This window comes from Achromobacter seleniivolatilans (genome assembly GCF_030864005.1).
In the GTDB taxonomy this organism is placed as follows: Bacteria; Pseudomonadota; Gammaproteobacteria; order Burkholderiales; family Burkholderiaceae_B; genus Achromobacter; species Achromobacter seleniivolatilans.
The window spans coordinates 2,580,205-2,636,721 of sequence record NZ_CP132976.1 but is presented as its reverse complement, the minus strand read 5'-3'; the positions used below and the strand labels follow the sequence as shown (position 1 = coordinate 2,636,721).

The 56,517-nt window shown below is 60.0% G+C and carries 54 protein-coding genes, 2 tRNA genes and 2 pseudogenes (2 of these 58 cut by a window edge); 36 read left to right on the top strand and 22 right to left on the bottom strand.

The window, feature by feature from the left end; genetic code table 11:
• The 5 genes in view from RAS12_RS11670 to RAS12_RS11650 are tightly spaced (at most 26 nt apart) and all read right to left on the bottom strand, a layout consistent with a single transcriptional unit that may run on beyond the window.
• Positions 1–35, bottom strand: partial view of a response regulator transcription factor gene (locus tag RAS12_RS11670; RefSeq protein ID WP_306948554.1) — the beginning only. Its footprint begins 622 nt before the window's first position; the window shows 35 of its 657 coding nt (coding positions 1–35); it begins with the start codon at positions 33–35; its stop codon lies off the left edge, out of view.
• A 19-nt stretch (positions 36–54) separates the two neighbouring features.
• Complete coding sequence (locus RAS12_RS11665; RefSeq protein WP_306948552.1) at positions 55–1,476, bottom strand: HlyD family type I secretion periplasmic adaptor subunit; 1,422 nt, start codon at positions 1,474–1,476, stop codon at positions 55–57.
• A 7-nt stretch (positions 1,477–1,483) separates the two neighbouring features.
• Positions 1,484–3,649: a type I secretion system permease/ATPase gene (locus RAS12_RS11660; RefSeq protein ID WP_371321274.1), complete on the bottom strand. Its 2,166-nt coding sequence runs from the start codon at positions 3,647–3,649 to the stop codon at positions 1,484–1,486.
• Positions 3,633–3,845, bottom strand: a complete 213-nt coding sequence (locus RAS12_RS11655; RefSeq protein WP_306948548.1) for a hypothetical protein — start codon at positions 3,843–3,845, stop codon at positions 3,633–3,635. The genes RAS12_RS11660 and RAS12_RS11655 overlap by 17 nt, the downstream gene beginning before the upstream one ends.
• Before the next feature lie 26 nt (positions 3,846–3,871).
• Entirely contained in the window at positions 3,872–5,374 is a 1,503-nt protein-coding gene (locus tag RAS12_RS11650; RefSeq protein WP_306948543.1) for a TolC family outer membrane protein, read from the bottom strand.
• Between the two features lie 518 nt (positions 5,375–5,892).
• On the opposite strand from RAS12_RS11650, the pseudogene RAS12_RS11645 reads away from it, so the two are divergent.
• From RAS12_RS11645 to RAS12_RS11580, 14 genes and pseudogenes are all read left to right on the top strand, one after another.
• Positions 5,893–6,711: pseudogene (locus RAS12_RS11645) on the top strand (aconitase family protein); the annotation flags it as partial.
• Positions 6,712–7,654: 943 nt separating this feature from the next.
• Positions 7,655–7,993: pseudogene (locus RAS12_RS11640) on the top strand (3-isopropylmalate dehydratase small subunit); the annotation flags it as partial.
• 31 nt (positions 7,994–8,024) lie between these two features.
• Positions 8,025–9,101 (top strand): 3-isopropylmalate dehydrogenase, encoded by a 1,077-nt coding sequence (gene leuB, locus RAS12_RS11635; RefSeq protein ID WP_306948541.1) that lies wholly within the window; start codon positions 8,025–8,027, stop codon positions 9,099–9,101.
• 234 nt (positions 9,102–9,335) lie between these two features.
• Positions 9,336–10,466, top strand: a complete 1,131-nt coding sequence (asd, locus tag RAS12_RS11630) for an aspartate-semialdehyde dehydrogenase (protein WP_306948539.1) — start codon at positions 9,336–9,338, stop codon at positions 10,464–10,466.
• 257 nt (positions 10,467–10,723) lie between these two features.
• Positions 10,724–12,694, top strand: a complete 1,971-nt coding sequence (locus RAS12_RS11625) for a type IV pilus assembly protein FimV (protein ID WP_306948537.1) — start codon at positions 10,724–10,726, stop codon at positions 12,692–12,694.
• 3 nt (positions 12,695–12,697) lie between these two features.
• Positions 12,698–13,507: a tRNA pseudouridine(38-40) synthase TruA gene (gene truA, locus RAS12_RS11620; protein ID WP_306948536.1), complete on the top strand. Its 810-nt coding sequence runs from the start codon at positions 12,698–12,700 to the stop codon at positions 13,505–13,507.
• Positions 13,508–13,560: 53 nt separating this feature from the next.
• A complete protein-coding gene (locus RAS12_RS11615) occupies positions 13,561–14,658 on the top strand; it encodes a TRAP transporter substrate-binding protein (protein WP_306948535.1) in 1,098 nt (365 codons plus the stop codon).
• A gap of 65 nt (positions 14,659–14,723) precedes the next feature.
• A complete protein-coding gene (locus RAS12_RS11610; protein WP_306948533.1) occupies positions 14,724–15,386 on the top strand; it encodes a phosphoribosylanthranilate isomerase in 663 nt (220 codons plus the stop codon).
• Between the two features lie 169 nt (positions 15,387–15,555).
• Positions 15,556–15,632 (top strand) — tRNA-Val (locus tag RAS12_RS11605).
• Positions 15,633–16,111: 479 nt separating this feature from the next.
• Entirely contained in the window at positions 16,112–17,563 is a 1,452-nt protein-coding gene (locus RAS12_RS11600) for a tetratricopeptide repeat protein (protein ID WP_306948531.1), read from the top strand.
• A gap of 59 nt (positions 17,564–17,622) precedes the next feature.
• Positions 17,623–18,384 carry a DUF3239 domain-containing protein gene (locus RAS12_RS11595; RefSeq protein ID WP_306948528.1) on the top strand — a complete coding sequence of 254 codons (762 nt, stop codon included), beginning with the start codon at positions 17,623–17,625 and terminating at the stop codon, positions 18,382–18,384.
• A gap of 257 nt (positions 18,385–18,641) precedes the next feature.
• Positions 18,642–19,355 (top strand): tetratricopeptide repeat protein, encoded by a 714-nt coding sequence (locus tag RAS12_RS11590; protein ID WP_306948526.1) that lies wholly within the window; start codon positions 18,642–18,644, stop codon positions 19,353–19,355.
• Positions 19,356–19,400: 45 nt separating this feature from the next.
• Positions 19,401–19,796 (top strand): YbaN family protein, encoded by a 396-nt coding sequence (locus RAS12_RS11585; protein WP_306948524.1) that lies wholly within the window; start codon positions 19,401–19,403, stop codon positions 19,794–19,796.
• 241 nt (positions 19,797–20,037) lie between these two features.
• On the top strand, positions 20,038–20,988 hold the full coding sequence (locus RAS12_RS11580; protein ID WP_306948522.1) for an alpha/beta hydrolase: 951 nt from the start codon (positions 20,038–20,040) through the stop codon (positions 20,986–20,988).
• Here RAS12_RS11580 and RAS12_RS11575 read toward each other — a convergent pair.
• The 10 genes from RAS12_RS11575 to RAS12_RS11530 all read right to left on the bottom strand — a co-directional run bounded on the left by RAS12_RS11575 (position 20,980) and on the right by RAS12_RS11530 (position 31,745).
• The gene (locus RAS12_RS11575; protein WP_306948519.1) at positions 20,980–22,761 is read right to left on the bottom strand and encodes an IlvD/Edd family dehydratase; all 1,782 of its coding nucleotides are present in this window, start codon (positions 22,759–22,761) and stop codon (positions 20,980–20,982) included. The genes RAS12_RS11580 and RAS12_RS11575 overlap by 9 nt on opposite strands.
• A gap of 77 nt (positions 22,762–22,838) precedes the next feature.
• Positions 22,839–23,732 carry a DMT family transporter gene (locus RAS12_RS11570; RefSeq protein ID WP_306948517.1) on the bottom strand — a complete coding sequence of 298 codons (894 nt, stop codon included), beginning with the start codon at positions 23,730–23,732 and terminating at the stop codon, positions 22,839–22,841.
• 13 nt (positions 23,733–23,745) lie between these two features.
• The gene (locus RAS12_RS11565; RefSeq protein ID WP_306948515.1) at positions 23,746–24,810 is read right to left on the bottom strand and encodes a histone deacetylase family protein; all 1,065 of its coding nucleotides are present in this window, start codon (positions 24,808–24,810) and stop codon (positions 23,746–23,748) included.
• A gap of 15 nt (positions 24,811–24,825) precedes the next feature.
• The gene (locus RAS12_RS11560; RefSeq protein ID WP_306948513.1) at positions 24,826–25,116 is read right to left on the bottom strand and encodes a cupin domain-containing protein; all 291 of its coding nucleotides are present in this window, start codon (positions 25,114–25,116) and stop codon (positions 24,826–24,828) included.
• Between the two features lie 20 nt (positions 25,117–25,136).
• Positions 25,137–26,786 (bottom strand): ABC transporter ATP-binding protein, encoded by a 1,650-nt coding sequence (locus RAS12_RS11555; protein ID WP_306948510.1) that lies wholly within the window; start codon positions 26,784–26,786, stop codon positions 25,137–25,139.
• A 9-nt stretch (positions 26,787–26,795) separates the two neighbouring features.
• Positions 26,796–27,635, bottom strand: a complete 840-nt coding sequence (locus RAS12_RS11550; RefSeq protein WP_306948508.1) for an ABC transporter permease — start codon at positions 27,633–27,635, stop codon at positions 26,796–26,798.
• A complete protein-coding gene (locus RAS12_RS11545) occupies positions 27,632–28,639 on the bottom strand; it encodes an ABC transporter permease (RefSeq protein WP_306948507.1) in 1,008 nt (335 codons plus the stop codon). The genes RAS12_RS11550 and RAS12_RS11545 overlap by 4 nt, the downstream gene beginning before the upstream one ends.
• Positions 28,640–28,738: 99 nt before the next feature.
• A complete protein-coding gene (locus RAS12_RS11540; RefSeq protein ID WP_306948505.1) occupies positions 28,739–30,313 on the bottom strand; it encodes an ABC transporter substrate-binding protein in 1,575 nt (524 codons plus the stop codon).
• A 243-nt stretch (positions 30,314–30,556) separates the two neighbouring features.
• Positions 30,557–31,312: a FadR/GntR family transcriptional regulator gene (locus tag RAS12_RS11535; protein WP_306948503.1), complete on the bottom strand. Its 756-nt coding sequence runs from the start codon at positions 31,310–31,312 to the stop codon at positions 30,557–30,559.
• A gap of 166 nt (positions 31,313–31,478) precedes the next feature.
• Complete coding sequence (locus RAS12_RS11530) at positions 31,479–31,745, bottom strand: hypothetical protein (RefSeq protein WP_306951422.1); 267 nt, start codon at positions 31,743–31,745, stop codon at positions 31,479–31,481.
• A gap of 126 nt (positions 31,746–31,871) precedes the next feature.
• Between RAS12_RS11530 and hemN the strand changes: the two genes are divergently transcribed.
• On the top strand, positions 31,872–33,302 hold the full coding sequence (gene hemN, locus RAS12_RS11525; RefSeq protein ID WP_306948501.1) for an oxygen-independent coproporphyrinogen III oxidase: 1,431 nt from the start codon (positions 31,872–31,874) through the stop codon (positions 33,300–33,302).
• A 44-nt stretch (positions 33,303–33,346) separates the two neighbouring features.
• Here the strand turns inward: hemN and RAS12_RS11520 are convergent, their stop codons facing one another.
• On the bottom strand, positions 33,347–34,084 hold the full coding sequence (locus RAS12_RS11520; protein ID WP_306948499.1) for a response regulator: 738 nt from the start codon (positions 34,082–34,084) through the stop codon (positions 33,347–33,349).
• Between the two features lie 189 nt (positions 34,085–34,273).
• Here RAS12_RS11520 and rfbD point away from each other — a divergent pair, with 189 nt between their 5' ends.
• The 7 genes from rfbD to ptsP all read left to right on the top strand — a co-directional run bounded on the left by rfbD (position 34,274) and on the right by ptsP (position 41,836).
• Positions 34,274–35,188 carry a dTDP-4-dehydrorhamnose reductase gene (rfbD, locus tag RAS12_RS11515; protein WP_306948497.1) on the top strand — a complete coding sequence of 305 codons (915 nt, stop codon included), beginning with the start codon at positions 34,274–34,276 and terminating at the stop codon, positions 35,186–35,188.
• A 370-nt stretch (positions 35,189–35,558) separates the two neighbouring features.
• Complete coding sequence (thrS, locus tag RAS12_RS11510; protein WP_306948495.1) at positions 35,559–37,511, top strand: threonine--tRNA ligase; 1,953 nt, start codon at positions 35,559–35,561, stop codon at positions 37,509–37,511.
• A 20-nt stretch (positions 37,512–37,531) separates the two neighbouring features.
• On the top strand, positions 37,532–38,083 hold the full coding sequence (gene infC, locus RAS12_RS11505; RefSeq protein WP_175176975.1) for a translation initiation factor IF-3: 552 nt from the start codon (positions 37,532–37,534) through the stop codon (positions 38,081–38,083).
• 163 nt (positions 38,084–38,246) lie between these two features.
• On the top strand, positions 38,247–39,218 hold the full coding sequence (gene gshB / locus RAS12_RS11500) for a glutathione synthase (protein ID WP_306948493.1): 972 nt from the start codon (positions 38,247–38,249) through the stop codon (positions 39,216–39,218).
• An 18-nt stretch (positions 39,219–39,236) separates the two neighbouring features.
• Positions 39,237–39,638, top strand: coding sequence for a PTS sugar transporter subunit IIA (locus tag RAS12_RS11495; RefSeq protein WP_306948491.1), 402 nt, complete (start codon positions 39,237–39,239; stop codon positions 39,636–39,638).
• A gap of 115 nt (positions 39,639–39,753) precedes the next feature.
• Positions 39,754–40,023 (top strand): HPr family phosphocarrier protein, encoded by a 270-nt coding sequence (locus RAS12_RS11490; RefSeq protein ID WP_006387993.1) that lies wholly within the window; start codon positions 39,754–39,756, stop codon positions 40,021–40,023.
• Positions 40,024–40,081: 58 nt separating this feature from the next.
• Positions 40,082–41,836 (top strand): phosphoenolpyruvate--protein phosphotransferase, encoded by a 1,755-nt coding sequence (gene ptsP / locus RAS12_RS11485; protein WP_306951419.1) that lies wholly within the window; start codon positions 40,082–40,084, stop codon positions 41,834–41,836.
• A 124-nt stretch (positions 41,837–41,960) separates the two neighbouring features.
• On the opposite strand, the gene amt is transcribed toward ptsP, so the two are convergent.
• A complete protein-coding gene (amt, locus tag RAS12_RS11480; RefSeq protein WP_306948444.1) occupies positions 41,961–43,199 on the bottom strand; it encodes an ammonium transporter in 1,239 nt (412 codons plus the stop codon).
• A gap of 28 nt (positions 43,200–43,227) precedes the next feature.
• Complete coding sequence (locus RAS12_RS11475; RefSeq protein WP_171664622.1) at positions 43,228–43,566, bottom strand: P-II family nitrogen regulator; 339 nt, start codon at positions 43,564–43,566, stop codon at positions 43,228–43,230.
• Positions 43,567–43,616: 50 nt separating this feature from the next.
• Between RAS12_RS11475 and RAS12_RS11470 the strand changes: the two genes are divergently transcribed.
• The 11 genes from RAS12_RS11470 to RAS12_RS11420 all read left to right on the top strand — a co-directional run bounded on the left by RAS12_RS11470 (position 43,617) and on the right by RAS12_RS11420 (position 52,284).
• Positions 43,617–43,925, top strand: coding sequence for a hypothetical protein (locus tag RAS12_RS11470; RefSeq protein ID WP_306948441.1), 309 nt, complete (start codon positions 43,617–43,619; stop codon positions 43,923–43,925).
• A gap of 183 nt (positions 43,926–44,108) precedes the next feature.
• Entirely contained in the window at positions 44,109–44,543 is a 435-nt protein-coding gene (locus RAS12_RS11465) for a DUF5339 family protein (protein ID WP_306948440.1), read from the top strand.
• Between the two features lie 167 nt (positions 44,544–44,710).
• The gene (locus RAS12_RS11460) at positions 44,711–44,962 is read left to right on the top strand and encodes an accessory factor UbiK family protein (RefSeq protein ID WP_306948438.1); all 252 of its coding nucleotides are present in this window, start codon (positions 44,711–44,713) and stop codon (positions 44,960–44,962) included.
• A gap of 215 nt (positions 44,963–45,177) precedes the next feature.
• Complete coding sequence (locus tag RAS12_RS11455; RefSeq protein ID WP_306948436.1) at positions 45,178–46,707, top strand: YifB family Mg chelatase-like AAA ATPase; 1,530 nt, start codon at positions 45,178–45,180, stop codon at positions 46,705–46,707.
• Positions 46,708–47,035: 328 nt separating this feature from the next.
• The gene (rpmI, locus tag RAS12_RS11450; protein ID WP_006218740.1) at positions 47,036–47,233 is read left to right on the top strand and encodes a 50S ribosomal protein L35; all 198 of its coding nucleotides are present in this window, start codon (positions 47,036–47,038) and stop codon (positions 47,231–47,233) included.
• Between the two features lie 15 nt (positions 47,234–47,248).
• Positions 47,249–47,608 carry a 50S ribosomal protein L20 gene (rplT, locus tag RAS12_RS11445; RefSeq protein WP_006218741.1) on the top strand — a complete coding sequence of 120 codons (360 nt, stop codon included), beginning with the start codon at positions 47,249–47,251 and terminating at the stop codon, positions 47,606–47,608.
• Positions 47,609–47,685: 77 nt separating this feature from the next.
• Positions 47,686–48,708: a phenylalanine--tRNA ligase subunit alpha gene (gene pheS, locus RAS12_RS11440; protein ID WP_306948418.1), complete on the top strand. Its 1,023-nt coding sequence runs from the start codon at positions 47,686–47,688 to the stop codon at positions 48,706–48,708.
• 13 nt (positions 48,709–48,721) lie between these two features.
• On the top strand, positions 48,722–51,139 hold the full coding sequence (gene pheT, locus RAS12_RS11435; protein WP_306948416.1) for a phenylalanine--tRNA ligase subunit beta: 2,418 nt from the start codon (positions 48,722–48,724) through the stop codon (positions 51,137–51,139).
• 3 nt (positions 51,140–51,142) lie between these two features.
• On the top strand, positions 51,143–51,484 hold the full coding sequence (locus RAS12_RS11430; RefSeq protein ID WP_006218744.1) for an integration host factor subunit alpha: 342 nt from the start codon (positions 51,143–51,145) through the stop codon (positions 51,482–51,484).
• A 57-nt stretch (positions 51,485–51,541) separates the two neighbouring features.
• A complete protein-coding gene (locus RAS12_RS11425; RefSeq protein WP_306948408.1) occupies positions 51,542–51,976 on the top strand; it encodes a MerR family transcriptional regulator in 435 nt (144 codons plus the stop codon).
• A gap of 231 nt (positions 51,977–52,207) precedes the next feature.
• Positions 52,208–52,284, top strand: a tRNA-Pro gene (locus tag RAS12_RS11420).
• Positions 52,285–52,328: 44 nt separating this feature from the next.
• On the opposite strand, the gene RAS12_RS11415 is transcribed toward RAS12_RS11420, so the two are convergent.
• Positions 52,329–52,730, bottom strand: a complete 402-nt coding sequence (locus tag RAS12_RS11415) for a tyrosine-type recombinase/integrase (RefSeq protein WP_306951417.1) — start codon at positions 52,728–52,730, stop codon at positions 52,329–52,331.
• On the opposite strand from RAS12_RS11415, the gene RAS12_RS11410 reads away from it, so the two are divergent.
• Genes RAS12_RS11410 through RAS12_RS11405 form a run of 3 tightly spaced genes read left to right on the top strand, consistent with a single transcriptional unit; the run spans position 52,729 to position 53,710 of the window.
• On the top strand, positions 52,729–53,328 hold the full coding sequence (locus RAS12_RS11410) for a hypothetical protein (RefSeq protein ID WP_306948406.1): 600 nt from the start codon (positions 52,729–52,731) through the stop codon (positions 53,326–53,328). The two genes, RAS12_RS11415 and RAS12_RS11410, sit on opposite strands and share 2 nt — an antisense overlap.
• The gene (locus RAS12_RS31055; protein ID WP_371321273.1) at positions 53,301–53,417 is read left to right on the top strand and encodes a hypothetical protein; all 117 of its coding nucleotides are present in this window, start codon (positions 53,301–53,303) and stop codon (positions 53,415–53,417) included. The genes RAS12_RS11410 and RAS12_RS31055 overlap by 28 nt, the downstream gene beginning before the upstream one ends.
• Complete coding sequence (locus RAS12_RS11405) at positions 53,417–53,710, top strand: contact-dependent growth inhibition system immunity protein (RefSeq protein ID WP_306948404.1); 294 nt, start codon at positions 53,417–53,419, stop codon at positions 53,708–53,710. Before RAS12_RS31055 ends, RAS12_RS11405 begins: the two co-directional genes overlap by 1 nt.
• A 217-nt stretch (positions 53,711–53,927) precedes the next feature.
• On the opposite strand, the gene RAS12_RS11400 is transcribed toward RAS12_RS11405, so the two are convergent.
• The 3 genes from RAS12_RS11400 to RAS12_RS11390 form a co-directional block, all read right to left on the bottom strand.
• A complete protein-coding gene (locus RAS12_RS11400) occupies positions 53,928–54,164 on the bottom strand; it encodes a hypothetical protein (protein ID WP_306948402.1) in 237 nt (78 codons plus the stop codon).
• Between the two features lie 205 nt (positions 54,165–54,369).
• Positions 54,370–54,798, bottom strand: a complete 429-nt coding sequence (locus RAS12_RS11395; protein WP_306948401.1) for an SRPBCC family protein — start codon at positions 54,796–54,798, stop codon at positions 54,370–54,372.
• A gap of 148 nt (positions 54,799–54,946) precedes the next feature.
• Positions 54,947–56,517, bottom strand: partial view of an autotransporter domain-containing protein gene (locus RAS12_RS11390; protein WP_306948399.1) — the end only. The gene runs 2,197 nt beyond the window's last position; only the last 1,571 of its 3,768 coding nucleotides appear in the window; the start codon falls outside the window, past its right edge; it ends in the stop codon at positions 54,947–54,949.

Here is a 56,517-nt window from a genome sequence, read left to right as displayed (position 1 = left end):
TCGTGCGTAATCAACAGGACGGGAACAGGTTTCATAAAGCCTTCCAGCACTCCTTCATCGTTCGGTAAAGGCGTTCGCCTTGGCTCGCAATATGGGTTTAAGCAGGTATTGCAGTACGGTGCGCTTACCCGTCAGGATATGAACCTCGGCCACCATCCCGGGGATGATGGGCAATAGCTTGTCACCGACGGTGCTGCGGTCTGTGCGTACGCGCACTACGTAATAGGAATTGCCTTTTTCATCAGTCACGGTGTCCGCGCCGATCTGCTCGACCTTGCCTTCCAGGCCGCCATAGATGGCGAAGTCATAGGCCGTGAACTTCACTTCGGCCTTTTGATCGGCGTGCAGGAAACCGATGTCCCGCGGTTGGATACGCACTTCCAGCAGCAGCGTGTCGTCGCGGGGCACGATCTCGATGATGTCCTTGCCGGGTTGCACCACCCCGCCGACGGTGTTGTTGAACAGCGTCTTGACCGTGCCGCTCAAGGGCGCGCGGACTTCAGCCAGTTTCACGCGGTCAGCCAGCGCCAGTTTGCCTTGACGCAGGGTCGACAGCTTGGTGTTCGTTTCCGACAGTTCGCTGCGTGCCTGGTTGCGGATGTTCAGCTCGGACTCTTCAAGCTTGCTCTGCGCTTCCTTGATGGACGCCTGGAAGCGGTCGATCTGGGCTTCCGCACCCTTTTGTTCGCCGCAATAGCGGGCGACGTCGCGTTGCAGGCGCAGCAAGTCCACCTCGGACACGGCACCGCTCTTGAGCAACGGCCGGGTCACTTGCAGTTCACGAGACGTCAGGCCGCAACTGGCCGAGGCCTGGTCGCGCTTTGCCATCGTTTCACGCAGATCTTCCTGGCGTTGCTTCAACTGTTCGCGGGCCACGTTGACGGTGGCATTCAACTCGGTATTACGCGCCTGAAAGGCGTTGCGCTCCATTTCGACCAGACCAGGCGCCTGCTTCAGCACTTCTTCGGGCGCCACAAAAGGCTCGCCGGTTGCCAGCGCTTGCAGACGCGCGGATTTGGCCAGCAGCGACAGGTATTCGGCATTGTTCTCGCCCAAGGACGAGGCAAAGCGCGTGGAGTCGATTTTGAGCAGGGTTTGGCCCGCTTCGACTTGCTGGCCAGGGCGAACCAGAATTTCTTCCACAATGCCGCCGTCCAGGCTCTGAATGATCTGGACCTGGCGCGAGGGCACCACCTTGCCTTCGCCTCGCACAACCTCATCGATGCTGCCCGTAGCTGCCCAAATCAACAGCAAAAATGTGGCTAGCAGAGCCACCCACAGCAGGACGCGTGAACTGCGAGCCTGCGATTCGTGGATGACATATTCAGCATTGCCAACGTAGTCGGAGCGTTGTTCGGGTTTGCCTTTTTCGGCGCCATCCAGGAGCCGGTCGAAGAAGAATACGAAGATCCCCCGGAGCTTGCGCCACAAGCTTCCGAACAGGCCGTGCTTGATTTCACCAGGATTTTTCTGCATGGGTTCCTCAGCTTCCGCGTCCAACGCGTCCTTGACGCAGTGCTTCGACAACCTGCTCCTTGGGACCGTCGGCCACGATGTGACCGTTGTCGATCACAATCAGGCGGTCGACCAGGTCCAGGAGCGCGGTGCGGTGCGTGACCAGCAATATGGTCTTGGTCGCGCTGGCCTCGCCAAGCCGCTTGCGCAACTGGGCTTCGCTCTGGTGATCCATATTGCTGCTGGGTTCGTCCAGCAACAGGATCGGAGGATCGTTGATAAGTGCACGCGCCACCGCTACCGACTGGCGTTGACCGCCCGACAGCGATTCGCCGCGTTCGCCGATCACCATGTCGAACCCGTTGGGATGCAGGTTGGCGAAATCGGTGACGCCGGCCAGATTGGCGGCGGCCAGAATGCTGGCGTCGTCGGCATAGGGCGCACCCATGGCCAAATTGTGCTTCAGGCTGCCATAGAACAGTGTGGGGTCCTGCGGCACGTGGCCGATGGCCCGGCGCACGTCTGCCGGGTCAATCTGGCGCACATCCACGCCGTCCAGCAGCACGGCACCTTCAGTGGGCTGATACAGCGCCAGGGCCAGTTTTTCCAGCGTGGTCTTGCCCGATCCGATGCGGCCGATAATGCCGACCTTTTCACCGGGTTTGAGCTTGAACGACACCTTCTTCAGCACAGGTTGAGTGGTGCCAGGGTAGGCGAAGGTGACGTCGCGGAATTCCAGGCCGCCGTGAAAAACGGGGCGGTGCAGGAACTCGGCCTCGGCCGGGCGTTCGATCGGCAACTTCATATAGCTGTCGATGGAACCCAGCGAGGTACGCGCGTTTTGGTATTGCATCAGCAGGCCGGCAACTTGACCCAGCGGCGCCAGGCAACGGCCGGCAATCATCGAGGCAGCAATGATGCCGCCCATGGACATTGCCGATTCCTGAGCCTGGTAAACGCCGATGATCACCACGGCAATCGACACCAGTTGCTGGATTGCTTGCACAAAGCCGACGGTGGAAGACGAGATCAGCTTGAGCTTGCCCCCTGTTTGCGCAATGAACTCGGTGGCACGTTCCCAGTTACGCTGGATCGATCCTTGGGCATTTAAGGTCTTGACGGCTTCCAGGCCGGTCAGTGCTTCAACCAAGGTGGCGTTGCGCTGGGAGCTTGCCTGGAAGGTCGCCATCGTCAGCGCTTCCATGCGGGCTTGGGCGGCCAGCGACACCAGCAGAATCAGCACAATTGCGACCAGCGGCGGCAAAATCATCCACGGCGATATCCAGGCCAGCGCGGCCAGGAACAGCACGATGAACGGCAGGTCTACCAGCGTGGTGATGGTGGCGGACGCAATAAAGTCGCGAATCGATTCGAATGAACGCAAATTGGCGGCAAAGGACCCCACCGATACTGGCCGGCCTTCCAGGCGCAGGTCCAGCACGCGCTCCATGATCTGGGCGGACAGGCGGACGTCCACCCGTTTGCTTGCGCTGTCCACGACGTGTGAACGCGCGGTGGACAGGATCATGTTGAAGATCACGACCAGCGTGATGCCGATGGCCAGCACCCACAGCGTTTCGACGGCGTTGTTGGGCACGACGCGGTCATACACGTTCATGGTGAACAACGGCATCGCCATGGCGAAGATATTGATCAGCAGGGCTGCAATGAGGGCATCGCGATACAGCCGCTTGTTTTCCATGATGGCGGCCCAGAACCAATGGCGCTCGCGCACCTTCGCGGTTTCTGGCGCACGCGCGTCAAAACGGAATTGCGGGCGCACGAAGCACACCAGACCGGTGTACTGCGCGGCCAGGTCCTCGGGTTCCATCTCGACAGAGCTGCCGCCCAATTCAGGGTGGCTGACGACATACTTGCCGCCGTCTTTCTTTAACAATAGGCAGGCGCGTTCGCCTTGCAGCAGCAAGATGGCCGGCAGCAGATCGGAAGAAATGCTGTCCAGCGTGCGTTTAACCACCTTGGCCGATAGCTGCGCCCTGGCCGCAGCGCGCGGCAGCAGGGCAGGGGTCAAGCGGTGCTCTTCCAGCGGGAGACCCGCGGAAAGCGCTTGCGCCGTGGCAGTTACACCATGCAGGCGCGTGATTTCAACCAGGCAATCCAGCAGCGGATCGTCGTGTGCGGCACGAGCGTCCGCACGCCATTCCCGGGCTGCCTTTTCAGATAACTTGTCCATCTTCGTCATCCAACAAGTCCAGATGTTCCGAGAGCCGTGCGCGCTGTTGCTTGCGCTGGGTGAGTTTTTGCTGGGCCTGGATAGGCAGGTCCGTCATACGCAAGGTGCCATTGGCGATCAAGGCGTCTATCAGGTCTTCCAGAACGCGGACAAAGTCCGCGTCCAACTGGGAAAAATTGCTGCCCTGGGGCGTCATGTGGCCTCCTTGCGTCCCAACTCCGTTCAAGGTTTGGCGTTGGGCGCGTTCAGCGGCACGAGCGTGGGCGGCAGCGTGCCTTCGTTGTAATGCACGCGCACCGGGGCCAGGCGGGCGGAGTCGGGAACCGTCGAATTGCAAAGCTTGATCACTTCGTCGGTCACTGCCAACTTGCCGTTTTCCTCGGGCATTTCGTTGCGCGCGGGTTGCAGCGACAGCGCCGGCAACAGCGCATGTGAAAGCGCCAGCCAGCGGTACTGCGCAAGCTTGAGGTCATACAGGCCGTTGGTCAATGCGCGGCGCGATTCAAACAATTCGTTTTCGGTGTCCAGCAAGTCCAGCAGCGAACGTTGACCGATTTGGAATTGTTGTGCGTACGCGTCACGCACCTTCGTGGTGGCCACTTCGTGATCACGCAGGAAAGGCAGCTTCTGGCTCAGGCTGGTGATGTTGGTCCAAGCCACAGCCAGATCTTGCTGCACATTGCGGCAGGTGTAGTCGCGAATATCGCGGGCGGCGTAGGACTGCGCAGCCGTCTGGCGAACGCGGGCCGAGTCAGCACCGCCGCGGTACAGGTTATAGCTCATCACGACCTGAACGCTGGAGCTTTGGATATCGCGGCTCTGGGGCGTAGGATCGTTTTGGTCGCGGCCTGTCGAGGCCACAAATTCGAATTTCGGTGAAAACGCGCCCTTCGACGAGGACACACCCGCTTCGGCCGCTTGCAGGCCAGCCTGCTTGGACAGGAAGCTGGGATTGCGGCGCAGCGATTCATTGAAGTCGCCCAGCTTGCCCGGCAGTTTGGGGCCGACATCGGGTGCAGGCTGCATGGCTTCGGGGGGGAAGGCACCAGTGACGCGCTGGAATCGTTGCTGCACGTCCAGCAAATTGGCGGTCTCCGTCATCAGGTTCGTCTGGGCCAGCGACAGTCGGCCGCCTGCTTGTTCCAGGTCGACCCGGCGGCCTACGCCGGACTCGGTGCGTTCGCTGATCTGCTTGAGTGTTTGTTCATGCAGCGAATAGTTCTGGCGGGCCAGCAATTCCATGTCGCGATAGCGTTGCAGGTCGATATAGGCCTGCACGGCGGCAAATGCGGTGCTGTCACTGGTGGCGAGCACATCATAAAAGCGCGCCAGCTTGTCAAAGCCAGCCTGCTTGACGTCGTTACTGGTACGGAAGCCGTCGAAAATCAGCTGGCGCAGCTCAACGCTGTATCCGGGCCGGTTCCAGTTTTGGGACCCCACGGCAGGTACATTGCTGCGATATTCCCGGCCCACGTAACCCTGAGCATTGATTTGCGGAAAGAACGCGGCACGGGCGACATTCTGGCCTTCCAGTGATGCCTGGAAGTCGTGGTATTTAGCTTGAATTTCCGGATTGCTGAGTAACGTCTGCTCAACGATCTGGTTCAACGTCACTGCGGGCTGCGCCGCAGCGGATGCGGCAGGCGCTGCGGTTTGTGCAAATGCCGCCGGAACGAATGCCAGGGCCAGGACCGAAGTCGTGCTTTTAAGCAAAAACGAAGCCATAGTGATTATTCGCGTGTCAGGTTGAGATTGAATGGCCGCTATGTTGTGTGTAAATGTCAGATATTGCGAGTCAAGATTTGTTAATTGTTCGCTAGACATTTCCACGGGCCATATTGGTTCTTCGCGCAACATCACTTAATGTCGTTGAATTTGCACGAACTCCGGAAAGGGTTGTTTGATGCATTTCCATTAATGCAGTTTATTGCGCATTATTTCGAAAAACAAGCAACCGTAGTGAAACTGGATTATATCGTTTTGATAATTTTGTATCTGTTTTCTTTATCAAAAAACGAACATGTGATTAATTTTCCACACTACGGTGGCGGTTTGAAACATCTGCCGGAGCAAACTATTTTTGTAACCATCATGGTAGTGGTGGTACTAGTATGTATGGTGCAGTTGTACTAGGTTCAGACCGTGGGCATAATTCATTTCATGCCGCAGTGGCCGGCGCGGGAGCGATTTGCTTTTCAACCGCGTGAGGCACGAGCCGGACTGTTTATTTGCAGAGCGCATCCATGGCCCAAACCCTTTACGACAAACTCTGGGACGCCCACATCGTCCACCAGGAATCAGACGGCACCTGTCTGCTCTATATCGATCGCCATCTGGTGCATGAAGTCACCAGCCCGCAGGCGTTCGAAGGCTTGGCGATCGCCGGGCGCAAGCCGTGGCGCACGGGCGCCAACCTGGCAGTCGCGGATCACAACGTACCGACCTTGAACCGCGCCCAGGGTATTGATGACCCCGTGTCCCGCTTGCAAGTCGACACGCTGGATGCCAACTGCGAGAAATACGGCATCACCGAATTCCGCATGAATGACCTGCGCCAGGGGATCGTGCACGTGATCGGACCGGAGCAGGGCGCGACCCTGCCCGGCATGACCGTGGTCTGTGGCGATTCGCACACCAGCACGCACGGCGCGCTGGGCGCATTGGCCTTTGGCATCGGCACGTCAGAAGTCGAGCACGTTCTGGCCACCCAGACGCTGTTGATGAAGAAAGCCAAAAGCATGTTGATCAAAGTCGAAGGCGACATGCCCTTCGGCTGTACGGCCAAGGACGTGGTCCTGCACATCATCGGCATCATCGGTACTGCCGGCGGCACGGGTCACGCCATCGAGTTCGCTGGCAGCACCATCCGGGGCTTGTCCGTGGAAGGCCGCATGACGGTCTGCAATATGGCCATTGAAGCGGGCGCCCGTTCTGGCATGGTGGCGGTAGACGACAAAACCGTCGAGTACTTCCGTGGCCGTCCTTTTGCGCCCAGCGGCGTGGTGTGGGATCAGGCGGTCAAGTATTGGCGCACGCTGCACACCGACGAGGGCGCCAATTATACCCTTTATTATTCTACCACACTCACTCTCACCACCATCTCATAACACCTTTTTACCTCTCATTAACTATAATACACATTTTAAACCCTCTTCCCTTCCCCTTCCCTCTACCAATCATAATAATCTCCTCATCTTCAATTCACTATCCCCATTAACAATTCATATTCCCAACCTCTATTACCTAAAACCTCCAATCACTCTATAACCATTAACTATCACCCCACTCTAAAATATTCAACATCTCTCCTCCTATCTTTTCTCTCTTAAAATCCTATTCCTAACCATCTATCTCCATTCTAATTACTTCCTTATTAACCTTCATTAACACTCCTCTCATTCCTAACTCTCATTCATTCCCCTCACAAAAACTCCTCTTCAAATCCATTCTTATACTCTTTCATCACTCATAATCCATTCAATAACTCTCCCTCCAATCCCTTATTCTCATCTCAACAACTACTAACCTCCCAACTACTTCCTACCCTTCCCAATTCTTCCTCCCCCCTCAATTACCTCCCCTCCATTCCCTCCTCTTCATCCCCCCCCTAATTTACCAAACTACTCCTAACTCCCTAACCTAACCTCTCACATCCCTCTACCTACCACCATCACTGCCAAACTCACCACCCTCATTCCCATTATTCCCCACCTCAAACCCTCACCTCCCCTCCACACTACTCCCTTCACCACCCAACCCCCCTCCCACCCACCTACCCTACCCCTCCTTTCAATTTCCTCCCAAAATCCTCTCATCTCTAAATTCCCCCCTTCCCTATCCTTGCCATTCAACCATCACTCTAAATCTTTGAATCCTTATAATGATCAGAACCATCCCTTAAAACCTTGCTCAACCCTTATATCATTCTACTCAACAACTTCGTCTGCTTAACCAGCCCTCGCGCACGCGCCCCCTCGGGCCGCAGACCTCATATTTTCTATATCTCGCGCCATCATCGCGCCGTCGTATGCCGACATCTTTTTCAACAACAGCTTCAAGAACGGCCTGTTGCCGATCGTGCTGAACGAGCTCGAAGTGTCGCGCCTGTTCGACGAAGTGAAGGCCTTCCCTGGTTACAAGCTGCGCGTCGATCTGGAGCGCCAGGTCGTGATCGCAGCGGATGGCCGCGAAATGGGTTTTGACATTGAACCTTTCCGCAAATACTGCCTGTTCAACGGCTTTGATGACATTGGCCTGACCTTGCGTCACGCCGACAAGATCCGCGCCTTTGAAGCGGAACGTTTGGCCCGCCACCCCTGGCTGGAAAGCCGTCCCATCGCCTGATCAATATTCCGACCCTAGGATCGTTTCTTAAATGACTCACAACATTGCAGTCTTGCCGGGTGACGGCATTGGCCCGGAAATCGTCGAACAGGCCGTTCGCGTCCTGCAAGCGCTGGGCGTGCCCTTTGACATCAAGCAGGCCCCAGTTGGCGGCGCAGCGTTCGACCAGTTCGAGCACCCCTTGCCCCCGGCCACGCTGAACCTGGCCAAAGAATCGGACGCCATCTTGTTTGGCGCTGTCGGCGACTGGAAGTACGACAGCCTGCCCCGCGAATTCCGCCCCGAGCAGGCCATTCTGGGTCTGCGCAAGGCGTTGGGCCTGTTCGCCAATCTGCGTCCCGCCATCCTGTATCCGGAACTTGCCAGTGCGTCTTCGCTAAAGCCCGAGATTGTGTCGGGCCTGGATATCCTGATCATTCGGGAACTGACCGGCGACATTTATTTTGGCACTCCGCGTGGCGTGCGTTCGTCGCCAGACGGCGCGTTTGCCGGCGAACGCGAAGGCTATGACACCATGCGCTATGCGGAATCCGAAGTGCGCCGTATCGCGCGGATCGGTTTCGAATCAGCCCGCAAGCGCAACAAGAAACTGTGCAGCGTGGACAAGGCCAACGTGCTGGAAACGTCGCAGTTCTGGCGCGACATCGTGATTGAAGTGGCGCGCGAGTACCCCGACGTCGAGCTGTCGCACATGTACGTCGACAACGCCGCCATGCAACTGGTGCGCAACCCGCGCCAGTTCGACGTCATCGTCACGGGCAATCTGTTTGGCGACATTCTGTCGGACGAAGCCGCAATGTTGACGGGTTCGATCGGCATGCTTCCGTCTGCATCGCTGAACGCCAGCGGCCAAGGCTTGTACGAGCCCAGCCATGGTTCGGCGCCGGATATCGCCGGGCAGGGCATCGCAAATCCTTTGGCGACCATTCTGTCGGCCGCCATGCTGCTGCGCTACTCCTTGAATTTGGCGCCGCAGGCCGATCGCATTGAAGCCGCCGTGCGCAGCGTGCTGGCCAGCGGCCTGCGCACCGCCGACATCTTCGAGCCGGGCACGACGAAAGTCAGCACGGCAGGCATGGGCGATGCGGTTCTGAAAGCCCTGGCCTGATCGTCAAGCAGGGGTTGCGCCCTTGCGGCGCTGCTCCTGCATCAGGGGCCGCCCGCCGGGCGGCCCTTTTTTGTGTTCTGCCTGTTGCCAGAGCGCCTCGAACGGCGGCTTGAGTCTTATGGCCCCCATTTTTTCAAGCTGCGCCGCAACAATTGCCCGTGCATTCTGATAAATTGTTGAATTGCACGTTTTTTTCTACCCAGACCTTGTCTCCACCTTTATAGAGCGATTGAAATGAATCAAGCAGTAGGCCTTGTCGGCTGGCGCGGAATGGTCGGCTCGGTGCTCATGCAACGCATGCGCGACGAGAATGACTTCGCACTGATCGAACCGGTGTTTTTTTCCACCAGCAACGCTGGCGGCGCTGCGCCCACGTGGGCGACAGGCGCAGGTCCGTTGCAAAATGCCTATGACATTGATGCTCTGAAAAAACTGCCGATTATTCTGACGGCACAAGGCGGAGATTACACGTCCGAGGTCTACCCGAAGCTGCGCGGCGCGGGCTGGAACGGCATCTGGATTGACGCTGCCAGCACCCTGCGCATGGCTGAAGACGCCATCATCGTGCTGGACCCGGTCAATCGCCCGGTGATCGACGCGGCGTTGAAGCGCGGCGTGCGTAACTTTATTGGCGGTAATTGCACGGTCAGCTGCATGCTGATGGGCCTGGCTGGCCTGTTCAACAACAATCTGGTTGAGTGGATGACCTCCATGACCTACCAGGCGGCCTCTGGCGGCGGCGCGCAACACATGCGCGAACTGCTGACCCAGTTTGGCGAAATCAACCAATCGGTCAAATCCTTGCTGGACGACCCTGCGTCGGCCATTCTGGAAATTGACCGTGGCGTGTTGGCCAAGCAGAAAGATCCTGCGCTGCCCCACGACCATTTTGGCGTTCCCCTGGGCGGCAATCTCATCCCCTGGATCGACAAGGACCTGGGCGATGGCATGTCCAAGGAAGAGTGGAAGGCCGAGGTCGAAACCAACAAGATCCTGGGCCGCGGCGCCGCCTTTGGCACGCCGGCCACCCCGATTGACGGCTTGTGCGTGCGTATCGGCGCCATGCGCTGCCACAGCCAGGCGCTGACCATCAAGCTCAAGCGCGATGTGCCGCTGGATGAAATCGAAGCCTTGATCGCGGAGGGCACGCAATGGGCCAAAGTGGTGCCGAACACCAAAGAAGCCACGGTTGCCGCACTGACGCCGGTTGCCGTGACCGGCACGCTGGATATCCCGGTGGGCCGTCTGCGTAAGCTCTCGATGGGCTCTCAGTACCTGGGCGCCTTCACGGTTGGCGATCAGTTGCTGTGGGGCGCCGCCGAGCCGCTGCGCCGCATGTTGCGTATCGCTCTGAACGAAGCCTGATTCCGGCCAGACGGCCTAAAAAACCGTCTGATCGCGATCCCAGCACAATCAAGGGCACCTTCGGGTGCCCTTGATGTTTGCAGCTGCGGCGCCTATGTGTGGCGGATGTGCCCGTCAGCCATCGCTGATGCGCCTTTCAGGTTTGTGAAATGCGCATGATCCATTACACTTTTCCAGTGAATTGAGGCCTGTTCTCACTGATTTGGTGCGAACGGGCTCTAGCCCGTAATTCGACTACAAGAACGGAATTCCAGCTTATGACCCAGCGTTCGCGCCACGTGAAGCATGCCCGCCGTTTGAAAGCCCTGCAATGGGCGATCGCGTTGGCATTAGGGTCGAGCGTATGCAGTTCGGCGCTGGCCATGCGCGTGGGGCATTCGCGCGTGGTGTCCGTACCGGGCGCGCCGCTGCAGGCGGTGGTGGGACTGCAGGAACTGACGCCGGATGAAGTCTCGTCCTTGAAGGTGTCGGTCGCGGACGAAGCCGCATGGCAGCGAGCCGGCCTGAAGCCGCCGGTGCCCTTGGCCAGCATGGTGGTCAGGATCGAAGATGGCATGGATGCCACACGCAAGAATCTGCGAATTCGGGGTACTCAGCCTGCGGCAAGCGGCGCGGTTGACCTGCTGCTGGATATCAGCTCCAGTTCGGGTCAACGCCAGGTGCAGGTCAGCATTCTGGTGCCGCTGCGCGGTACAAGCGCTGACGTGACACCGGCGGCGCTTGGCGCTGCTCCTAAGACGGGCGGCACGACCGGAACGGTCAACGTCAAGTCTGGCGACAATCTGTTTGCGATTGCCGAACGCAACGCCGTGCCGAATGCGTCGGTCTATCAAATGCTGGTCGCGCTTTGGCGCGCCAATCCCGAAGCGTTTATCCAGAACAACATGAATCTGGTGCGCGCCGGGCAGAAATTGAAGATTCCTGATGCCGCGACCGTGCGGGCGATTGATCCCGCCGAAGCGCGCCGCATCTTTAATGAGCACGCGGAGGCGTTCGCCAAGTATCGCGCCCGCATCGGCGCGGCGGCGGGCGCGAATCCTTCGGTGGTCAAGGGGCAGGATGCGGCTTCGGGCACCGTTGCTCGTCCCGGCGATACCGGCGTGGCTGCGGCCGCGCCCACACAGGATAGGGTCCGTCTGTCTACTGGCCAAGCGCAGGAAGGCGCGTCCGCACAAGCCGATGCCCAGGCGGACGCCAGGACGTCGAATGAGCGCGCATTGGCCGATGCCGAAGGTCGCGTGAACCAGTTGCAAGCCAACGTGAACGAGTTGAGCAAGGCGGTGGCACAGCAGGGTGCCGCCGGCACGGCAGGTGCTTCGGGCGCAGCGGGTGCTTCGGGCACGGCAGGTGCTTCGGGTGCAGCGGGTGCTTCGGGCACGGCAGGTGCTTCTGGCACGGCAGGTGCTTCGGGCGCGGCAGGTGCTTCGGGTACAGCGGGTGCTTCGGGCGCGGCGGGTACTTCTGGCACGGCTGGTGCTTCGGGCGCGGCGGGTGCTTCTGGCACGGCTGGTGCTTCGGGCACGGCAGGTGCTTCCGGCACGGCAGGTGCTTCTGGCGCGGCAGGTGCTTCGGGTACCGCGGGTGCTTCTGGCGCGGCAGGTACTCCAGGCGCAGCAGGTACTCCAGGCGCAGCAGGTACTCCAGGCGCAGCAGGTACTCCAGGCGCAGCAGGTACTCCGGGCGCGGCAGGTACTCCAGGCGCAGCAGGTACTCCGGGCGTAGCAGGCGCTCCAGGTGCAGCAGGCACTTCAGGTGCCGCAGGTACTTCGGGCGCGGCAGGCACTCCTGGCACTGCGGGTACTCCGGGCGCAGCAGGCACCCCTGGCGCAGCAGGTACTCCAGGCACAGCTGGTACCCCGGGTGCATCGGGCACGTCGGGCACATCAGCTCCTGCCGCGGCAAGTACCCCAAGCGCTTCCTCCACGGATAAAACCGCCGGTAGCTCTCCCGTGGATCAATCCAAGGACATCACATCAGGCTGGCCGAGATGGCTGGCTGATAATCTGCTTGTCATCGTCACTGCCGTGCTGGCGCTGATCGCGTTCGCGATTGCCTGGCTATTGCGCCGCGCAGCCGCGCGGCGTGAGGACGACGATGACGATACCTACGCCTTTAACGAGCCAGCACTGGACACGGCAGCGCTGAACCGCAAGCTCGATACGATCAATCTCGACCTGGATGAACCGCCCACGGACGAGCCGCGCCGAGTCAGCGGTCCTCGGGTTTGAATAATGTCTAGAGTTGCATTGGGGCTGGCGTATGACGGCTCCGCTTGGCAGGGTTGGCAGACACAGCCGCATCGGCAGACGGTGCAGGACACGCTGGAGTCAGCGCTGGCAAAGTTTTGTGGTGTTGAAGGTGTCGTCCCCACGATTTGCGCAGGCCGAACGGACACGGGCGTGCATGGCGCCATGCAGGTGGTTCATCTGGACACGGCATTGGATCGCCGGATGGAATCCTGGGTCCGAGGCGTGAACGCGTTTCTCCCTTCCAGTGTGTCGGTCCAGTGGGCGCAGGTGGTGTCGGACGAATTTCACGCACGCTTTTCGGCGCGGGCGCGAACCTATGTTTATCTGCTGTGGCGTGGGCGCGTGCGGCCAGCCTTGTGGGCGGGGCGTGCCGGGTGGTGCTTTCAGCCGCTGAACGTTGATGCCATGCGACTAGCGGCGAACGCGCTGCTGGGCGAGCATGACTTCTCCAGCTTTCGATCCTCGCAGTGCCAGGCCAAGCACCCGGTGCGTCACATGCACAGTCTGAATATCGAGGAACGCGGGCCGTTTCTGGTCTTCACTTTGAAGGCAAATGCGTTCCTGCACCATATGGTGCGCAATATCATGGGCGCGCTGTTGCAGATTGGGCAGGGCAGGGAGTCGGTGGAGTGGATGGCGCAGTTGCTGTCCTGGCGAGATCGCAAACTGGGCGCGCCGACGTTTTCTCCGGATGGCCTGTACTTGTCCGCCATTGATTATCCCGCCGAGTTCGGATTGGAAGAACTGGACGGCGGATCGCTGCTGTTGTCGCCTTTCACGCAATCCTATTAAGAAATTCGTAGTACACCAAGGCGCCCACACAGCGCCCCATGGAGGTCTTTGCCATGCAACGCCGCGCGTTTTTGAAGCAAACTGCCTTGGGTGCCGCTGCGGGCGGCGCTGCCTTTGCGGCTCCCGTCTTTGCGCAGGAAGCACCTACGGTTGCGTGGCGTCTGGCGTCCAGCTTTCCGAACGAATCTCCCACTCTGTTTGCGGGCGCCGAAGATGTGGCCCGCTACGTCAGCGAGGTAACGGACGGACGCTTCACCATAGAGATCTTTCCGGCTGGCGATCTGGTGCAGCCAGGTCAAGTGCTGGAAGCTGTGCAGCACCGTATCGTCGACTGTGGCCACACCGCATCGACGCGCTATTTCGATACCGATCCGGCCTTGTGCTTTGATGCGGGCGTGCCGTTTGGCTTGAATACCCGCCAAATGAACGCCTGGATGAGCCAGGGGGAAGGGCTCGCGCTGACGCGTGTTCTGTTCGACAAGTACAACATTCTGAACTTTCCCTGTGGCTACACAGGCGCGCAGATGGGCGGCTGGTTCCGCGGTGAAATCAAGACTGTGGACGATCTGCGCGGACTAAAAATCAAGGCGGGAGGCTTTGCGCGACACGTGTTGGCTCGCCTGGGTGCTACCCCTGTTGAAGTCCCTGCTGCGGAAACCTATGGCGCGCTGGAGCAGGGGGTGGTGGACGCGGTTGCCTGGATAGGGCCCCACGATGACGAGAGTCTGGCGCTTTATAAAGTCGCCAAGAACTACTACTTTCCCGGCTGGTGGGCAGGCACGCTACAGCTATCGCTGTACGTCAATCAGGACGCCTATGACGAACTGCCCAAGGCATACCAATCGGCTTTGGCGCTGGCATGCCGTATGGCTACAGGCAACATGATCGCCAAGTACGACGCCGGCAATCCCGATGCGCTGCGCCGTCTGGTGTCGAGGGGCGCGCAATTGAAGGCATTTCCGAAGCCGGTGCTGCAAGCCTGCTACGAGGCCTCGCTGGCCGCCTATAAAGAAATGAGCGCGAAGGACCCCATGTTCAAGAAGCTGTACGACAGCATGGTCGCCTTTCGTGACAAGGAAATTCCCTGGTTCCGCGTGGCAGAGGGCAGTTTTGATAATCTGATGGCCACGCTCGGCCAGCCTGCCGCCTGAGCTCGCTGGATGCGGCAGATATACTGATCTGCTAAGTCGCACTGGGCGACCTGAATGATGAATTCATGCGTACACGCATCAAGATCTGCGGCCTGACCCGCGAACAAGACATCGAAGCTGCCGTTACGGCGGGAGTCGATGCGATCGGCTTTGTCTTCTATGCCAAGAGCAAGCGCTGTCTGACGCCGGCGCGCGCAGCGCAATTGCGCCGCACCGTGCCCGCGTTTGTGGACGTGGTGGCGCTGTTCGTGAACCCGGAGGCTGCCGAGGTGCAGGCCGTGCTGGATGAAGTCGGCCCCGAACTGCTGCAATTTCACGGCGACGAAACCCCGCAGGAATGCGCCAGCTACGGCCACCGCTTTCTGCGCGCCTTCCGAGCCGGCGCGCCAGGTTTGGACACCGCTGAAAACCTGGCGTCGTCTTGCCGTGCATACGGCCAGGCAGCAGGCTGGCTGTTCGATAGCTACAGCGCTGGCTATGGCGGCAGCGGTCATGGTTTCGACTACGCCTTGCTTGACGACGTTCGCGCCGATCCGATGTCCCGTCCGTTGGTGTTGTCGGGCGGATTGATGGGCGAAAACGTCGGTCAGGCTATTGAGTTGGTCCGTCCCTGGGCGGTCGATGTCAGTAGCGGTGTCGAGGTCGAGCAAGGAATAAAAAGTTCTGATAGAATCTCGTTCTTCGTTGATGCGGCACATGCTGCGGATACGAAATTGAAGGGTAGTTAGTAGTGTTGGACTGATGCGGGAACCGGTGTGGAAACACATTGGGAACAAGAGTTTTTGGCTTTGCTTTTCAGCTTGGTTCATAAACTTTTAAACGCAATGAAAACAGCAAAAAGTCTTTAAAGACGATTTGCACAGTTCAAAAAAGCACTATATAATTCTTCTTCTTTGCAGGCGGTTAGCTCAGTTGGTTAGAGCGCCACGTTGACATCGTGGAGGTCGTTGGTTCGAACCCAATACCGCCTACCAGAATTCCTGCAAAGCAGTGCCAAGCACTGCTCCCGAAAGCCGCATAAGTCTATGACTTTGCGGCTTTTTTGCATTTGTCGCTTGCACAGTGTCCGCGACGGTGCCCATGGCGTTTTGGGGCGGCCACTCTAGTGGCGATCGAATATCGGTAACCCCCAACATTCTCTGCCTTTTAGGCCGCTGCCGCCTAGTCGTCGAGATAATCCAACTGGCCATCGCATTAACTGCGGGTCTTCCCCCAAATACGCCGAATAAGTTATAGGCGCGGCGTATCGACCAGCGCTATCGGTGCCAAGTGCCGTTTGTCACTTCCTTCATGCTCAATGAGCATGCGGGTTTTAATTTCGGACCTGTCAGATTGGTAGGGGCGGTAGGTTTTCCTACACTGGGACGTTATCTCCGGCGGCATGGCCGGAGCAGAGTTCCCAACGCAGACCCATTACTCGACCGTTCCGATGCTTCGACCGCTGCAATACGCCTTGATTGCCCTGTTGTGTGCTTGGTCCTGGCCAGCGGCGAGCCAGGCTCACGATGAGGCGGAACGTCTTTATGACCTCATCGAACAGCACGACGCTAAGGCTTTCGACCTGCTTTTGGCATTGGCGAAAGACGACGATCCACAAGCGCTGGCAGTTCTTGGATTTATCTATGAGCATGGCGTGTCGGTGCCGCGCAATGCCGGGCAGGCCATCCACTACTACGCGCAAGCCTGCGCGCAGGGCGGGAATTACGGTTGCCGCAATGCGGCGTACTTCTATGAGTACGGCATTGGCGTGGCGCAAGACGTAGGGCAAGCCAGGTGGTACGCCCAGCAAACGAATACCGACGGCATCGACGATCTTGATGAGCTGGAAAGCCTTAGCCGCAGGATCTATGACAGAAAAGCCCGCGCGGAAACAGATATCGGAATGCGTGTGCGCCTAATTGATTTTGCCAGGAGCATCCTGTCGGGGTTGTACGACAGCGAAAAAGCGGCGATGTTCCGGATCGGTTTTGGCAAGCGGGAAACGCTGCGGCTGGCAAGAGTTTGGGCTCAGGACGGAGATCCTGTCTTGAACTTCATGGTCGGCAGTTTCTACAATTTTGGCTATTCCTACGTAGACAACAAAAACTCCGAGGCGTTTAAGTGGTTTAGCCGTGCTGCCGCAGCTGGCGAGCCGCGCTCACAAAATCTGTTGGGACTGACCTACGCAGAAGGGCTGTGGGGCATTCAAGCTGATCCTCAACTTGCATTGCAGTGGTATGAACGAGCTGCACAGCAAGGAGACCAAGATGCGCTCGTCAATTTGGGCCGAATCTTCTACTTGGGTGAAATCGTCCCGGTGGACTATGAAAGGGCCATATCGCTTTTCAAGCAGGCAGCCGCCAAGGACTCTCCCAGGGCCGCAAGATTCTTGAGCTGGATGTATTACAACGGCCAGTCGGTGAAGACCGATTGCCGCAAAGCCCTGCAATATCGCCAAATTCGACGTGGGGAAAGGCAAGATGAGTCCAGTGACGCCACGTTCTGGACCACGTGCAAGGGCGATAGCTATAGGCGCAAGAACGCGGACCAAACACTGCCCGTGGTGACCCTACAGCATAAATCGACCTTTTCTGGTGGCAATGACGGGGGCTTGGCGTGCGAACCGCATTTCATTGCCAGCACCAATAAGCTCGGCGAAATTGCCAATTTGCGGATTACGGTCGAATTAAGAAACGACAGGGGTGCCGCCACTCAACGCATTTTGGCTTTTAGCCCCTTTGGCCTGAACACCATGGATGAAGATATGAATGGCCGCGAGTACAACTCCTTTACTTCAAGCACATTGGTACAGATGCAAACCAAGGAGTTTTGCGATTTTGGCCCGAATTACAAGATTCTGGCTGCGACGGCGGCCATTCATGGCCACAACGTGGATTTGCTGGCGGAAGGCATTCTCAAGCAGTAACGGCGGCCCACGGCCGATTTGTAAACCTAGTGTTTGTATTACGTACTTTTAGGATTTGAATGTTGGAAGAGCAACAAGGACCAAACGCTTTTAGTGTGGGTCCAGGACCGGTCAGGAATGACAGCGCAGCGGAGCGCCACCTGGAATTTCAAATCAATATTCCACACGCCCGCCGCTACAACGAGAGCGTGAAAGAATCACGTACTGCAATTATCGTGATGATTGTCATCACCCTGGGTTTGATCGCATTCGGGGCGTATCTGCTGTCGTCATCGTCGACCTGGGTTCTCGTACTTGGGGGGCTTACTGCGCTTATAGGCATCGCGGGGCTGGTGTTTGCGGGTTACGCGGCAACTCAAATTGATCCGAAAGGGTTTCTCGATCGCGGCGTATTGAATCCGGCGATCGTATGTGCGGCAGAGAAGGGACACATCTGGCTGTTGACGCTGGGCGAGATAGGCCCGAGCGATACTGTGTGGGCGCTCTTTGCAACCAAGGTTGCCGACTTGCCCGGTCATCTGAACACGGTTGGCGAGCGCATCCCCGTAACCTGTTGTTTTGCCGGGATTGAAGGGGATCGGTATAAGACCATCTACGTCAGCCCTATTGCCTGGGGCACGGATTCTGCTCAGGTGCTTCAGGGCGCGGCACAGTCGATCGACGAAAAAGAGTGGCAATTGCTGGAAAGCATGCGCAGCCGATTTGTGTCTGATGGGGACTATTCAATAATGGAAGCGAAGGGAATTCAACTCCTCACTCAGGTTGAAGTCGCCGGGGTGAGTGCAACAGAGAACCCGGAGCTTGAGGCCACGACATATTGATAGGGTCGGCAGCGTCTGGCCCTGCCTTGTAAGCCGCGAACGTCATGGACGTCGCGGCTTTTTTGTTGTGAGCGGTAAGCGGGTTGGCGCGCCGTGGACGGCTCCGTCATAATTCGGCTACGTTGCCGCATCCATGTCACCAGCCTCTCCTGGTCACCGCGGCGGTTTTGTGGCGCCATCACCGGCGTCCGCGCATATCTCTTGGGACGCATCTGGATTTCAAGGCGGGCCGCGTCGTCCCATTCTCTGTGGAACGCATGAATAAAATCCTGATCGCAGCAGTCTTTATCCCTTGCGTTGGGCTGGCCGGTTGTGCGGTCAAGACGCCGCCCGCAGCGTCTGAGCCGCGTATCGATGAATTGCCGATGTACGGCGGTATGGACCGATCCGCCGCAGCCGAACTCTCGGCGAGCGACAAGAAGCTGATCGCGGATGCGACCAACGCCTTTGGCTCGTCAGACAAAGCGTCCCAGGCCTGGGTTGGACAGGGCTACCGCTTTTATCAGGCTGACCAGCTGGGCATGGCGATGCGGCGCTTTAATCAGGCGTGGCTGATGAATCCCGACAATCCCGAGGTCTATACCGGGTTTGCGGCGGTGCTGCACGACCAGGGAAAGTACTGCCAGGCCATGAGCATGATGGATCAGGCAATGAGCCATAATCCGCCAAAATTTCAGGGCATTTATGCAGATGCCGGGCGCATAGCGGCCCGTTGCGCAGCCGAGGATAAAACGTTGCCGCCAGAGGCTCGCGTTGCAGCGACCGCTCGCTCCGACGAGTGGTATCGCAAAGGCGAAGCGGTGGAGCCGGACAAGGGTTATCTGTATGCCTCTTGGGCAACGGCCTACTACTGGCGCGGGCAATATGACCAAGCCTGGGCCATGGTCGTGAAAGCGCGCGCAGCCGGTGGCCAACTGAGTCCCAGATTCATGGATATGTTGCGTGCCAAAATGCCGGACCCTCAATCCTGACGATGCGGGCCTGGCGCTCGCATTTGCGATATTCTGCTGACCATCATGATCAAAGCTCTATGGTTAGCGTTGGGCTGCGTGATGTTGGCATTGGGCGTCATTGGCGCATTTCTGCCGGTCATGCCGACGACGATTTTTCTTATTCTTGCCGTGGGCTGCTTTTCGCGGTCGTCGCCACGGCTGGAAAAGTGGCTATTGGATAGCCCTACCTATGGGCCTTCTTTGCGCGCCTGGCGCGAGCAGGGCGCCGTGTCGCGCAAGGGCAAGACGTATGCCACTTTGGGCATGGCCGTGGGATATGGGCTGTTCTGGTGGAGCGCGCAGCCATCATGGCCGTTAGCCTTGGGCGTAGGGCTGTTTTTCTTGGCCAGCGCGGCCTATGTACTTAGCCGGCCCAAACCTGCAAACGCTGATGTTGGCGACAACGTGTCAGATCAGTAAGTCCTGCCCGTTCGCAAGCCTCCCATTGCCCCTGTTCAGTCATTCTTTAGCTGCTGTTTAGCCATCTTTCAGGCGTTTGATACGCGTTTGAAAGACTGCCGCCCTGCGTAACGCAGAGAAACCGCTGCGTGCGCTGGCGCAGGCGGCGCACGGTATGTTCTCTGATGTAATGGCTTGCACTATGGCTGACAAGCAGCGGACGCATTGTCCTGACTGCGTTCTAGGCTAGCGAGGATACTTCATGGTGAACAAGCGTCGGGAACTATTGTTTGCGGCCATGTCGGGCGCTGCCCTTGGGTGGGTGAACCCAGCGGGCGCGGCCCTGGCGGCACAGCCGGCAGATCAGGAAACGCTGGAGCTTTGGCCAGGCAATCGCGCTCCGCAGGGTAAAGGGCCAGAAGGCCCGGAAAAGGTCAGTGCCAAAGGGTCGGTTACCCAAGTGTCGCGGCCGCGGCTGGTTGTCTACCGGCCGGCTCAACCCAATGGCAGCGCAGTGCTGGTGATTGCCGGTGGCGGTTACGCACATATTGAGCGGGGCACGGAAAGCACGCCTGCTTGCTTGTGGCTTCAGGCGCAGGGCGTCACCGCGTTCGAACTGGTGTACCGCTTGCCCGGCGAACATTGGCCGCCCGAGGCGCCGCTGCAAGACGGTCAGCGCGCTATGCGCGTGATCCGGGCCGCAGCCGGAAAGTTTGGCTTGGACACCGGCCGGATTGGCATCATTGGTTTTTCCGCCGGCGGACATTTGGCTGGTATGACTGCCGCGACGCCTACGGTGTCCCGCTACCCCGCAGTGGACGCGGCGGATAGCCTGTCGTCGCGCCCGGATTTCGCTGGTCTGATCTATCCGGTGCTGACCTTCATGCCGCCGTTCGACCACACTCATGCGCGGAGGGAAATTGTGGGCGAGCATCCCTCGGCAGAGCAAAGCGCGGCTTATTCAGTGGACCACCTGGTTACGGCACAGATGCCACCGGTGTTTCTGGCGCAGGCGCAAGACGACCCGATCTCGCCCGTGGACAACAGCACGTTGATGTTCAGCGCGCTACGCAAGGTGGGCGTGCCGACAGAAATGCACATTTTTCCCGAAGGAAAGCATGGGTGGGGTCTTGGGCAGCCAGGCACGCGGGTTCATGCCTGGCCGGGCTTGTTCAGCGATTGGGCGGTGTTTAACCGGTTCTATTCAATGTGAATGCCGGGGGTCTCCCCGCGTTTCGATCACCCGTAAATATAAGGTCGCGGGTTCCAGGCAGCCTCCCGTGGAGAGCTGCCCAACCAGTTGCCGGTACAGTTCCTGCCATGGAGTTTGCGAAGGCGGCGCCTGATAGGCGGGCTCAAGTTTGCGCCGCTGCATTTCGGCATCGTCCACGACCGCGATCACCGTTCGTTGATTCAGGTCGACGCGAATCTTGTCGCCGGTGCGCAGCAACGCCAGGCCGCCGCCCACGGCGGCTTCTGGCGACATGTTCAAGATAGACGGGCTGGCGGAAGTGCCGCTCTGACGCCCATCGCCCAGGCACGGCAGCGATTCCACACCACGCTTGATCAGGTGCGACGGCGGGGCCATATTGACCACCTCAGCGCTGCCGGGATAGCCCACCGTGCCTGCGCCCCGAATGATCAGGATGCAGTGTTCGTCAATGTTGAGTGCCGGGTCTTCGATGCGCGCATGGTAGTCCTCTGGACCCTCGAACACGATGGCGCGCGCTTCGAACGCATTCTCGGAACCGGGCTCTGACAAGTAGGTGCGCTGGAAGGCTTCGCCCACGACCGACATCTTGATGATGGCACTGTCAAAGAAATTTCCCGACAGCACGATAAAACCGGCTCGGTGTTTCAGTGGCGCGGCACAGGTCCGGATGACGTCCGCGTCGCGGGTCTTCGCGCCGGTCGCGATGTTGCCGATGGTTTTGCCGGATACGGTGGCGCAATTATTGTGCAGCCGTCCGGCGGCTTGCAGCTCGTGCAACACCGCTGGTACGCCGCCTGCCCGGTGAAAGCCTTCGCCCAGGTGCTCACCCGCAGGCACGCAGTTAACCAGCAATGGCACATCTTCGCCCAGGCGCTGCCAATCATCCAGGCTCAGGTCGATGCCAGTATGGCGGGCCAGCGCAATCAGGTGTGGCGGACAGTTGCTTGACGCGCCAAGGGCCGAGGCTACGACGATGGCATTTTCGAAGGCTTCGCGGGTCATGATGTGGGATGGCCGCATATCTTCGCGCACCATATCGCAGATGCGCAGGCCGGTGGCGTACGCCATCTGGGCGCGCTCCCGATAGGGTGCGGGGATGCTGGCGCAGGTCGGCAGCGACATGCCCAGCGCTTCGGCCAGACAATTCATCGACAGCGCGGTGCCCATGGTGTTGCAGTGCCCGACCGACGGCGATGATGCCGTGGCCAGCGTCATGAAACCCTCGTAGTCCAGCTTGCCGGCCGCCATCAGATTGCGCGCATGCCAGATGACGGTGCCAGAACCGACGCGCTGGCCGTCATGCCAGCCATCCAGCATGGGGCCGCCCGACAGCACTATCGCAGGAAGGTCGACCGTGGCGGCCGCCATCAGGCAGGCGGGCGTGGTCTTGTCGCAGCCGGTGGTCAGCACCACGCCATCCAAGGGATAGCCGTGGAGAATCTCGACCAGGCCCAGGTAAGCCAGGTTGCGGTCCAGCGCGGCCGTGGGGCGCCGGCCTTGTTCGGCCAGCGGATGCACCGGGAATTCCATCGGTATACCGCCCGCATCACGTATGCCTGCCTTGATGCGTTCGGCCAATATCAGGTGATGCCGGTTACAGGGGGCCAGGTCACTGCCCGTTTGGGCGATACCGATAATCGGTCGTCCAGTTTGCAGTTCCTGCCGCGTCAGGCCGTAGTTGAGATAGCGTTCGACGTAAATCGCCGTCATGTCGGCGTGGGCTGGGTCGTCGAACCATTTTTGGCTGCGCAGTTTGCGTGGAGTCTGTGACATGGTGACCTCGCTGGCTATGCCTGATCTTAGCGCTATCCGGTCTTGCTCCCGCCGCATGCGTGCCGGACGTTCCAGACTCAGGCTGCGCGTCGCATTGCCAGGAATACACCCGCCGCCATGATCAAGCCCATGCCCGCCAGCGCCAGGCTGTCCGGCGGACGTTGAAACCAGAAAGTGCTGAACAGTACGGCCAGCAACAGCTGGAAGTAGTTCAAGGGCGCAAGCGTGGCGGCCGATACCCGTTGAAACGCCGCAATGAGCAAAATCTGCGCCAGCCCGCTGCACGCGCCCAATCCAAGAATCAGCAGCATGTCGGCGGTATCCGGCCAGGGATCTGGCAGGAAAAAGGGAGCGGGCAGCGCGGTGACAATCAAACAGATGATGGCGGTATAGGCGTACTGAACCGGCCCCGGAACTTTGCCGGCGAGCTTACGGGTCAAGACCTGGAAAAAGGCGTAACTGACCGCCGAAACCGCCATGAGCAATGTGCCCAGCATCGGCAGGTCGGACCCCGGGCGCACGATCAGCAACATGCCTGCGAAACCTGCCGCCACCGCCAGCCATTGCACCGGCCGCACCCGCTCGCCCAGAAGCCACGGGGATAACGCGACCATGATGAGCGGGGAGGTGAAATAGATGGCAGTGGCTTCTGACAGGGGCATCCAGATCAGGGCGGTCATGAAGCAGGTCGCCACCGTGGCCAGCGTGATGCCACGCAGCACCAGCAACGGCTTTTCCGGCGCATCGCGCAACCGCAATCCACGGCCATGCCGCCACAGCATCCCCACGGCCAGAACGATGACCGCCAGATATCGCATCACATTCAGGAACGGCGCCGGATACCGTTCCAGCATGTGCTTGGAGCCGGCATCAAAGGTCGCGAAAGCCAGCAGCGCGACGAAGAACAGCAGAACGCCGGCGTTACGAGAGGCGGCGGGGGCGGGCAGGGCAGCAGCGGGGACGGAGCTCATGGTGTGGTTCGCGTCAGGCGCTTTTATGGCCCATGCCTTGCAGGAACGCATCCAGCGCGGGGCCAATCGCCTGAACCATATAGCCGCCTTCCTGCACAACAACAGTAGGCACGCCCAAGCTGGCGACACGTGCGCCGATGTCACGGTAGGCGGCGATGTCCAGCTTCAGCACACTGATGGGATCATCTTTGTAGGTGTCAAAGCCCAAGGCGAGCACCAGTGCTTCGGGCGCGTAAGCCGATAACGCTGTCAACGCGGTATCCAGGGCAGCCAGAAACGGATCGTTGCCTGAGCCGTGCGCAATCGGCAGGTTCAGGTTGTAGCCTTCGCCTGCGCCATGGCCGCGTTCATGCGCGTAGCCCGTGTAGAAAGGGTAATAAGCGCTGGGGTCCGCATGCAGCGAAACGGTCATTACGTCTCGGCGTTGATAGAAGATGTTCTGCGTGCCGTCGCCGTGATGCGCGTCCACGTCCAGCACAGCGACCTTGGACCAGGTCTGCAATAACCGGTTGGCCGCTGCCGCGCTGCTGTTCAGATAACAGAATCCGCCTGCCCGGTCACGGTGCGCATGGTGGCCCGAAGGCCGGCACAGCGCGTAGGCCATTTCTCGGGTGCTTGCCACATGATCGGCGGCAGCGACCGCGCTGTGGGTCGAGCGCAGGGCCGACCGCCACGTCTGCGGTCCGATCGGGCATGACAAATCGCTCAGGTAGTAGCCGGTCTGCGCCACGATGGAAGGCGAAGGGCAAGGCCCGCGGCCCGCCAGCTCAACCCGGCCGCTGTAGTAGGGCGACAGATTGGGCAGCACTTCCGGCCCGGGGTCGACGCCCGGCGCGCGCAGGGATTGCCAGCGCGCGTAGGCGGTTTCCAGGTAGTCCAGATAGTCGGCGCTGTGGATGCCTTCCAGCGGCTTTCTGCCGTAGTCGGACGGCGCTTGCACCGTGATGCCGCGTGCGGCCAGCGCGCCTTGCAGACTTTCCGCACGGGACGGCAGGTCTGTGGGGGCGCTGATACGGCCCAGGCGCATGAATTGCTGCGGGGTGTGCAGCAACTGTTCTTCCGAGAAAAACGCCTTCATGGAATCCTCGCTGCATCAAGCTTGCTTGAGTTCAATCTCGACGAATACGAATTCGGTGTCGCTGGGGTTGATGACGTTGTGCTCGACCCCCACTGGCCGATAGTAGGCGATACCGGTCGTGAGTTGGCTGGTGATCTGGCCATTGGGGGTATCCAGCAGCAACGGTCCGGTGGTTTGCGGCACGACCACATAATTCATGCCGTGGCGATGCCAGCCGGTTTCGCCGCCGGGCGGGAAGCGCCACTCGGTGACAGTCACTTGATCGTTGTCGATCTGCACGGTGGGGACGGCGGCAGGGCGTTGCATGGCGGGTGCTCCAGGGGTAGTCATGTTGCGTTGACGGGATTCAAGCCTTGCACCTGGGTCGGGTCCCAGTGCTGGCCGGGAACGGCGGCGATCAGTTGCCGGGTGTACGCATGCTGCGGGTTATCGAATATCTGGCCGGGTGATCCGTACTCGACCACCTTGCCTCGGTGCATAACCAGCACCGAATTGCATATCTGTGCCGCCACCCGAAGATCGTGGGTGATGAACACCAGGGCGATCTTCAGGCGCTGTTGCAGGTCATGCAGCAGTTGCAGCACCTGGGCCTGCACGGACACGTCAAGCGCTGACACCGATTCATCGGCTACCAGCACCTTTGGTTCCAGCGCCAGCGCGCGTGCGATGCCTATGCGTTGCCGTTGACCGCCGGAAAACTGATTGGGATATCGGTCAAAGGCGGATGGGTCCAGACCTACCAGCGACAGCAGTTCGCGCACGCGGGTTTCGGCTTGCGCGCGCGGCATACCATTGGCGACCGGGCCATCGCTGATAATGCGGCCGACGGTATGGCGCGGGTTGAGCGATGCGAAGGGATCCTGAAAGATCATCTGGATGTCGTGGCGCATGGGCCTGAACCGAGACTCGGACAACGTGGCAATGTCCTGCCCGTTAAAGATCAGTTGGCCGCCGTTGATGCCGACAAGCTTCAACAGACATTTGCCGATCGTGGACTTGCCCGAGCCGGACTCGCCGACGATGCCCAAGGTTTCGCCGCGGCGCACCGAGAAACTCACGCCGTCCACGGCATGTACTTCGCGCTTGCCGCCCAGCCAGCCGTGGCCGATCACATAAGTCTTTTTCAGATCCTTCACTTCCAGCACCGGGGTATCGTCTTCGGTGACGACGCGGTCTTCGCCGCGGCGGTGCGGAACTGCTGCGATCAGCCGTTGCGTATAAGGATGACGCGGGTGGTTCAGGACCTGCTCGGCGGGTCCCTGTTCGACCAGAATGCCTTTTTCCATGACGGCAACCCGGTGCGCAATTTCGGCCACCACGCCGAAATCGTGCGTCACGAACATCACGCCCATTCCTTTCTCTTTCTGAATACGGGCGATCAGCGCCAGAATCTGCGCTTGTGTCGTGACATCAAGCGCGGTGGTGGGTTCGTCGGCAATCAGCAGCGCCGGTTCCAGCGCCAGCGCCATGGCGATCATGACGCGCTGGCGCTGTCCGCCAGACAGCCGGAACGGGTACACGTGGTAGAGCGTCGCCGGATCTGGCAGGCCGACGAAAGCCAGCAACTCCAGCGTGCGAGCCAACCGCGCGGCGCCCGGGTAGGCATTGTGTACGCGCATGACTTCGCTGATCTGCTCGCCCACGGTCATCAAGGGGTTCAGGGCCGACAGCGGCTCCTGGAAGATCATGGCCATGTCCTTGCCGCGCATGGCCTGCAAGGTGGCTTCGTCCTGTTGCAGCAAGTCCTTGCCGCGGAACAGGATGCGGCCCTGCTGCGGCGTCAGGTAGTCCGGAAGCAGGCCCATGATGGCGTTGGCGCTCATGGATTTTCCCGAACCGGACTCCCCGACAATGCACAGGATCTCTCCGGCGCGTATGTCATACGACACGTCTTGAACCGCGTAGGCGCGGTCGCCGCCTTTAGGCAGCGCGATGCTTAGATTTTGTATAGACAGCAGAGGCGTGGTTTCAGTCATGTCGGCCTCCTATTCGCCGCGCTTGCGCAGTTGCGGGTTCAGGGCGTCGTTCAGCCCTTCGCCGATCAGGTTGATGGCCAGCACGGTCAGCAGAATGGCCACGCCTGGCCAGACGCTCATCCACCAGGCTTCGCGAATCATGGTGCGCGCGGCTCCAATCATGAAACCCCAGCTCATCAAGTTGCGGTCACCCAGGCCTAGAAAGGACAGCGACGACTCCGTCAAAATGGCGGTCGCCACCATGAAGGATGCCGACACGATGATGGGCGACATGGCATTGGGCAGTATCTGCGTGCTGACAATGCGCGCAGGCGTCTGACCGATAACAATTGCGGCCTGCACGAATTCACGTTGCTTGAGCGTCATGAATTCCGAACGCACCAAGCGGGCAGCCGGCGGCCACGACACGATGGCGATGGCCCCCATGATGGAATACACCGACGGGCTAAGAATGGCGACCAGCACGACCGCCATGGCCAATTGTGGAATGGTCTGGAAGAACTCGGTGAAGCGCATCAGCGCGTCATCGATGCGTCCGCCGCAATAACCGGCCACGGCGCCCACCAAAATACCGAACAGCAGTGCTACCGCAGTCGATAGCAATCCCACCATCAATGACACCCGCGCGCCCCAGACCAGACCCGCCGTGATGTCGCGGCCCAGCATGTCGGTGCCGAACGGATATTCCGCATTGGTGAACGGCGGAATCAGCGGGTCCGCCACCATCATCCATGGCGATTCTTCGTAAAGCAGGGGGGCGGCCAGAGCCACGATGACCACGATCAGCATGATGATCAGGCCGGCCACCGCGCCGTAGTTGCGCATATAGCGTTGGGCAAATGACTTCATGCGGCGGCTCCTTGCTGCGCGCCCGCGCCGATGCGGGGATCGATCAAGCGGTACAAAACGTCGGTCAGCAGGTTGAACACCACGACCATGATGGAGGTGACAAGAAAGATGCCCAGCAGCAACTGATAGTCACGTTGCAGCAGGGCGTCAAACATCAGCCGGCCTATGCCGGGCCAGGCAAACACGGTTTCGGTCAGCACTGCGCCGCCCGCCATCTGGCCCAGCTGGATGCCTGCAAAGGTAATGACCGGCAGCAGCGCGTTGCGCAGCACGTGAGCGCGGATGACGCGGCTGGGGCTTACGCCCTTGGCGCGCGCCGTCTTCACAAAGTCCATGCCGATCACTTCCAGCATCGACGCTCGGGTCAGCCGTACGTACACGGCCATGAAGAAACATCCCAAAGTCACCGTGGGCAAAATCAGATGTTGGGCGATATCGGCGGCGCGGGCCCAGCCCGTCAATCCGCCACCTACGGTTTCCATGCCAAAGGCGGGCAGCCAGCCCAGTACCACCGAGAACAGCAAAATGCCCATCAAAGACAGCCAGAACAGCGGGGTGGCATACAGCAGTAGCGCGCCGGTCATGACCGAGCTGTCGATCCACCGGCGCTTGTTGCGGTAGCGCGCCTTGGCGGCCACCACGCCCAGAAAGACACCCAGCACGATGGAAAACAGAAAAGCGCACGACATCAACAGGAAGGTCGCCGGCAGGCGTTCAACAATCAGGTCCAGCACGGGCACGTGGTTGCGGTAAGAGAAGCCTAAATCCAGCTGGACGACGCCCTTTAAGTACAGCATGAGCTGCGTCAGAATCGGTTTGTCCAGGCCAAAGGCCACGCGCAACTGATCGACATAAGCGGCGTCGCCTGCGCCGGCCTGACCCGCCAGCACCGCAGCCGGGTCGCCCGGCGCCAGGCGGATCAGGAAGAAATTGATGATCACCACACCCAGCACGACCACCAGGGCCTTACCGATGCGGGAAAGTAGGAAAGACAGAAATTTCATGCTCTGGGTCCTCTAAGGACGGGCGCGGGTTGCGTTGCGCGAGTCCGTCGCGCGGCCGGGAACCGCCGCCGCGTGTGCCGCGGCGGCGTCATGCGGCGCTTACTTCTCGATGTAGACGTCGTCAAACGATTCGTTCAAACCGATGGCGGTCTTGACCAGGTTTTTCACGTTGCCGCGATAGAGCGTGGGGAATTCCATGTCCACCAGGAAACCGTTGGCCACCTCGTTGACCAGCGTGGTCTGAAGTTTGGTGTAGAGCTCTTGGCGCTTGGCCGGATCGATTTCAGAGGCTGCGGCTTCCCATTGCTTGTCGGTCTCGGGGTTGCTGTAACCCTGCACGTTTGCAAATGGGGAACCCTTGACGATGTTTGACGAGATATACAGCCGCTGCACGCCCAGTGCGGGATCGCCGTACTGGTAGGTGAAGGTCGTCGTCATATCAAAGTCCCAATTGCCCGTGCGGCTGGCCCAGCCGCCCGCGTCGGTCGATTCCAGGTTGACCTTGAAGCCCAGTTGCTCCAGTGCCTGCTTGGTGTATTCACCCAGGCGGTCCCAGGTGGAACCGTACGGAAAGCTCAACTGACGGATCGTGTAGTCCTCGGGCTTGATGCCGGATTCTTTGATCAGCGCGCGAGCCTTCTTCATGTCGAAAGCCATGGGCGGCATGTTCTTGTCGTAGAACATTTCGGTGGTGACGAACGGGCTGGTCGACACCTTGCCCAGACCAAAGAAAATATTGTTGACCACCATGTTGCGGTTCATCGCCGCCATGACGGCCTGGCGCACCTTCACGTTGTCGAAGGGCGGCTTGCGCATGTTGAAGATCAGGTAGGCCTGTGGCGAGAACATTTCCCAGCCTGCCGTTGTGTATTCCACTTTCGGCAGGGCGCGCAGTCGCTTGATGTCGACGTTGTCCACGTCGCCGCCGCGCAGCACGTCCACGTTGCCGCGCTCAAACGCCACTGCCCGCGAAGCCGAATCGGGAATGATGTTGAACACCAGCTCGTCCAGGTACGGCTTGCCCGGCTTCCAGTAGTCGGGATTGCGCGTCAGCTTGATGTATTCACCGCGCTTCCATTCCTTGAACATGAAGGGGCCGGTGCCGACCGGCTTCTGGTTGGCCGGATTGGTCATGTAGTCCGTGCCCGCGTACAAGTGCTTGGGCATCATCGGCGCAAAACCGGGTTCGAACATCAGCATGAATGCGGGGAACGGCGTCTTCAGTTTGATGACCACTGTTTTAGCGTCGGGCGCCTGCACCGAGTCAACAAACTTGTTCAGAATGACGCGCGCACGAGCATGTGTCTTGGGCAACATGTCCGCCAGCGAGAACACAACATCTTCGGAAGTGAACGGCTTGCCGTCGTGCCACTTCACGTTGTCTTGCAGGTGAAAGGTGTAGGTCAGGCCATCAGCCGCGGCTTCCCAGGATTTGGCCAGGCCGGGCAAGGGCTTCAAGTCGGTAGAGTAGGTCAGCAGGCTCTCGTAGATTTTGCCTGCGACGAATTGCGTGGGGCCTTGCTGGTTGATGGCCGTGACGATCACGGGCGGTTCTGGCTGGACAATCATGTTCAGCGTGCCGCCCTTGGTCTGGGCCAGGGCTTGCGTGGCGGGCAGCGCGGCCGCAAGGACCAATGCGCCGATGCTTAGGGAGAACCATTTCTTCGATTTCACTGCGAGCCTCCGGGCTGGAATAGGACTGACAGGTGACCACCGTTGCGCGGCGGATGCCGTGCTTGGGCAAGCAAACCACGTGCCACCTGCGTTTCTCAGGGGTACTGCGGGTGATGCCGCTACAACCATGCTTCGATCAGGTGCTGGGTAAGGCGCCGTGCACCATTGCGGCGAAATCAGTGGTGCAAGGATTGGGGATTGGGCCGGGCAACGGGGGCGGACTCATTGGCGTTTCGATACGCGTCATGCGGGCCAACTTTCGATCTGGCGGGTTGCGCCGTCGTCGGCGTAGTCCTCGCGCAGGCGCGCCAGAATGCCCAGCAGGTGTGTATGCATCGCATAGCGCGCGCGAATCGGATCCCGAGCCAGAATCGCCGTCAGGATTCGCTGGTGTTCCGCGTGGGCTGCGGCCCACACCTGGGTATTGACGAAGTGGTCCTGCATGCGGCTGTACACCGAACTGCTCTGTGTGAGATCCCACAGATGCGCCACGGAGGCGGCCAGCGCCGCATTGCCGCAAGCGGTGGCGATGGCGTTATGGAATTCACGATCGTGTTGGCCGGGAGCATGGGTCAAAGACATGGCCGCGTGGGCGTCGCGTATCGCGGCAAGCTGCGCGGGGGTGCCTGACTGTGCGGCCAGCGCGGCGCACTCGGGTTCGATCAGCAGGCGGGCTTCGAGCAGGTCGAATGGGCCGATGTCTTCGCGTTCTCGCATGGCCCGGGCTGCCGGACCTGGAGTTGAGGGAAACGCGGCGCCGTCGGGCGACGTGGTGACGAACACACCCGTGCCAACGCGAACTTCCACATAACCTTCGATTTCAAGTGCAATCAAGGCTTCGCGAATCGAGGCGCGGCTGACCTGCAGTTGTTCCGCCAGCTCTCTTTCTGACGGAAGGCGTCCGCCTCGAGGGAAGTCGCCCGCCCGGATTCGGCCGGCGATCTGGTCGGCGATCATGCGGTACAGGCGAGTAACAGCAACGGCTTGAAAGGTGCTCATTACGGTCGGGTGGACGGTTTATGGCCTGGTGGTCAGGCCACCAATATAGGCATGCTTCCTTTGAAATAGAAGGGAAAATTGTTATTTTCAGGGAAAACGATCAGAGGGATTCCACCTCTTCCTATCTGGTGGTCAGGCCAGTTAGGAGAGGGTGCCGGGCAGGTGTTTACTTGGGGTCTTCGTCCGGTTCTGGCGTTTGAGTAAACGCACGCACCAAGCGCGAGATCCCGTCCAGTTCATCATGCGCGCCCATGACCCATTCAGGCTTTTCGAACGGGCTGTCGGATGGGGCGTTGTCCATGCTGGCTTTCAGGTCATTCAGCAGCTCTAGCGCCATATCGGTCGCTTGGGGGCTGCTGCGGGTGGATAGTGCGATGGCAATCGCCAGCGCCTGGCGCATGGCCAGCAAGCGGCCTTCCAGTTCAGTGCCCATGGGGGTGTCCTTGTTGTGCATCACGAATACGGGCATTTTAAGGGCCGCAACGCTGGCGCAAATTCACGGGGCCTGGTTTGCGCAAGATCAAGGTGGCTTGGCCGTCTCAGGCGAATAATTCAAGGTATGCAAGCCGTCCTACGCCCACACTCTTCCGAACCGTCCGCGCCTGTCGCCGCCGAGCCCTTTTTCCCCCCTCAGTTGCTGGCCAGACTGGACAAAAATGGGCCGCGATACACGTCATATCCCACCGCCGACCGCTACCACGGAAAATTTGGGGAACAGGACTATCGCCTGGCGCTACAGCAGCGGCGCGCAACGAGTCCGGCAGAGCCGCTGTCGCTGTACGTGCACATCCCCTTCTGTGATTCCGTCTGCTATTACTGCGCCTGTAATAAGGTGGTGACCCGCCACCATGATCGGGCGCAGCGATATCTCGACGCGCTGGCGCGCGAAGTGGCGCTGCATGTCCGGGAGCTGGGCGCAGGCGTTCCGGTGTCGCAATTGCACTTTGGTGGCGGCACGCCCACTTTTTTGTCGGACGACGAACTGACGGGCCTGATGGAAGACCTGCGGCGCGCTTTCCGGTTTGAGCCGGACGCGGAAATCTCCATCGAGGTAGACCCGCGCACGGCAACCCCCGAACGTCTGGCGCATTTGTACCGGCTGGGATTCAACCGTCTGAGCTTCGGCGTTCAGGATTTTGATGAGCGCGTGCAAAAAGCGGTGCATCGTGTGCAATCCTTCGAATCTGTACGGGCGTTGATGCAAAGCGCCAGGGCGTTGGGTTATGCCTCGGTCAATGTCGATCTGATCTACGGTTTGCCGTTGCAAACAACAGAATCTTTCACCCGTACGATTTCGCAGGTTGTGGCGCTGCGGCCCGACCGCATTGCGCTGTACGCCTATGCGCATCTGCCCGAACGCTTCAAGCCGCAACGGCGCATCCACGAGGCTGATTTGCCCGACCGCGCGACGCGCGTCGGTCTGCTCAGTGCTGCGATCAACGGGTTTTTGCAGCAGGGCTACACCTACATCGGGATGGACCATTTTGCGCTGAACACGGATGCACTGGCCATCGCCAAGCAGCGCGGTGAATTGCATCGGAATTTTCAGGGTTACAGCACGCAGCCTGACCGGGATTTGGTAGCGCTGGGAGTGTCCGCCATCGGCCGTATCGGCAATACCTACAGCCAGAACGCCAAAGTGCTTGATGAGTACTACGCAGCCATCGAATCCGAAAAGTTTGCCGTCGAGCGCGGGCTGGCGCTTAACGCCGACGATCTGGTACGGCGCGAGGTCATTATGGACATCATGTGTCAGGGCCGGGTGGACTTTGCAAGAATCGAGGCGCGGCATGGCTTGCGATTCGGCGACTACTTCGGTCCCGAATTGAGCCAAATGGCCAACCTGGCCGAATTGGGGCTGGTGAACTTGCGTTCGGGCGAGGTGCAGGTGACCGGCTTGGGCTGGTATTTCGTGCGTGCCGTCGCAATGGCGTTCGATGGTTATCTGCGCACCGTCAGTACCGGCGCAAGCTATTCCCGCATCATCTGACGGCGGCTCGCCGGCAGCGCCGGGCTGCTGCTGAGGCGGCTGGCTCATTCGGCGAACTTCTCGTGCAGATACAGCGCCAAGGACAGGTCATCAGCCAGTTGTAGCTTGCGCATGGCGCGGCGCTTGTGCGTGCTGATCGTCTTTTTGCTGCGCATGAGCCGCGTGGCGATCTGGGTCACAGATAACCCCTGTCTGATGTGACGCAGAATCTCGACCTCGGATGTCGTCAGTAAGGCATGCGGGTGGGTCGGCTGCAGGGCGCTAATTTTGCCGTCCTGTACCGACAAAAAGGGGTCTTTGCCGCTTACCACGCCGCGAATCATGTCCGGCAACAGCACCAGCCCCCACTGCTTGGCCAGATACCCGTTCGCCCCAGCCCGGAATGCAGCGAACTGCGTCTCTTGGCGGTTACCTGCCGAAAACGTGATGATCGCCAGATCCGGGTGATAGCGGCGCAGGCGCCTCAGGTAATTGACGCCATCCCAGGGTTCTAGCGGCAGGTAAAAATCAATCAAGGCCACATCGCACGGCGAATGGCTGAGTTTTTCCAACATTCCTCGGGACGACGTCTCGCGATGGATGACGCGAAACCCCGGCCGGCTTTCCAGATAGGCCGCGACGCCGAGCGCCACGACAGGATGGTCATCCAGAATTGCCACTCTTATGACCTGGGGCGGACGCGACAGCAATAAGTGACGGCGAGCGCCGGGGCGGTCACCGTCGCTACTGCGGGCGGAGTCCGCCAAAGACGCCTTGGTGAATGGCGTTGAAACAGGTTTCATCTATGCTCCACAAGCCAGTTTGGGTCGAAGCCTGGGGGAGCATTCACCCATCAAGGGCGACATCCAGGGCAGGCGCCACGATTAGTCCGAAATTTGCGAGGGCAGATTACGTTTTCGTACGGCTGTCGGCACATAAACTGGGCCAAAATCAGACCATTGCACCCCGGCCCTGGCAATAAGCAGGAAAGTATGCGGAAGAAGATTCTGGTGTTAGGCAAGGATGGCCAATTGGGTTTTGAGCTACGGCGCAGCCTTGCCCCCCTGGGCAATGTCGTCGCGGTGGGCAGAAGCGAATGCGATTTGATCTACCCCTTGCAACTTGCGCGGCTGGTCAGGCGGGAAAAGCCGGACGTGATCATCAATGCCGCCGCGTTCACAGCGGTTGAACGTGCCGAAGAAGATGCGGTGCGCGCGATGCGGATCAATGGCGAAGCCGCTGGAGAACTCGCCGGTTTGGCTGCCCGCCGCGGTGCATTGATCGTCCATTACTCGACCGACTACGTGTTTGACGGCGCAAAGCCAGGCCCCTACACAGAAGATGACGCGCCCGCACCCCTTAATGCTTACGGCCGTAGCAAGCTGGCCGGTGAGCGCGCCGTGCAAGCCATGAACGCCGCACATCTGGTGTTTCGCACGTCCTGGGTCTATGGGGTGTTTGGCAACAGCTTCTTGAAAAGCATGCTGATGGCCCTGCGCCAGCCTGAAGCACTGCGAGTCGTCAGTGACCAGCGCGGCGCGCCGACTGGCGCCGCATTCATTGCCGACGTGACGGCTCTGGCCGTCGCCCGTTACTTGAATTGGGGCGAGGGCGGGGGCTTTCCGTTTGGGCTGTACCACCTGGCGGCGGCGGGCGATACCACCTGGCATGAATACGCTTGCTTCATTGCCGAGCAGGCGCGGCGCGCGGGTTTGGCAGTCACATTGACTGCCGCCGACATCCAGCCCGTGCGGTCAGATCAATATCCGGGCATTTCGCGGCGCCCATTGAATTCCTGTCTGGATACCAGCCGCCTGGAACACCATTTCGGCATTGTTGCGCCACCGTGGCAGACTGGCGTGACGCATGCGCTGGCTGCTCTGGCAGATAGCCGCAATCTTGCCTAGTCGAGGCAAGCCACGGCGTGTGTTCTTTACGCGACGAAAAAACGGCAAAGGGTGCTACAATCGGAAACGATAGATGCGACTGATACAACGCCTGCGGCGGCATCCGCGCAGATGGGTCCAGTCGCTCAACATTGATTCGCGCCGCCTCGGGCGCGTACCAACAGGCTTAAAATTCATGTTTTCCCCGCTGGCACGAACTACGACCCGGAACTTTCGCCCTATGCCGCGTTAGTTTTTCGTGCGTCGGGTTTCACCGTGTCAGGTCAGCGGTAAGACTCAGCAAGACAACCAAAAGAACGCGGCTCTCAGGCCGCGTTTTTCGTTTCTGTTTTTCGTTTTTTAGTTCCAAGAACCCCAGGAAGCACTCCCGATGGTACAGATCACTTTGCCCGATGGTTCGCAGCGCCAATATCCGGGGCCGGTAACGGTTGCCGAAGTGGCGCAATCGATCGGTACTGGCCTGGCCAAGGCCGCCTTGGGCGGCCGCGTCACGGTTGACGGCTCGGAATCCCAGCTGGTTGACACCAGCTTCCGCATCGAGGGCGACGCCCGTCTGGCAATCGTGACCGCCAAGGACGCCGACGGCCTGGACCTTATCCGCCACTCTACGGCTCACTTGCTGGCCTACGCCGTCAAGTCGCTGTTCCCGGATGCGCAGGTCACCATTGGCCCCGTGATCGACAATGGCTTCTACTACGACTTCTCGTACAAGCGCCCGTTCACCCCTGAAGACCTGATCGCCATCGAAAAAAAGATGGCCGAACTGGCCAAGAAGGACGAAGTGGTCACGCGCGAAGAATGGTCGCGCGACGACGCCGTGGAATTCTTCAAAAGCATCGGTGAAAAGTACAAGGCCGAGATCATCGCCTCGATCCCGTCGAACGAACCCTTGAGCCTGTACCGCGAGGGCGATTTCGTCGACCTGTGCCGTGGCCCGCACGTGCCGTCCACCGGCAAGCTGAAGGTCTTCAAGCTGATGAAGGTGGCCGGCGCCTACTGGCGTGGCGACAGCAAAAACGAGATGCTCCAGCGCATCTACGGCACGGCCTGGGCGACCAAGGACGAGCAAGAGGCCTATCTGCACATGCTCGAAGAAGCCGAGCGCCGCGACCATCGCAAGATTGGCCGTGAACTCGACTTGTTCCACTTCCAGGACGAAGCGCCGGGCCTGATCTTCTGGCACCCCAAGGGCTGGGCCCTGTGGCAGCAGGTCGAGCAATACATGCGCGGCGTCTACAACAACAACGGCTATCAGGAAGTCAAAGCGCCGCAGATCTTGGATCTGTCGCTGTGGAAGAAGACGGGCCACTGGGACAACTATCGTGAAAACATGTTCACGACCGAGTCCGAGAACCGCGTTTATGGCTTGAAGCCGATGAATTGCCCGGGCCACGTGCAGATTTACAATGCCGGCCTGCATTCGTATCGCGAACTGCCCCTGCGCTACGGCGAATTTGGCCAATGCCACCGCAATGAACCTTCGGGCTCGTTGCACGGCATGATGCGTGTGCGCGGCTTTACGCAGGATGACGGCCACATTTTCTGTACCGAAGAACAGCTTCAGGACGAATGCGCTGACTTCACCGCCTTGTTGCAAAAGGTATACCGCGACTTTGGTTTCACCGAAGTGTTGTACAAGGTCGCAACCCGTCCTGAAAAGCGTATCGGCTCGGACGAAGTCTGGGATACGGCCGAAGAGGCGCTGATGGAAAGTCTGCGCCGCACGGGCTGCGAATTCGAGATCTCGCCGGGAGAGGGCGCCTTTTACGGCCCGAAGGTGGAATACACCCTGAAGGACGCTATCGGCCGCCACTGGCAATGCGGTACGATCCAGGTCGACTTCTCCATGCCCGTGCGCCTGGGCGCCGAGTACGTTGACCAGAACGACCAGCGTCGCCCGCCGGTCATGCTGCACCGTGCCATTCTCGGTTCGCTCGAGCGTTTTATCGGTATGTTGATCGAAAACCACGCTGGCGCCATGCCTCCTTGGCTGGCTCCGGTGCAAGCGGTTGTATGCTGCATTTCTGAACCTTCGGCCGATTATGCGGCTGAAATAACACAAAGCCTGAAAAAACAAGGCTTTAGAGTAGAGTCCGATTTGCGTGGTGAAAAAATCACTCGTAAAATTCGGGAGCACAGCCTGCAAAAGGTGCCGTACATTCTTGTCGTCGGCGACAAGGAGAAGCAAAACGGCACCGTAGCCGTACGCGGTCTGGGCGGACTGGACCTTGGAGCCATCGCATACGACGAGTTCGTCGCGCGACTGTCCGAGGATGTGTCCACCCGTCGCGACGTCAATCAACCTGATAGCAGTGCTGCTTAACATTTCTAGGAGCTTTCAACATCGCCACTGAAAAAGCCAATCGCATCAACGGTGAAATCCGCGTCCCCGAGGTGCGCCTGATAGGTCTGGAGGGGGAACAGCTTGGTATCGTCAAGATCGCCGATGCGTTCCGTCTTTCCGAGCAAAGCGACGTGGATCTGGTGGAAATCGCGCCGAACGCCGAGCCGCCGGTCTGCCGTTTGATGGACTACGGTAAGTTCAAGTACCAAGAGCAGAAGCGTCAAGCCGAAGCTCGTTCCAAGCAGAAGGTCATTCAGGTCAAGGAAGTCAAATTCCGTCCGGCCACTGACGAGGGCGACTACCAAGTCAAGCTGCGCAACCTGCGCCGCTTCCTCGAAGAGGGCGACAAGGCTAAGGTGACGCTGCGTTTCCGTGGCCGTGAAATGGCTCACCAGGAACTTGGTATGCGTGTGCTTGAACGTGTGCGTGACGATCTGCTGGAACTTGCCCAGGTCGAAGCCATGCCGAAGCTCGAAGGCCGTCAGATGGTCATGGTGCTTGCGCCCAAGAAGAAGGTTGTGCCGGTCGGCAAGCCTGAATCGGCGGCTTAAGCCCAAGCTTCAGCCATAGCCTTCCCGTGAAGGCCTGGCCGTTCCACTTCCGACCCGCCGTCCATACTGTGACCGGCGGGTTCGCTTATTGGGCGGCTCTGCGCTACGATGGTTAAAAGCCGCCTTCCCAGCAGGGAAGGCGGCGTACGTTCAGGGTGTCGCGATGCATGTATTGTTCGTTTTGGATCCCTTGCCGCTGCTCAAAGCGTACAAGGACAGTTCTGTTGCCATGATGCGAGCCCTGGTGGCGCGCGGTCACACGCTTAGTGTGGCCATGCAAGGCGACCTTTATATCGAAATGGGTACGGTCAAGGCCGTGACCACGCCGATCACGCTGGACGCCACTGCCGACCTGCACGGGCATGAATGGTGGAGCGAATCCGCCGCTCAAGATCTGCCGTTGGCGGATTTTGGTGCCGTCATCATGCGCAAAGACCCGCCTTTCGACATGGAATACGTGTATTCCACGCATTTGCTTGAATACGCTGAAGCCCAAGGCGCCCGCGTGTTCAACAGTGGCGCGGCGATCCGCAACCATCCTGAAAAGCTGGCCATCACCGAAATCAGCGAGTTCACTGCGCCGACGCTGGTGACCCGCAATATGGCCCGCCTGAAAGCATTCCATGACACCCATCACGATGTCATCGTGAAGCCGCTGGACGGCATGGGCGGCACGGGCGTGTTCAGGCTGCAGCCCAAAGATCCGAATCTGAATGCCATTCTTGAAACGCTGACGGACAATGGCGCGCGCACCATCATGGCGCAGCGTTACATTCCCGACATCGTCAAGGGCGACAAGCGCATCCTGCTGATTGGCGGTGAGCCCGTGCCGTACTCGCTGGCTCGTATTCCGCTGGCCGGTGAAACGCGCGGCAATCTGGCCGCCGGCGGCCGTGGCGTCGCGCAAGAATTGTCTGCGCGCGACCGCGAAATCGCCGAAGCCGTAGCGCCCAAGCTGGCCGCTCGCGGGCTGCTGCTGGTCGGTCTGGACGTCATTGGCGATTTCGTCACTGAAGTCAACGTCACCAGCCCCACCTGCTTTGTGGAAATTGCTGAACAGACCGGCTTTGATGTCGCAGGCATGTTCGTCCAGGCGCTTGAAAAAGCGGTGGCGAACAATGCTTCGGCAGTCTGACCTTTCGGGATTTCTGTCATGACCACGGGTATTGTTATCGTCGTGCACGCGCCCCTCGGCGCCGCGATGCGGGAGTGCGCCAGCCACGTCATGGGCAACCTTGATGGAATGCTGGCCATTCACGATATTTTGCCCGAGGACCTGCCGGACGATCTGACGCCCGCCGTCCTGAAGGACATCCTGGGTCAAGACCATGGCACTGGCGTGCTGGTGCTGACGGACCTGATCGGGGCCACGCCCGCAAATATCTCCAAGCGGGCCGTGGCAGACGCTCAGGCGCAGGGTATTCAGTGCTGTGTGCTGGCGGGGTTGAACACGCCGATGTTGCTGCGCGCGCTGACCTATCGCAACCTGCCTTTGGCTGAAACTCGCGAGAAGGCCTTGGCCGGAGGGGTGCAGGGCGTCTTGCGTGTAGACTGACGGACGGGAATTTGCCCTATTATGTCGGCAGATAATTCAAGCCAAAGCGTATTTTTCGGTTTGATGTTTGCTGCGATCAACACTGCGGCGCAGGTCCGCAGTCATAATATTTCCTATGCCTAATACAGACATCGTCATCAGCAATAAACTAGGTTTGCATGCGCGGGCAGCCGCCAAGCTGACCCAGCTTGCCAGCAAATTCTCGAGCGAGATTTTCATCTCGCGCGGCGCGCAACGCGTGAACGCCAAGAGCATCATGGGTGTCATGATGTTGGCGGCCGGGTTGGGCGTGACGGTCAAATTGGAAGCTTCCGGCAGCGATGCCGAGCAAGCCCTTTCCGAAATCGAAACTCTGTTCGACAGCAAATTCGGTGAGCAGGAATAGAACATCTTCTGAATCGGCCGGCCAGGGCGTCGCTCAGGCCGGACCGTCTGCGCCCCTGATCAATGCTCACAACGGGGCTGGCAATGCCAGCCCCGTTGTTTGTCTTTATGGCAAAGGCGTTGCGAAGGGTTATGCCATTGGGCGCGCGGTAGTCATGGGCGCTGCGGCGCTGGAAGTGGCGCATTACCGGATAGTGCCGGAAGATGTGCCCGCGGAAAGCAGCCGCCTGACCGAGGCGCTGGCCTCCGCACAACGCGAGCTCCTCCAGTTGGCCGATACCTTGCCGGCCGATGCGCCGCGCGAGCTTGGCGCCATGCTGAATGTGCACAGCCTGCTGCTGGGCGACCCGCTACTGACCGAGCAGACGCTGGCCTTGATTGCCGAGCGGCATTACAACGCCGAATGGGCGCTGACGACGCAAGGCCAGATCTTGGGGCAGCAGTTCGACGCCATGGAAGACGAGTACCTGCGTGAGCGCGGGGCTGATGTCCGCCAAGTCATCGAACGGGTGCTGCATGTGCTGTCTGGCACCTCTGCGATCTTGCCCGATATGTCCCACATGGGCGGCGACGATGCGCTGGTGGTCGTGGCGCACGATATTTCGCCCGCGGACATGCTGCGTTTGCGGGGCGGCCGCTTTGCGGCATTTGTGACGGATCTGGGCGGACCCACATCGCATACCGCCATCGTGGCGCGCAGCATGGGCGTGCCTGCCGTGGTCGCCATGGGTAACGTGCGCGAGCTGGTCCGGGATGGTGACATGCTCATCATCGACGGCGCCGCTGGCGCCGTGGTGGTGAACCCGTCTGATCGCATCCTTCTTGAATACCGGCGCCGTCAGGCGGCCTACGCGGACGAGCGCGCCGAACTGGGCCTGCTGCGCGACGAGCCTTCCGTCACGCTGGACGGTATCGACATCGTTCTGCACGCCAATATCGAACTGCCAGACGAGGCGGCGCTGGCGCTGGCCTCGGGCGCTCAAGGCATAGGCCTGTTCCGCAGTGAATTCCTGTTCATGGGCCGCCCGGATCTGCCCGGCGAAGAAGAGCAGTACGAAGCCTATTCGTCTGTGGTGAAGGTAATGGCGGGCCGGCCAGTCACGATCCGCACGCTGGACATCGGTTCCGACAAGACGCTGGACGGAGAGGCCACGGTGGCCACCAATCCCGCGTTGGGCCAGCGCGCCATTCGTTATTGCCTGGCGCGTCCGGAAATGTTTGCCACCCAGTTGCGCGCGATCTTGCGAGCCTCGGTCCATGGGCCCGTACGCTTGTTGATTCCGATGATTGCCCACATGCATGAGGTCGTGGCGACCAAAGCCGCGATCGAGTCTGCCAGGCGTGAGCTGGATGCGCGTGGACAGGCATACGCGCCGCATATGGAAGTGGGTGCCATGGTCGAGGTGCCTGCCATTGCGATCGCTATCGAGCCTTTTGTTCAGGCGCTGGATTTTCTGTCCATCGGCACGAATGACTTGATCCAGTACACACTGGCGATCGACCGCGGCGACCACGATGTGGCGTCTCTTTATGATCCGCTGCATCCCGCAGTGCTGCGTTTGGTGGCCAATACCATCAACGCGGGTGAGCGGGCCGGCAAACCCGTTGCCGTGTGTGGCGAAATGGCGGGTGATTCGCGCATGACGCGGCTTCTGCTGGGCCTGGGCCTGACCGAGTTCTCCATGCACCCGCAACAACTGCTGGACGTGAAGCGGGAAGTGCGCCGCGCGCATTCCAATGCGCTGCGGATCAAGGTTGCAACCGCATTGAATCGCGCCTTGCCGGTGGATCTGGACGCATTGGGTCCTGCCTGATTCAAGGTCAAGCGGTCCCGTCTGACTCAAGATCACACTGAAAAAAAGGGCGCCGGGTTGAAAAACCCGGCGCCTTTTTCTTGCCTGGCCCGCTGCACTGAGGCGGCGGGCCGGAATACTGCTTTTAGCTGTGATACGCCGATTCGCCGTGGCTCGTGACGTCCAGGCCTTCGCGCTCCTGATCTTCCGGCACACGCATGCCGCACAGGGCGTTGGCGATCTTGTAGGCAATCCATGCCACCACGCCGGACCAGACGATGGTGATCAGCACGCCTTCCAACTGCACCCACAGTTGATGGGCAATCATGCTGGGTTCGGCCAGACCAGGCCCGCCCAAGACCTGTGCGTTGAACACGCCGGTCAGCAGTGCGCCCACGATACCGCCCACGCCGTGGATGCCGAACACGTCCAGAGCATCGTCGGCGCGCAGCAGGCGCTTCAGGCCATTCACACCCCACACGCACACCACGCCAGCAATCACGCCGATGATCAGTGCGCCTACGGGGCCAACCAGACCGGCTGCGGGCGTGATGCCCACCAGGCCAGCGATAGCGCCCGACGCGGCGCCCAACATCGAGGGCTTGCCCTTGATGGCCCATTCCGTGAACAACCAGGCCAGCACGGCGCCAGCGGTGGCGATCATCGTGTTGAAGAAGGCCAGGGTGGCGTTCTCGTTGGCGGCCAGCGCCGAACCCGCGTTAAATCCGAACCAGCCCACCCACAGCAGGGCAGCGCCCACAAAGGTCATCGGCAGATTGTGCGGTTGCATCGCTTCGCGGCCATAACCCACGCGCTTGCCAACCACATAAGCGCCCACCAGGCCGGCGACACCAGCGTTGATGTGCACCACCGTGCCGCCTGCAAAGTCCAGTGCGCCCTTGGCATTGAGCAAGCCCGGCGCCGTTTCGGACGCGAACCACACCATGTGGGCGATAGGAATATAGGCGAACGTAAACCAGATCACCGTAAACACCAGCACGCCCGAGAAGCGTGCGCGTTCCGCGAAGCTGCCCACGATCAGCGCGCAGGTGATGCCGGCGAACGTGGCTTGGAACGATGCGAACAGGAGTTCGGTCAGCGTGTTCGACATGGCGAACTTGCCGTCAGCCGGTGTGAACATGCCAGAGAAGAAGGCGCGAGACAGGCCGCCGAAGAACGCATTGCCTTCGGTGAAGGCAAGCGAATAGCCGTAGATGAACCAGAGAACCAGGCCCAGCACGAACGTGCACAGCACTTGCAGCAACACAGAAAGCACGTTCTTGCTGCGTACCAGGCCGCCATAGAACATCGCCAGACCGGGTACGGCCATCATCAATACAAGTAGGGTAGAGACGAGCAACCAGGAGATATCTGCTTTATCCATTTTCAGGCTCCATTGAGTCTTTATTTATTTACAGCGCAGCTTCGCCAGCTTCACCTGTGCGGATACGGATCACTTGTTCCAGCGGGGCGGCGAAGATCTTGCCGTCGCCGATCTTTCCGGTACGGGCGGCTTGTTCGATCGCTTCGATGACTTGATCGACAAGGTGGTCGGGTACAGCGGCTTCGACTCGCAGCTTGGGCAGAAAGTCGACAGCGTATTCAGCGCCGCGATACAGCTCGGTATGGCCCTTCTGGCGACCAAAACCCTTTACTTCGGTAACGGTCAGACCCTGGACGCCGATCGCGGATAGAGCCACCCGCACTTCGTCGAGCTTGAAGGGCTTGATGATGGCGATGATGAGTTTCATGGCATTTCCTCTCATGGTTGCACACAGGCTTCGTCTATCAAGCAAGATCCATGCCATGTTTAGTGGTGCCCGCAATGGCGGGTGGTGGCGCATTTATTGTGCTTGCTTGCACCAATGTAGTGCGCAACCAGTGCTTCGTCAGCCTCAATATGGTGCGTAATGTGGTGAATGTGAGGCATGCAACCAAATATGTGCGGGGTGCCAGTATTTGTAGCCAGTTGATGCTGAGGCTGTTGCTGTTTGTATGCGGTTTTGTGTCGGCGTGGCGTGTCTGGAAGCGCGGCGATGATGTCCTGAAAGCGTTACAGGCCGGGCATCAGGTGCCGTTTCATCCGATTTTCAGGCGCCGGCCAGCTTGACGAATATGTGCGTGAATTGCACTGCTGGCGTGATACCGGGGTTTACACGCATAAGCTTGTTGCCAGCGGTTGGGTGAACAAGAATCAAGCCAGCTCATCAATGATGAGCAGATCGGGCCGCAGGGAGGTGGTTCCGGTGCTGTGGCTCTCTTACATAAAAAGCAAGAACGGAAAGAGGACTCTATGAAGATTCAACGCAAATTCTTTGGCATTCTGGCTTTGGCCGCCACGGTTGGCGTGCTGGCCGGCTGCAATAAGAGCGATGAGCAGAAAGCGGCTCCTCCGGCGGCATCAACGACGCCTGCGCCTGTTACTCCCGCTCCTGCAACACCCGCGCCCACGGCTCCTGCGCCCACGACGCCGGCTCCGTCGGCTACGGCTCCGGCAACTGGCGCCACTGGTTCCGTTCCTGCCGAGTGCGAAGCCTATCTGGCGAAGGTCAGCGCGTGCATGGACAAGCTGGGCAGCGCCAACCCCGCAGCGGCGAGCATCAAGCAGCAGCTTGACGCGGCCAAAGCCCAGTGGGGCGCAATCCCGGACAAGTCGCAATTGGCGGCGCAGTGCAAGCAATCGACGGATATGTTTGCGCAATCGGCAACCCAAATGGGCTGCCCGTAACGATGTTGGTAGGGGGCCGCTCCATGGCGGCCCGGTTTTCTCCTGTGCTTTGATGGGCGGTCACCGCATGCGGCCCGCCCTTTTTTTTGGCCGGAGTTTGCGTGGTTTGTCTGCGTCCCGCCGCCGAAGCACTACACTTGAGGCATCAAGAACATCGAGAGGCCGCTATGAACAATCGCACCCAATGGATCGAAGACATCCAGAAGAACATTTCCGACCTGATCGCCCGCAGCCCAGCCGCCGACGTTGAAAAGAACGTGCGCGCAATGATGGCTCAGGCATTCACCAAGATGGATCTGGTCACGCGCGAAGAGTTTGACGTGCAAACAGATCTGCTGGCGCGTACCCGCGCCCGCGTGGATCAATTGGCGGCTCAAGTGCAGCAGTTGGAAGAGCGTCTGTCGGCACTGGATAAGTAGATCGGCACTTGGCAGTACCAGCATCTGAACGACCGCCGTGGCGGTCGTTTTTCATTTCGGTTTTGTTGAACGCGGAGGCGGCTCTGTGGCGGCGCTTAACGTCAGCAAAATGATGGCCAGGACCGCCTAAACGCGGGCTGCTTTTGTCACGTCGCTGTCCGAACTCGCAGTTTGAATGCCGATACTGACGGTCTTGTTCCCCTTGGGAGACCGTTATGACGCTTGCCGTTCTTGCCAGCCGGGCGCTCAGTGGGCTGCATGCGCACGCCGTCCGGGTTGAAACCCATCTGGGCCCGGGGTTGCCCAGTTTTAATGTCGTCGGGTTGGCCGACACCGAAGTGCGCGAAAGCCGTGAGCGCGTGCGCGCGGCCATACTGAATAGCGGTTTTGAGTTTCCGCCCGGCCGAATCACGCTGAATCTGTCGCCCGCTGATATTCCCAAGGAATCTGGCCGGTTCGATCTGCCCATTGCGCTGGGCTTGTTACTGGCCTCTGGCCAGTTGGCCGCGCCTGTGGATGGCGGCGGCCCGGAGCTGCCCGCGCCTGATCCCTCATTAGCGGGCTTGGTGCTGGCGGGTGAGTTGTCTTTGACCGGCGCGTTGGTTCCCGTGGCAGCCCCGTTGGTGATTGCGTTAAGCGTGGCGCGTGAAGCGCCTGATGCCACGCTGATCTTGCCCGCAGGCAGTGCGGAGCAGGCGGCATGGGTGCCAGGGCTTAACGTGTTGTCGGCGCGCAGTCTGGCGGATGTGGCCGCCCACATCGCGGGCATGTGCCAGTTGCCGAATGCGGTGCCCAAGGCGTGGCCCCCGCCGCCGCCTGCGCCGTGCCTGTCCGATGTGCGCGGCCAACCGGGGGCGCGGCGAGCGCTGGAAGTGGCGGCGGCTGGTGGCCATAGCCTGCTGATGATCGGGCCTCCCGGGGCAGGCAAGAGCATGCTGGCTTCTCGTCTGCCAGGATTGTTGCCGCCTTTGCTTCGCAGCCAGGCGCTGGAAGCCGCCGCAGTGGCTGCGTTGGCAGGGTTGCCGGAAGCACTGATGGGGCATCCGCCGTTCAGGTCGCCGCATCATTCCGCGAGCGTGGCGGCGTTGGTGGGCGGCGGAAGCCGGCCGCGGCCAGGAGAAATCAGCCTGGCCCACCACGGAGTCTTGTTTCTAGATGAGCTCCCGGAATTCAGTCGTCGCACGCTGGAGGCGTTGCGCGAGCCGCTTGAGGCGGGCAGGGTGGTTGTCGCCCGCGCCCTGCATGCTGCGCAATTCCCTGCCCGCTTTCAGTTGGTCGCTGCCATGAATCCTTGTCCTTGCGGCTGGCGCGGCCACCCTGGGCGGGCCTGCATTTGCACGTCCGACCAGGTGGCGCGGTACACGGGAAAAATTTCCGGGCCCTTGCTGGATCGCATCGATCTGCACGTGGTGCTGCCGCCATCTGACCCTGAATGGATGAGTCATCCGCCTGGCGAGGCTTCGGGTCCGGTTCAAGAGCGGGTGATGCGCTGCCGTGATCGGCAGCTGGCCCGGCAGGGTAAGTCCAATGCAGGTTTAATGGGGGCGGAGCTGGATGAGCATTGCGTCATGGATGGCGATGCGCAAGCGCTGATGTTGCAGGCCATGCGCCGTCTGGCGGGGTCGGGGCGGGCTCTTCATCGGGCGTTGCGGGTGGCTCGTACCATCGCCGATCTGGACGGGGCGGACGTGCTGGGCGCCGGGCATGTCGCGCAGGCAGTGCAGTACCGGCGGCCGGGGGTATGATGGTCCGCTGAAACTCCTGGCAGGATGTGTTGAGTGCGGCCGGTTCGATTTTTTGCTGCACCCGACTCGACAAAGGCCAGGAAATCACCATATAATCAAAGGCTTTCCCGGATCTGGGCTACTTTTTTGCCAAGAACTGGGAGATGCCCGTGTCTGGCAGCGATGCTTCTACACGGTATGCAGTACCCCAGCAATACCCCAAGAAGTGGCAACAGGTTTACAAGTTTTGCCGTTGTTTCGGTGCTAGCCCTAGGGCTTTTTGCCAGCAACGTGCAAGCACCTCGCGTCATGTCAAATCAACAACGAGTTTTTAGTTTAGGGAATCATCATGCCCAAGATGAAAACCAAGAAAAGCGCCTCCAAGCGCTTTAAGGTTCGCGGCAGCGGCTCCATCAAGCGCGGTCAGGCGTTCAAGCGCCACATTTTGACCAAGAAGACCACGAAGGCCAAGCGTCAATTGCGCGGCTCGACGGCTGTTCATGAATCCAACGTGGCCTCCGTCAAGGCCATGATGCCTTTCGCTTGATAAGGGAGTCTTAATATGCCTCGCGTCAAACGCGGCGTAACTGCCCGCGCACGTCACAAAAAAGTCATTGCCGCCGCCAAGGGTTACCGTGGCCGCCGCGGTAATGTGTTCCGTATTGCCAAGCAAGCAGTCATGCGCGCTGGCCAATACGCCTACCGCGACCGTCGTAACAAGAAGCGTACGTTCCGCGCTCTGTGGATCACGCGTATCAACGCGGCCGTCCGCGAGCATGGCGTTAGCTACAGCGTGTTCATCGCTGGCCTGAAGAAGGCTTCGATCGAACTCGACCGTAAGGTTCTGGCCGATCTGGCCGTGCGCGACAAGGCCGGCTTTGCCGCCATCGTGCAGCAAGCCAAGGCTGCCTTGGCTGCCTGATCGCGCGCTTTAACACATCGCGCATCGCTGCAAACGGGGCTGTTATAGCCCCGTTTGCGTTTTGAAGGCTGGATTTCATGACTCTATCGGTTGACGACCTGGTCTCCCAGGCGCAAGAACGGTTCGCAGCGGCTACAGATGCCGCCGCGCTTGAGAACGCAAAGGCTCGATTCCTGGGTAAGGACGGCGCACTTACGGTGCTGCTGAAAGGCCTGGGCAAGCTCGATCCTGAGCAAAAGCGCGAAATGGGCGCCCGGATCAATCAGGCGAAGCAAAAAGTCGAAGAGCTCCTGAATTCGCGCCGCGCCGAACTGGCGCAGGCGGAACTGGACGCCCGGCTGGCTTCCGAAACCATTGACGTCACCTTGCCTGGCCGCGGTCGCGCGCCGGGAGGCATCCATCCGGTGATCCGGACCTGGGAACGTGTGGAAGCTATCTTCCGTTCCATTGGCTTCGATGTGGCCGACGGCCCCGAAGTGGAAAATGACTGGACCAATTTCACCGCTTTGAACAACCCGCTGGACCATCCGGCGCGTTCGATGCAGGACACGTTCTACGTCGACATGAACGACGCAGACGGCCTGCCGCTGCTGTTGCGCACGCACACCAGCCCCATGCAGGTGCGTTACGCCCGCATGCACAAGCCGCCGATCAAGGTCATCGCACCGGGCCGCACCTATCGCGTCGACAGCGACGCCACGCACTCGCCCATGTTCCACCAGGTGGAAGGGCTGTGGATCGCCGAGGACATCTCGTTTGCAGATCTGAAGGGCGTGTATACCGATTTTCTGCGTTGCTTCTTTGAAAGCGACGATCTCGTTGTGCGATTCCGTCCGTCGTTCTTCCCGTTCACGGAACCGTCCGCCGAAATCGACATGATGTTCACCTCGGGTCCCAACCGTGGCCGTTGGCTGGAAATTTCCGGCTCGGGCCAGGTGCACCCTGAAGTGGTGCGCAATTTCGGTCTTGATCCCGAGCGCTACATCGGCTTTGCCTTTGGTTCCGGACTTGAGCGCCTGACCATGTTGCGCTACGGCGTGAACGATCTGCGCCAATTCTACGAAGGCGATTTGCGCTTCCTGCGCCAGTTCAACGAATAACAGACGGCTGATCATGCAATTTCCCGAATCCTGGCTGCGTACGCTGGTCAACCCTCCGATCGCAACCGATGAACTCGCGCACCGGCTCACCATGGCCGGTCTGGAAGTCGAAGAGACCGAACCCGCTGCACCCGCCTTTACCGGTGTGGTCGTGGGCCATATCGTCGACATCGCTCCGCATCCGGACGCTGACAAACTGCGTGTTTGCCAAGTCGATGACGGTTCCGGCGAACGCCTGCAAATCGTGTGCGGCGCGCCCAACGCTGCCGCCGGCCTGAAAGTGCCGCTGGCTCGCGTGGGCGCAGAGCTGCCTGGTGGCATGAAGATTGGCGTGGCCAAGATGCGCGGCGTGCAATCGGCCGGTATGTTGTGCTCGGCCCGTGAACTGGGCCTGTCGCAAGATCACGGCGGTCTGCTGGAGCTGCCGGCAGACATGGTTCCCGGTCAGTCCATTCGTGAAGCACTGGACCTGGACGACACGCTGTTTACGCTCAAGCTCACGCCTAACCGTGCCGACTGCCTGTCGATCTTGGGCGTGGCGCGCGAAGTGGCCGCGCTGACTGGCGCGCCCTTGTCGGTGCCCACGGCCGTGGCCGTGCCGGTGACGCTGGACGAGCGCTTGCCCGTCAAGATTGAAGCGCCTGAGTTGTGCGGCCGTTTTGGCGGCCGCGTGATCCGTGGCGTGAATGCCCGCGCTGCAACGCCCGACTGGATGAAGACGCGCCTCGAACGCGCCGGCCAGCGTTCGCTGTCGGCGCTGGTGGACATCTCCAACTACGTCATGCTGGAGCTGGGCCGTCCGTCGCACGTGTTCGATCTGGACAAGATCGGCGGCGATATCTCCGTGCGCTGGGCGCGCGAAGGTGAGACGCTTGAACTGCTGAACGGCCAGACCGTGACGCTGGACCCGAAGGTCGGCGTTGTGGTGGCTGGCGATCAGGTGGAAAGCCTGGCCGGCATCATGGGCGGCGAAGCCACCTCTGTGACGCTGGATACGCAGAACATCTATCTGGAAGCCGCGTTCTGGTGGCCGCAAGCCATTGCGGGCCGTGCGCGCCGCTATAAGTTCAGCTCGGAAGCCAGCCATCGCTTTGAGCGTGGGGTGGACTACGCCAGCATCCCGGAACACCTTGAATTCATCACCCGCCTGATCGTCGACATTTGCGGCGGCCAGGTTGGCCCGATCGACGATCAGATCGTCAACCTGCCGGTGCGCGCGCCTGTGCGCATGCGTTTGGCTCGTTGCCACCGCGTGCTGGGCGTGCCCGTCACGCGTGAGCAGGTCGCTACGATTTTCGGCAGCCTGGGTCTGGAATTCACCGTTGAAGGCGATGACTTCGTCGTCAGCCCGCCGTCGTTCCGCTTCGATCTGGAAATTGAAGAAGACCTGATCGAGGAAGTGGCCCGCATCTACGGTTTTGAGAGCATTCCCGACGTGCCGCCGATGGCGCGCGCCAAGATGTTCTCGCAGCCCGAAGTGCATCGCGGCGCGCATGCGCTGCGCCGCTTGACCGCTGCGCAGGACTATCAGGAAGTTGTGAACTACAGCTTCGTTGAAGCTGATTGGGAACGCGACTACGCCGGCAACGACACGCCGGTCCGTCTGGTCAACCCCATCGCCAGCCATTTGTCGGTCATGCGTTCCAGCCTGATCGGCGGCCTGGTTGCCAACATTCGCCACAACGCCAATCGCAAACAGACGCGCGTGCGCCTGTTCGAATTGGGTCGTGTGTTCATGCGCGATGCCGCTGTGCAAGATGGTCCGCTGGAAGTGGCCGGCGTAAGCCAGCCCATGCGCCTGTCTGGCGCGGCCTGGGGGCCGGCTGCGGAAGAGCAGTGGGGCGTTACGACGCGTCAGGTGGATTTCTTTGATGTAAAGATGGATGTCGAAGCGCTGTTTGGCGCACGCGGCCGCCGTTTGCGTTTCGAAGCTGCCGCACATCCGGCGCTGCATCCGGGCCGTAGCGCTCGTATCGAACTGGATGGCAAGGCAATCGGTTGGATCGGTGAGCTGCACCCGCGTTGGGCACAGCAAGCGGATCTGGCGCACGCACCCGTTGTGTTCGAACTGGATGTGGCTGTTTTGTCTGAAGGCGAGTTGCCCCAGGTGCGCGAGTTGTCCCGTCAGCCCGTGGTCGTTCGCGACTTGGCCTTGTGGGTTGATGCGCCTGTGTCCACGCAGTCCATGCTGGATACCGTCGCAGCTGCCGTTAAGGCAGACGCGCAACTGGCCGTGGTGCAGGATGTGCGCGTGTTCGACGTCTGGCGCGAGAAGCCCCAAGGCGGCGAACCCGTCACCGAGAAAAGCCTTGCTTTCCGATTCTGGCTACAGGACACTGAGGTCACTCTGGACGAAGCCCGTGTGGCAGATTGCCTGTCCCGCATCAAGGATGCATTGGTCAGTGCTCACGGCGCGCGCCAGCGTACTTGAACCATGGGGAACAGTATGCTTGCTGCCGAGCCACGCACCTTGACCAAGGCCGAGCTGGCCGAACTGCTTTTTGAGCGGGTCGGCCTGAATAAGCGCGAAGCCAAGGACATCGTCGATACGTTCTTCGAGGAAATCCGCGATGCTCTGGCGCGCGGAGACTCCGTCAAGCTTTCGGGCTTTGGCAATTTCCAGGTGCGCGACAAACCGCCGCGCCCTGGCCGCAATCCCAAGACCGGCGAGACCATTCCCATCGCCGCACGCCGCGTGGTTACGTTCCACGCGAGTCAGAAACTCAAGAGCGTGGTGGAGCAGGCGACCCCTGCTGCACCCGACGCCGCGGAGTGATACGCTTTGTCGGTAATTGTTATCGGCTCACGGCGCCTCGCGGCATAAAATTCGCTTATGACACGTACTGAACCCACCGTTACCTTACCGCCCATTCCCGCCAAGCGTTACTTCACCATCGGTGAAGTCAGCGAGCTGTGCGGCGTCAAGCCCCACGTCTTGCGGTATTGGGAACAGGAATTCACGCAGCTCAAGCCGGTGAAGCGACGCGGCAATCGCCGCTACTATCAGCATCACGAAGTGCTGCTGATCCGTCGTATCCGTTCTTTGCTGTACGAGCAAGGCTTCACGATCAGCGGTGCACGCAATCGCCTGGGCGATGCGCGCGACATGCCGCATGATCAAGACGCCGCCGTACGCTTGACCGGCGCCGAGATGCAGTCCTTGCGTAACGAGCTTGGCAACGTCTCGACGATGCTGGCCGAAGCCTTGGGCACGTCTGCAAACGCAGCGCCCACCCCAAGCGCTGGCAGCTTCGGTTCAGCTGCTTGATCGCATTGAGTTCTTCGCCGTCCAAGATTTTTGTTTGAACGCAGGTCCTGCAAAGTGCGTTGTCCTTCGGGCCAGATACTTTGCAGACATCAGTACCTTGCGCTTCGTGCGCCGCTTTGCATGCTACTGGTGCAAGCGACGGACATGAAGCGCAAATTTTTTTGAGTATTCAGCATTTTTTTGCACTAATGCGTGCAAACAAATTTTTGTTCTGCTATACTCTTTTTCTTTCGGGGCGTAGCGCAGCCTGGTAGCGCACTTGCATGGGGTGCAAGGGGTCGTGAGTTCGAATCCCACCGTCCCGACCAGCAATACCCTAAGGGGGCTAGTGATTAATCACTAGCCCCCTTTCTCATTTGCGGGGCTTTTGTGGGGACTCGCCCACTGCATCAAGCACTGCATCAAGCACTGCGTCACCCACGTTAGCCATCCGCCGTTTCAGCATAGTCAACGCCGGACTGCGCGTGCCGATTGCTGCGATACGGTTTGCACACTCAATCAGCTTGGCCAATTCTGCCGATGCGTAGTGAGATGTAATGCTGCCGTCCGTATGGCCCATTAGCGCCTTGCGATCTTCTTCCGGCACATCTGCTGCGCGTAGCCGTAGCCTGCGACCAAACGTGTGCTTCAAATCATGCGCACGCACCTGAATAGAGCCTAGGTGACCTGCGACGCCGTGTAGCGCCTTCCTGCGCGCTTGCTGTGCCAGAGGCCGTCTTCGCCCAGACTCGTAGCAAGTACGCGCTAAACAAATGCCCCGGCCAAAAACCGGGGCGTATGCATTTTCGGATCGCGAGGCTCGGAGAAATGACAGTCAGATTCAGACGACCCTGATCGACAAGGGTATTCCGTTTCGTGACATTCATCGCTCTATCAAAAGATGGGGTGAACGGATGGACGATGAATCAAGCATAAGCATTGTGCTCACGCCGGTGCAGTTGGCGGCGATCCTGCAAGGTGAGTCGGTCAGCAGCGAGACGACCCTCTCGAATCGCTTGTGGGGTGGTCTAAAGCTAGCTGGCGGCGTAGCGGAAATGATCGGCGGCGCTGCGTTATGCGCTGTGCCGGAACCCACTGGTGCGACGAAGATCGGCTGCGTGGTATTGGGTGGCCACGGCATAGATACAGCGTCAACAGGTCTGCAAGAAGTCTGGACCGGGCAAGAGATTCGGTCATTGACGGAGAGGGGGCTTACAGAGCTTGCTACTAGGCTCGGTGCAGAACCGGGATCTGGCAAGACGCTGGGCATGTCGGTCGAGCTTGCGGTGCCAGTCGGGTTTGCTGGTGCAATAAAAGCTGCGCGGGTGACGGTGACATCGGCGCCGTGTTGGTTCGAGGCGCTTCCGAACTAGTGCAAGGGCGAATTGTCAGGGTTGTGCTTAAAAAGCTCCCCTTCAACGGCATGCCTTACTTTGTCTTGACTGCTTACGTGGACATTTGATGATGGTTGACTTGGAGCAGTATCCTGCGCTCAACAACCTGCTTGCGGGTTATTTCCACGAAGACTATGACTTATTTGGCGAGACTATTGAGGAAGTAGTACTGGCGTATAAACAGGTGTCGACTTCGGAAGAGGTCGCGCAAGTTTGTTGCGAGATGGAAAAGTTTGTTGTCGAGTTTGGAAGCAGCGCTGCGGCGGCATATGCGGAACACTGGGGATCGTTCAACCCAGCTGGTGGAGGCTATACCATCTCTGCATTCTTTGACGCGTTGAAGCGAGTTCTGAACAGCTAAATTGATTGGCTGATTTTAGAGGTGGCGCCCTGAGCACACCCAGCAAATAAAAGCCCCGATACGGAATTCCGATCGGGGCTTTTGCATTGCATCTTTAAAAGACGGCGACGGCCGCGCAGCGGTAACTGCGCGACCGACAGCCGACCTACGGAGCATGCCCGCAACCGACCGTCGGAAAAAATTAGCGAAATCCTATGCGGGGCGCGTGTGACCCTGATCAGATTGCCGCGGCTACGATGATCACAATGAGCCCAACGGTAGCAACCGCGAAGCATTTGAGGACGTTTGGCATGATCTGCTTGAGCATTGCGCGGCCTTTGATTTTTCGATCTTCGCGCGTCGCTCCGGGACCGGCCTGGATACTAAACACTCCGCGTAGAAACACGACCAATGCAGCAAGCACACCAACAAAGAAAAGGACGCCACCAATAGTGGAGAGGATACCGACCAGCATTCTGAGAAGCCCTGGAGGATGAAACAGGTTGTCATCCTATGGGCGTGGGGCTGGCTTGGATATAGAACCAGTCCGAACTTTGGAGCGCATCGGGTCCGTGCGAGCTGCTGTGCAGCGGCATGTGCTGCACAGCCGCAGATCATCATGGCGCGGTCAGATGCAAAGTTCAGCAGCTCAGGCTGCCTGGCTGCCTTTCAACGCATCGCTATTGGGCAGACGCCTGGCCTTCCTCTGCATATGCTTTAAGTGATTTCATGGTTCGAGGAAGTCCCTCGCGAATCTGCTTGGCAACGCGAGGCCCGAAAACAAAGGCCAGGGCGCCCGAGAACCATATCCGATGAGTCACTTCGGAGCCGCCGTCTACCGGTGAAACCGTGTGCTCGAAGTGCATGCGGAACAACGGGATGTAGCCCTCTACGGTGAACGATCGGCCTTCGGAGCGCTCTGTGACAACCATGGGAACGCCCATGCCCTTGCTGGGAACTATCCGGCCTCTTGTCCCCACTGCGAATGGCCCATTCAGTTCGGCTCGTTTTGTGTCCGGGTCCCAAAGGTGCCATCGGTCAACCTCGCTCCAGATGCGGTCGACGACGATGGGCGGGACTGCGATGTGGATGCGCTCTTCGATTTGCATGAACGGGTGATTCCTGACTGAAAATTATCTCGCGGCAAGGAAAGTTTGCGCGGCTGCTTCGACCGTAGCGGGCACTCCAAGTGCACCGTTAGGCAAACAGCCGCGCAATCATCCAGATGCTGCTCGTGCAGCATTCATCCAGCCGCCCTCAATACCGCCAGCGCATGTTCAACGACCCCGCATGTTCGCGGTTCCCGCCGCCGTATTGTCCGCTGTAATTCAAGCCCAGGGAGGCACTACGCGACACCGCCACTTCGGCGCCAAACTCGGCCAGCGCAGCATTGCGGGCGATGGGCGAACCCGACACCGTGAATGCCTGGCCGCCGTCAAACGCGACGCTGCTCTGCGGCAGCAAGTCGCCAAACGCGTGGCGCCAGCCCAGGGTGGCTTGCAAGCGGCCTTCGATGCCGGCCAGCATAAAGTCTGTCTGCGCGCGCACGCCCAGCGTGCTGGTGGTTTGCTGGTCGTTGCTGCTTTGACCGCGCAGCGCCGCCGAGCCGCCCGACTCCGAGAAACCGCGTGTGCGCAGGTCGCTCCACGCGAGGCCGGCGAAGGGTTCAAGGGTGGTGCGGTCGGACAAGGCCATCGCATAGCCCAGTTCGGTGAAGAGCTGGGTGGTGTTGGCGCCATAGTCGGCAGTCAGTTTCTGCGATGCGCCGGCCACTGTAGCGTAGCGCTCGGTGCTGACGTCGTGCCAGGTGTAAGACGTACCGACCAGCAGGTTCAGTTTGCCCGCGCCGGTTTCGAATGACTTGCCGCCGTAGAGGGTTGCGCTGTAGCCGGACACATCTGCCTTCGATGCAAGGTCGTCGACGCGGATCTTGCTATCGGTGTAGCCGACGGCACCGCCTATGCGCCAGCCATTGCCCACACCATGATCGACGCCGGCGAAGACGCCGCCGGTGTGCTGGCGGACCTTGGAGGTGTTGTCGGTGGCGTTCTGTGTTTGCCAGTTGCCGATGAGCTCTGCCCAGGCCGGCTGTGCGTTGGAGGACGGCAGGGCGGACGCGGACAGCGTGCCGCCGGACTGCGCCGTCGGTGCGCCGGGACGCATGCCAGCCCCCAGATTTGCACGCAGGTGCGACAGCGGTACCGTGCGCGTAGTGGTGCTGGAACCGGCCAGGCTGGTAGCGACGCTGGCGTGCGCTTCACCGGACAGGCTGCTGAATGCGGCAGCCGGCGCGCCTTCTGGCAAGGTCAGGATGTACTCGTGCAACGCACTGCCCGAGGGCAGGCTGTCCAGCGCATTGGCGACGGCGCGCTGGTTGCCGGTGCGTGCTGCGTCGGCAAAGGCGATCGGCCGGCTGGGCGAGCCGCCATTGCCCGTATTTCCGCCGTTACCCGTATTGCCGCCGTTGCTCGTATCAACCTGCTTGCGTTCGAGCTGTAGCGTCACAGCCTGCGTGCTGTATCCAAGCGTCGGCGTGACGTAAGCGTAGTTTGACGACACCGTATCGAACTTGCCGTTGATCGCGTTGGCACTGAGGATGGTGTATTGGCGGGTGCTGGCCAAGCCAGCTTCGGGGCCTACGTGGATCACCGCGCCTGCCAGATTGGCGGCGCCGCTGACGTCGACGCGGGCGCTGGCGGACGAAGCCGGGTCCGCCATGACCTGATAGGTCGAGCCGGGTTTGAAGGTCAGGTCGCCCGCCACGGTGAGTGGGCTGGAGAACTGGCCCGGAGCGAGGCTTGCGCCGTTCTGTAGCGTTGTGGTGCCGA

Coding starts and splice junctions, on each gene's coding strand:
- RAS12_RS11665 (WP_306948552.1), bottom strand. CDS start 1,476: ATGCAGAAAAATCCTGGTGAAATCAAGCACGGCCTGTTCGGAAGCTTG.
- RAS12_RS11660 (WP_371321274.1), bottom strand. CDS start 3,649: ATGGACAAGTTATCTGAAAAGGCAGCCCGGGAATGGCGTGCGGACGCT.
- RAS12_RS11655 (WP_306948548.1), bottom strand. CDS start 3,845: ATGACGCCCCAGGGCAGCAATTTTTCCCAGTTGGACGCGGACTTTGTC.
- RAS12_RS11650 (WP_306948543.1), bottom strand. CDS start 5,374: ATGGCTTCGTTTTTGCTTAAAAGCACGACTTCGGTCCTGGCCCTGGCA.
- leuB (WP_306948541.1), top strand. CDS start 8,025: ATGACTCACAACATTGCAGTCTTGCCGGGTGACGGCATTGGCCCGGAA.
- asd (WP_306948539.1), top strand. CDS start 9,336: ATGAATCAAGCAGTAGGCCTTGTCGGCTGGCGCGGAATGGTCGGCTCG.
- RAS12_RS11625 (WP_306948537.1), top strand. CDS start 10,724: ATGACCCAGCGTTCGCGCCACGTGAAGCATGCCCGCCGTTTGAAAGCC.
- truA (WP_306948536.1), top strand. CDS start 12,698: ATGTCTAGAGTTGCATTGGGGCTGGCGTATGACGGCTCCGCTTGGCAG.
- RAS12_RS11615 (WP_306948535.1), top strand. CDS start 13,561: ATGCAACGCCGCGCGTTTTTGAAGCAAACTGCCTTGGGTGCCGCTGCG.
- RAS12_RS11610 (WP_306948533.1), top strand. CDS start 14,724: ATGCGTACACGCATCAAGATCTGCGGCCTGACCCGCGAACAAGACATC.
- RAS12_RS11595 (WP_306948528.1), top strand. CDS start 17,623: ATGTTGGAAGAGCAACAAGGACCAAACGCTTTTAGTGTGGGTCCAGGA.
- RAS12_RS11590 (WP_306948526.1), top strand. CDS start 18,642: ATGAATAAAATCCTGATCGCAGCAGTCTTTATCCCTTGCGTTGGGCTG.
- RAS12_RS11585 (WP_306948524.1), top strand. CDS start 19,401: ATGATCAAAGCTCTATGGTTAGCGTTGGGCTGCGTGATGTTGGCATTG.
- RAS12_RS11580 (WP_306948522.1), top strand. CDS start 20,038: ATGGTGAACAAGCGTCGGGAACTATTGTTTGCGGCCATGTCGGGCGCT.
- RAS12_RS11575 (WP_306948519.1), bottom strand. CDS start 22,761: ATGTCACAGACTCCACGCAAACTGCGCAGCCAAAAATGGTTCGACGAC.
- RAS12_RS11570 (WP_306948517.1), bottom strand. CDS start 23,732: ATGAGCTCCGTCCCCGCTGCTGCCCTGCCCGCCCCCGCCGCCTCTCGT.
- RAS12_RS11565 (WP_306948515.1), bottom strand. CDS start 24,810: ATGAAGGCGTTTTTCTCGGAAGAACAGTTGCTGCACACCCCGCAGCAA.
- RAS12_RS11560 (WP_306948513.1), bottom strand. CDS start 25,116: ATGCAACGCCCTGCCGCCGTCCCCACCGTGCAGATCGACAACGATCAA.
- RAS12_RS11555 (WP_306948510.1), bottom strand. CDS start 26,786: ATGACTGAAACCACGCCTCTGCTGTCTATACAAAATCTAAGCATCGCG.
- RAS12_RS11550 (WP_306948508.1), bottom strand. CDS start 27,635: ATGAAGTCATTTGCCCAACGCTATATGCGCAACTACGGCGCGGTGGCC.
- RAS12_RS11545 (WP_306948507.1), bottom strand. CDS start 28,639: ATGAAATTTCTGTCTTTCCTACTTTCCCGCATCGGTAAGGCCCTGGTG.
- RAS12_RS11535 (WP_306948503.1), bottom strand. CDS start 31,312: ATGAGCACCTTTCAAGCCGTTGCTGTTACTCGCCTGTACCGCATGATC.
- RAS12_RS11530 (WP_306951422.1), bottom strand. CDS start 31,745: ATGGGCACTGAACTGGAAGGCCGCTTGCTGGCCATGCGCCAGGCGCTG.
- hemN (WP_306948501.1), top strand. CDS start 31,872: ATGCAAGCCGTCCTACGCCCACACTCTTCCGAACCGTCCGCGCCTGTC.
- RAS12_RS11520 (WP_306948499.1), bottom strand. CDS start 34,084: ATGAAACCTGTTTCAACGCCATTCACCAAGGCGTCTTTGGCGGACTCC.
- rfbD (WP_306948497.1), top strand. CDS start 34,274: ATGCGGAAGAAGATTCTGGTGTTAGGCAAGGATGGCCAATTGGGTTTT.
- thrS (WP_306948495.1), top strand. CDS start 35,559: ATGGTACAGATCACTTTGCCCGATGGTTCGCAGCGCCAATATCCGGGG.
- gshB (WP_306948493.1), top strand. CDS start 38,247: ATGCATGTATTGTTCGTTTTGGATCCCTTGCCGCTGCTCAAAGCGTAC.
- RAS12_RS11495 (WP_306948491.1), top strand. CDS start 39,237: ATGACCACGGGTATTGTTATCGTCGTGCACGCGCCCCTCGGCGCCGCG.
- RAS12_RS11490 (WP_006387993.1), top strand. CDS start 39,754: ATGCCTAATACAGACATCGTCATCAGCAATAAACTAGGTTTGCATGCG.
- amt (WP_306948444.1), bottom strand. CDS start 43,199: ATGGATAAAGCAGATATCTCCTGGTTGCTCGTCTCTACCCTACTTGTA.
- RAS12_RS11475 (WP_171664622.1), bottom strand. CDS start 43,566: ATGAAACTCATCATCGCCATCATCAAGCCCTTCAAGCTCGACGAAGTG.
- RAS12_RS11470 (WP_306948441.1), top strand. CDS start 43,617: ATGCCATGTTTAGTGGTGCCCGCAATGGCGGGTGGTGGCGCATTTATT.
- RAS12_RS11465 (WP_306948440.1), top strand. CDS start 44,109: ATGAAGATTCAACGCAAATTCTTTGGCATTCTGGCTTTGGCCGCCACG.
- RAS12_RS11460 (WP_306948438.1), top strand. CDS start 44,711: ATGAACAATCGCACCCAATGGATCGAAGACATCCAGAAGAACATTTCC.
- RAS12_RS11455 (WP_306948436.1), top strand. CDS start 45,178: ATGACGCTTGCCGTTCTTGCCAGCCGGGCGCTCAGTGGGCTGCATGCG.
- rpmI (WP_006218740.1), top strand. CDS start 47,036: ATGCCCAAGATGAAAACCAAGAAAAGCGCCTCCAAGCGCTTTAAGGTT.
- rplT (WP_006218741.1), top strand. CDS start 47,249: ATGCCTCGCGTCAAACGCGGCGTAACTGCCCGCGCACGTCACAAAAAA.
- pheS (WP_306948418.1), top strand. CDS start 47,686: ATGACTCTATCGGTTGACGACCTGGTCTCCCAGGCGCAAGAACGGTTC.
- pheT (WP_306948416.1), top strand. CDS start 48,722: ATGCAATTTCCCGAATCCTGGCTGCGTACGCTGGTCAACCCTCCGATC.
- RAS12_RS11430 (WP_006218744.1), top strand. CDS start 51,143: ATGGGGAACAGTATGCTTGCTGCCGAGCCACGCACCTTGACCAAGGCC.
- RAS12_RS11425 (WP_306948408.1), top strand. CDS start 51,542: ATGACACGTACTGAACCCACCGTTACCTTACCGCCCATTCCCGCCAAG.
- RAS12_RS11410 (WP_306948406.1), top strand. CDS start 52,729: ATGCCCCGGCCAAAAACCGGGGCGTATGCATTTTCGGATCGCGAGGCT.
- RAS12_RS11405 (WP_306948404.1), top strand. CDS start 53,417: ATGATGGTTGACTTGGAGCAGTATCCTGCGCTCAACAACCTGCTTGCG.
- RAS12_RS11400 (WP_306948402.1), bottom strand. CDS start 54,164: ATGCTGGTCGGTATCCTCTCCACTATTGGTGGCGTCCTTTTCTTTGTT.
- RAS12_RS11395 (WP_306948401.1), bottom strand. CDS start 54,798: ATGCAAATCGAAGAGCGCATCCACATCGCAGTCCCGCCCATCGTCGTC.